Consider the following 57,671-nt stretch of genomic DNA (forward strand, 5'->3'; position numbering starts at 1 on the left):
TCCAGCCATCATTGTTTCAATTTTAAGTAGCAAGATAGGTAAAGAAGAAAGTAAGGTTAAGGTAACTATAGGAGATGACAGAGAACAGTTGATAGAAAGGCTTGGCGGCGAGCACATAAAATGCGATACAGAGTTATCAATAGAAGACGAAGAACATAATGTATTTTCCTGTTCTGCTTATATGCGTAGCGACGAAAGTACATACTCTGTATATCAAGGGATAAAGCATATGATTGACAGCATGGTAAAAAAGATTAACAAAAAAACTAAACAGCCATTCCTATAAGGTGTACTAAATAAGACTTCTCTATTAATCACACAATTAACTGTTGAATTTTACATTTCTAGCTGTATTATGGCTACGTAGCTAAAGTAACTTAGGTTTATCGACGCTTTACTACTTGTTAGCGGTGTGGTGTAGTGGCCATATATGTTTAGTTCTTTTTTTTAAGGTATTTTGTATGTCAGATCTTTTCTATATTGAAACTACGTGTTGTGTGGACGGTCAGTGTGATGTCTATACAGGGGAAGTGAGTTTTAATGATGTCATGTTAGGCAAGTTCAGTCTAAATTCGTGCAGCGGGAAAGAAGCTATGATAAATCTAGACATTATTACATTCGATATTAATATCGCTATTGATGGTCAAAATGGAAAGACAATAAAAAAAGACCTTAAAGGTCTTGAATTTGTAACTAAAGATGATGGTTCTTGGTATATTAATAAGGATTTTGGTAATGATAAATTTGAAATTATAGTAAAGCAATCATAATTTTACATCTCAGGTGTAACATTTAGTATAGGTGCTACTCTATTTATAATGTTTCTTACTATAGGCGCAGCAATTACTCCCCCGGTATGGTGCATCCCTTGAGGCTCATCAATAGCAATTAGCACTATGTACCTTGGGTCAAGCATAGTTAGCACTCCTATAAATGATGCTATGTTTGCATCTTTGCTATATTTACCATCTACAACTTTTTCCGCCGATCCAGTTTTTCCTCCTATTGAATATGCCTTTATTTTTGCTTTTCTGCCAGTGCCATCTGTTACTGCTGCACGTAATAATTTTCTCATTTCCCTGGAAGTTCTTCTTGAGATAATTTGCTCTCCTATACTTCTTTTATTCAACATCAAGGTTGCGTTATGAAATATCCCATTGTTGATTAATGCTGCTGCAGTTTGTGCAAGATGTATAGGAGTTACAGCTATGCCATAACCATAAGATGCTGTTATTAAAGTGTTTTCACTCCATTTATCCGGGATTATCGGTGTGGATTTTTCTGGTATTTCTATTTTCAAAGGAGAAAATAGCTTCATAGCTTTAAAGTATTCTACCTGTTTTTCAATACCTAGTTTGACTGCAATTTTTGCTGCACCAATGTTGGATGATTTTACAAATATATCTTGCACAGTAATTTTTGGAATTTTAGATTTATGAAAATCCTGAATTTTATACTTTCCAATGGTGATTGGTGTTGATACGTCATATAAATCGCTAGTTTTTGTAGCGTTCGCATCAAGCGCTGCGGCTATTGTAAAGTATTTTAATACCGACCCCATCTCATATACCCCAAGACTGGCGCGATTAAACTTTTGTACGTCTTCTGCCTTATTCTGTAAGTTGGGATTAAAATCAGGTAGGCTGACCATCGAGATGACTTCACTATTTCTCACATTTAAAACAATTCCTACTCCGCCAAGTGCCTGATATCTGCTTACAGCTTTAGTTAGCTCTTCATGCACTATGCTTTGCACTCGTGTATCTAAGGATAGTTGAACATATTGATCAGCAGAGCGTGACCATCCCTGTCGGATGACAGAAGATTGTGCAGAAGCTTGGTCTGGTGTCATTCCAGTGCACTGACACTGGAATCCAGTTTTATGCGCAATTTCATCACAAACATTGTTTTTGACATATGTTTCTGGAATCCGTTGTTCATCACGTAATTTGTCAGTATTTTTATATCTGGATCCCAGTGTCACGCACTGGGATGACACCATCTGTTGTGTGGGGAATTGTTGTGCAGGAATTGCTTTCAAGTTGCAACATTCATACAACTGTATATCAGGTACTTGGATAACAGAATGTTGTTTGTTTTTACTTATATATGCCTCAACTCCTGCAATACCGTTGCCATCTATGTCAGTATAACCAAGCACGTGTGAAAATAAATTACTGTGAGGATATATACGCTTTATGTCGTCATAAAAATTTACTCCTGGTACACCAGCGTTTTTGATCGCTAGTAATTCTTTTGGAGTCAAGTGCCGCTTTATCCAAGCAAATTTCTTTTCTGAAGTAAGTACTCTATATAAGTTCTTGTATTCGAGGTCATGCAAAGTAGAACACAGTTGTGCTGCTATACTTTCCGGATTCTTTACTTTGGTTGCATCTATATATAGTGATGTTGTGGGCACATTTGTTGCTATTACCACTCCATTTCTATCTAAAATATCAGGTTGTTTATGTACTATATTATCTTTTCTAAAATTTTCTGAAGTAGTAAGTTGATCAAATGTTAAAGAGAATATGCGAAAAATAATTATTATATAAAATATAAATAATGGTACTATAAAACACAGTGAGCGGAGCTTATTTTTAAGTAATGCTTGCATATTTACTTGATTTGACAAAAATGGAAATCATCTTAGCTGAACCACGAGGTTTTTGTGCCGGGGTAAAAAGAGCTGTGGACATATTAGCTATTACTTTAGAAAAATACAAAAACGAGCGCCAAGTTTATGTGCTACACGAAATTGTTCACAATAAATATATAGTAGAGGACTTTAAGAAACAAGGAGTGGTTTTTGTAAGCAGTATCGAGGAAATTGAAGATAATGAAGGAATACTGATCTTCAGCGCGCACGGAGTATCAAAAAATATAGAAGATGAGGCAAAAAGAAAGGGTATTCAAGTGATTGATGCAACATGTCCTTTAGTCAACAAAGTGCATAAAGAAGCAAAAAGGTATGAAAACAGTGGTAAAGAATTAATTCTCATTGGGCATGAAAACCATCCAGAAGTTAAGGGAATTAGGGGAAGAGTAAACAATCCTATCACTTTAGTGCAAACTTTGCAGGATGTATATGATTTAAAGGTTAAAGATCCAGATAATTTGTCTTATGTTACACAAACTACGTTAAGCATCGACGATACCCGTGACATTATTGCTGCCTTGAAATTAAGGTTTCCAGGCATAACAGGTCCAGGTTTAAAGGACATATGCTATGCAACGCAAAACAGACAAAATGCTGTTAAAAAGCTAGCTGAAATTGTAGACATGGTATTAGTTGTAGGAAGTAAAAATAGCTCAAATTCAAACCGCTTATTAGATCTGTGCACTGCTAGAGGAAAAAGAGCCTACTTGATTGATAATTACAGATGTGTAAATAAAAGCTGGTTCCAGGGCGTAGAAAAGATAGGAATCACTGCAGGTGCTTCCGCTCCTGACATATTGGTTGATGAATTAATGGACTACCTAAAAGTAAACCTGAGTGTAAAAATTTCAGTTATGCCAGGTGGTATTATTGAAAATGTTCAGTTTAAAATACCGAATCTGGTTTAAAACACAACTTATCTACTAAGCTTCTCTTGAAATCACACAGACCAGCATCTATAGCTAAGACGTCATGCCGCGATTCATTAGACTTCTTGCATAACCATATAACGAACTTTTATTGGAAATAGAAACGAAAAAACTTACTTGACAAACTTCGCCAGCCCACTTATCATGATAGTGAAGCTATTGTATTTGCTTTCGCCAATCTGCAGATTAAAAGGTAAGGATTACTTAATGTATCGGCGTCTTATGTTCAATTTTTTGCAGTATATAGATACTGTATGTCTTTACAAAACTTCATCTACATCTAGATTTTTATCTAAATAAGCTGAACGCGCTTATAAAGCGTTACAAGACATCAAAAAATGCCAATACTCGACAGAGATAGTAAAAGACTAGCTAACTCGGGGATTCTTTGTCTTTTTTTCTGCTTAGTAAATTTCTTAAACATTTGCAGCGTAAGTTAGTTGCAATTAAAAGCAGCTGAATTTCGCTTGTCAAGCGTTTAAAACATAAAAAACGCCAATATTTTAAAGCGGATAATAACCCCAGGGCTTCTTTTGCCTTTTTTTTCGTTTGGTAAATTTCTTAAATATTTACGGCTAATATGAAGCTAAGTACGAACTTTGTTAAACACAACAAATGGTGTCATTCCAGTCTGGAATCCAGGAAAAAGAATGGTGTCATCCCAGTGCCCAAACACTGGGATCCAGTTTTCTTTACAAATTCACCAAAAGTGTTTCATTCTATAACATAAAACCCATACTCACCAAATCTAATGCATTACTTGCAATTAAGTTTCCTGGATCCCAGTGTCTGGGCACTGGGATAACAAAGGAGGACGTTATTCCAGTGCCAAGCACTGACCATTTCTGGTCTCTTAAATTGCAACTAATCTAAGTATTAAAAAATTTACCAAGCGAAAAAAAAGGCAAAAAAAGCCCGATGGTTGGCTAGTTACTTACATTATACTTTCAAGTATGGCGTTTTTTTATTCTAAACGCTTAATAACCGTGACTCAGCCGCTTTTAAGCCGCAACTAATCTAAATTATAAACGTTAAGAAATTTACTAAACAGAAAAAAAGGCAAAGAAACCCTAGGGTAGCTAATTATTCACTATCCATTTTTTAAGTTGGCGTTTTTTGATGTTTTAAATAGCGTATTTCAGCTTGTGTAGCTAGAAATTTGATAAAGACATGAGGTGCACATAGTGCAAAAAATTAAGCATGATTTACGCCAAATACATTAAGTTTTTTTGTCATTAATCCACTGCAGAGATTGCGAAGATAAATAAATAGCTTCAGTTTCATGATAAGGGGGCTGGCGAAGGGTGTCAAGTAAGTTTTTCGTTTCATCCAATGCGCTGCCAAAAGTTTGTTATGCAAGAGATCCCATAAATTGGGTGTCATAATAACTACACCCACATTAATTTTGGTGTACGTGACCTTGAAAGATCGTGATTCAATACTTAAATTATTAGGGTAGTAGGCAAATAATGGAGCTCAAAATGCATAATGTACAAGAAACTGAAAATTTAAAATTTGACGCTGAGGTAGGGAAAGTACTGAATATAGTGATTCATTCACTTTACACCAATAAAGACATTTTTCTGCGTGAATTAATATCAAATGCATCAGATGCATGTGATAAGTTGCGCTATGAATCTCAACTAAACCCTAATTTGCTAGATTTGAGTAACGAATTAAAAATCACTATCAGCTCCAATAAAGATAAGAACGAGCTATATATCACTGATAATGGCATTGGAATGAATAGACAGGATTTAATAGACAATCTTGGTACAATTGCAAGCTCTGGTACGCAAAAGTTTTTGGATGCGATTAAGAATAGCAAGGATTCAAGCCAAACTGTGGAGCTGATTGGGAAGTTTGGTGTTGGTTTTTACTCAAGCTTTATGGTTGCATCAGAAGTAATAGTAGAATCAAGAAAAGCTGGAGAGGAGGAGTCTTGGGTCTGGAAATCCAAGGGAGATGGAGAATATTCAATAAGTAAATCAGATAATCAAGTCCCTCGCGGAACCAAAATTACGCTCATTATGCATCCTGAAGAGAGTGAGTTTTTAGATAAATTTCGTGTTGAAAACATTGTCACTACTTACTCTGATCATATAAATTTTCCTGTTGAATTCATAGATGAAGAAGGAAAAAGTGAAAAGTTAAACAGTAAGGCTGCAATTTGGACTAAGCCAAAAAATGACGTTACTCAAGAGGAGCACAACGATTTTTTCCGCAGTGTTGCCCACGTTGGCGGGGAGCCTTGGATGATATTGCATAATAAAAATGAAGGTGCAATAGAATATACAAATTTGCTTTATGTTCCCTCTATTAAACCTTTTGATTTATTCCATCCAGATAGACGTTGCTCTGTGAAGTTATATGTAAATAAAGTATTTATCACTGAAGATAACATACAGATCATACCGCAGTATTTACGTTTCTTGAAAGGTATTGTTGATTCACCGGACTTGCCTCTTAATATCAGCAGAGAAACGTTGCAGAATAATCGTGTTGTTGAGCAGATCAGAAAATCCCTCACTAAGCGCGTGATATCAGAGCTCGGTAGAAAAGCAAAAGAGAATTTAGAGGAATATACAAAATTCTGGACCAATTTTGGTGCAGTTTTAAAGGAAGGTCTTTGTGAAGCTATGCCAACTGATGAGAGGGAAGCACTACTCTCAATTTGCAGATTTCATAGTACTGGTGATGAGAAATTAGTCAGCATTGATGACTATATAAGCAGAATGAAGCCTGAGCAGGAACATATCTATTATCTCACCGGAAATAGCCTCGATTCAGTGAAAAACAGTCCGCAACTTGAGGGGTTCGTCAGTAAAGGGCTGGAGGTTCTTCTGTTCGTTGATCCAGTGGATGATTTCTGGACTAGTGTAATTCATGAATATAAAGATCAAAAGTTTAAGTCTGTGACTCGCGCTGATGTTGATTTGGAAAAATTCTCTTCAGAAGAAGATAAGAAAAATGAAGAAAACAAATCGAATGAAGAAAAAACTGAGGAAACTATATTGCAATATTTTACCACAGTGCTTGGAGATTCAGTAAAAAGCGTAAAAATTTCCAAAAAATTGACTGATAGTCCCGTATGCCTAGCGGTTGATGAAGGTGCTATGGATCTTCGCATGGAGCGTTTTTTGCGTGAACAAAAGCAGCTAAATTACCGCACGCCAAAGGTGCTTGAAATTAACACTAAGCATCCTGTAATAAAGAGTATAATGAAATCTTATGCTGAAAGTGGTGAAAACCCAACATTGGAGGACATGGTTCACTTATTGTTTTACCAAGCTTGCATCGTGGAAGGCGAAGAGATGGATGACGCGAGCAGCTTTGCTAAGAGACTGAATAATTTGCTTGGCAAGATTTCTGTTTAATGCTATACTTAGCTTAGCTGCTAGTTAGGAGGTAAAACATGTTTGGTTCCAATTTTAGAGACTTTGTATCACAAGATACAACTTCACAGGGCCAATCAAATTCTGAAAGATTAATCAAAAGTTGGCATGGTTTTGAAAAACCAGATTCTGAAGATTCAGGTATTGAAGAAGAGTTTGAAGTTTTAGATAGCGAAAGTCAAGAGATACCAGCTACTCCATGTAGCACACCCCCTGAAGATCTAAGTTTAGAGAATGCAACACTTGCAAACTTTCCTGATGGTTGTGATAGGTCGTTTACTGTAGAGTTAAAAGATGAAGATTCATATGGTATCATTCCTAAAAACTTAACTTTTGCTGAGATTATAAATATCTTAAATCAAGCTATACAAGAAGATAATTGTGAAGAATTAGACAAGGTTGTACAAAATATTGAAGATTATGAAGGCAGGTCTATTACGCTGGATAATGAAAATCTCAAAGATTTCTGTTCAAATCAACTTAATTTGGAGTTACAAAACGGAAGCAACCATCAACATATATATTCAAATGTACTATCACAATATAAATTTGATCAAGAGGGTTTCAAGTATGATTATTCAGTAAAAGAATTGGTACTATTGGCAATTGCAGCTAATGACAAGCTAGTAGAGCAATATCAGGATTTTCTTTTTGCTGAAGGAAATTTAAGTCTTTTACCTGTACTTGTTGGTGGTCAAGAATACGTTAAAGCTTTTATAGGAAGATTCCATGATACTGATGGGATTTATGATAAATTAAAAGATCAATCCATACAACTTGGCCAATCCAATAAGATTGGCTTTTTCTCAGTTATAGCATTAAGAAAAGAGCAAGAATTATTAAATGCAGTTTTTGTCGAATACGTTTTAAGAGATTTTGGACAGGTGTTAAAAACAAGTAAACCTGATCCTTTGTATGGTGTGCTTGAAACAGCGTCTCTGATCAAAAATGAAGAATTCATCACGATAGTGCTAGATGCATTTGAAAGATATATTAATGAGCTAACTAAAAAAGCCTCAACAGAAGAGTTATTAAAAAAGAGCTTTGCTACCTTGTTAGAAACTGCGATAAGCCAGGAACACACATCTGTCATTGAATACCTGTGCAAACGATACACTAATAGTGCAGATCGTGCCATTTACGATGTATATGAACAAGCATTTGCAGATGATAAAGTTATTACAATACTAGGGCAACAAATCCTGAAAAACATAGGAGCTCGTGGCAGAAAAGAAATTTATGATTTAATTCTGAAAACTGCATTGGATGCTGGTAATATTGCATTTATCGAGCACTTGTGTGAAAAATGTGCTAAATGCAGCAATGATGTTATTAATTATCTTGATCATAAATCTAAAAACAACGAGTTTGATGAAATATATGAATCAATTCTGATTGCATTGTCTAATACTGAAAGTCAAGACATTATAGTCAGTGTTCTAGCTCATGTTCAAATTTATCAAAGCATACTCAATAATAAACAGCAAGTAGTCAGGCAAACCATACAAAATATACTGAGAAATGCAATAAAAGAAGCTAGTTATGGAGTTGTTGTACCCTTATGTCAGCATGTTGACCTAAAATTCGCAGCTCTTCAGGCAATATGCAAGGAAGAATTTGAGAAAGCTTTACCAGTAATTGCAGAACAGCTTGAAAAAATAAGTATGGAACTTTCTCCAAGTATGACTCGTAATGAGTATCAAAAAAATAGAGATACTTTGAGTCATCTATATCTAATTAGAAATTTGTTAGAAAGTAGTAAATTAATCAATACTTCCAGTAAAGCAAATATACAGACACAAGCGAATACACAAGTTAATAAAAGAAGCAGCAGTGATAATGCAGTATCACCTGTTATAAAAGGCGATACGGCTGTAGTAAATGAAGAGAATAACAATCAACCAAGCAGTCAAAGAAACCCAAAATCCAAAAGTGCTGGCAGTCAACAGACAGAAAAAAATGTTCTTGCAGGGGAGGAAGAAAATGCTATCTTAAATAACACAGGGGTTTCAACGCAGGAGCCTTTAATTAATAATTTTGAGGAGGGTGAAATCAAAAAAGGCAGCGGAAAAAAAGGTGTTAAGCAACTTGCCAGTCCTGTTAAGAAAAAGATTGATGGACTTATAAGCAAAACCAGTACTAACTCAAGAGAAGAACTCGAAAATATTCTAAAAAGTAACTCTCCTACTCTTGTACTACAATATGTAAAAAATAAAGAAGGTCCCTTTAAGGGTAAAGTAGAAGAAATTAAAAAAGAAATTAAAAACCATAATACAAAACAAGGTAATGTTAATATTTCACTGAACAACGATTTGCCAAATTCAGGAGACCAATCTACAAGTTCTAATAATACCGGAAGCAATAGTACACTTACCACAACTCCAGAAATTACGGGTTGTGAAAAGAAGTTGGGGGTAAGTGAAGTTTCTTCGAATGCTGACAATGTGTCTGCAATTGGAGGTGTTATTAACAGTAAGGAAAAGCCTGCAGCAGTAGAAAAAACTAGTGCTATAAACAATCAATCAACCTCTATTACTGCAACACAAAATACGCAAAAGAGTAAGTGGCCTACCATAGCTACATGGACGTTAGCAGTAGCTGGAGTTGTTTCAGGAGTAGCTATTGCAGTTTATTTGGAAATGCTAGCTGCAGGAATAGCAGTTGGAGCTTGTTGTCTGGTTGCTGCTGCAGTTATATACTGCTGTACACCTAAAAGCCAAGTTGAAAACAACGAGGTTGAAAAATCTTTCAACACGGGGAAAGTACCTACTGCCGTACATGTATAATAAATATAGTAGTTTACCATTTAATAATTTATTATAATTATGTTAATTATCGGTAAATAAGGACTTGGTAAACTACGAAGAAATATTCTTGAATAAAATAAAAGATATAAAAGATGAGGGGCGCTACCGTGAATTTACGCACTTTGCGTCATTACCAGGTAGGCTCCCCCACATTATGGACTATGAAAGAAATAGGGAAGTAATAGTCTGGTGCAGTAATAACTATTTGGGAATGTCACAAAATGAGAGTGTAATTGCCGCTATCCAAAATTCATCTGTTGGTGCTGGAGGAACAAGAAATATATCTGGTACAACAAAAGAGGTTGTTGAACTTGAAAAATCCTTAGCTTGTTTGCATAAAAAAGAGGCTGCTTTAACTTTTGCTTGTGGCTACCTCGCTAACCAGACAACACTTAGCACTTTATCATCTGTTATTCCGGGCGTAGTAATTTTTTCAGACGAGAAGAACCATTCTTCGATGATAGAAGGCATAAAATCAGGAAAAAGGCCAAAACATATATTTAAACACAATGATGTTAATCATCTAGAGCAGTTACTCAAGTCTATAGACAAAAAGACACCAAAAATAATAGCACTTGAATCCGTATATTCAATGGATGGTGATGTAGCTCCGCTTAAAGAAATATGCGACCTGGCAGATCAACATAATGCAATTACCTATTTGGATGAGGTGCACGCAGTTGGCATGTATGGTTCACATGGTGGCGGAATTGCAGAAAGAGAAGGTCTGATGGATAGAATAACCGTTATTCAAGGTACACTATCAAAGGCTTTTGGAGTGATGGGTGGGTATATAGCGTCTTCAAAGAGCTTGGTAGATGTAATAAGAAGTTCCGCTCCAGGATTTATTTTTACCACTGCTATGTCGCCTGTTTTAGCAGCGGCAGCAAAGGCAAGCGTTGAGCACCTAAAATCGAGCAACATTGAAAGGGAAAAGCAAAAGCAAGTCGTTGAAAAAGTAAAAAACTCACTGAGAAATGCAGGAATTAACTTCATTCCAACAGAAACTCATATAATTCCAATAATAATTGGCAACTCAGAGTTATCCAAAAAAGCATCAAAATTATTATTTGATGAGTATGGAATATATGTTCAACATATAAATTACCCGACAGTTCCAAGAGGAACTGAGCGTTTCCGTATTACCCCTACACCTTATCATACCGATGAAATGATAGAGCATTTAACAGAATCTCTTGTAAAAGTTTTCGAAAAGTTGTCTATCTCTGTAGCCTGCTTATGCTATAGCTAGTACAGCCCTACGTCATACCGCGATTTATTCGCGATATCTCAGCATGGATTCCGCTAACAAGTAGCGGAATGACGAGTTTTACGCTTATCAAATTGTAGGTGAACATAAATTACTTTAGCTATAGTTTTATATCTCCAGCAATGATTAGCCCGTTGTCTTCCGTTAGCCTTCCACCGCTTTCTTGCAGAAAAAGTCTACCGAGCAAGGCTTTATATTTGTTAACTCCAGAGTAAATTATTCCACTGTGCCTTCCTGCCGCAAGGTATGCAAAGCCTAAAATTGTTGAACCTATGGAGCGTACATTACTATTGCCAGGCAGCAATTTATTTAACAAATTACCACTTACATCTATTAGACCCCCTTCACGGCTTTTCACTCGCATTTTTACATGACGAGATCTAAAATCCTCAAGAAAAGCACCTTTCTTTTCTTCTGCCCAAAAAGTTTCTCTAAGAGCCGGAGCATCAATTACAGCTGCCACAACTTTATTTTTATGAATGAGACAGACTGATACTGCAAAATAAACCATGCAACTAGAAAAGTTCTCCCTGCCCTCTATAGGCATAATAAACCAGGTATAAGTGTTATCTTTTACTTCTTGATCAGTATCATCTTCAAAAATAAAACCATAGTCTCGTTTGTAGTCGTGCAAGCAATCGTATATGGTTTGCTTGGATTTTGAATAAGTTTTATTAATAAAGTCTGCTGATTTAACATTAGAAATTTGCAATTCATTAAAATCGCGCATAAGCTGCTTGGAAGCATTACGCACAGAATCAAGCATCACATTAATTCGTGGTGATGAGAGGGACATTCTTCCTTTTACTCTTTCACTCTTTCATAATAGCTGTCACCTGGAGTATATACTACAATTTTATCCTCTTCTTTTATAAATTGAGGCACGTTAACGCGCATTCCGTTTTCCAAAATTGCAGGCTTATAAGAAGCAGTAGCAGTTTGTCCTTTAATAACAGACTCTGTTTCTTTCACAGCAAGTGTAACATAATCAGGCACATGCGCAGAAATTATTTTGTCTTGATAAGCTACAACTTTAATTTTCATGTTATCCTGTAAATAAATTTTTTTTTCTCCCAATAAGTCCAAATTTATAGTGATTTGCTCGTAATTACTTGGATGCATAAGATTTACAATGTTTCCTTCAGTGAAAAGGTAAACATATTCCTCTTCATCTAAAATTGCCCTTCTGATTGTTGCATCAGAACGAAATCTTTCATAGTGTTTTGCTCCGGTTTTGATGTTTTTCATTTCGGCTTGTATGTATGCACCACCTTTACCAGGTTGAGTATGCATAATACCTACAACCAAAAATAATCCGCCGTTATGTTCCAACACCTGACCTGGTCTGATATCGTTAGCTCTTTCTGCCATAATTACATTTTCAATTTGATCTTATAATTATAAATAGCTTTATATAAATATCAAAGTCTTTATTAGTCAATAAATTCTGGTATATTTAATACTATATACCTCCCCTTTATATTTATATGTGGAAATATCTCTTTAGTGAAAGACAGCATAATACGTTTTTTTGTGCTGATAACTAAAATTTCTAATATATCCCCTGAGCCGAAATTATACACAGATTTTACATAGCCATATAATTCATTACTTTTCAGCCTTACTTCCATATCTACAAGGTCACTTTGGTAAAATTCATCCTCATCATTTAGCTCTGGTAACTTGCTTCTTTCTATATATAGCTTCTTATTCCTTAAAAGCTCTGCTTCATTACGGGAATTTACTCCGCTTATTGTAGCTATTACTAAATTATCACCTATGACGGATACTGAGTCTATTTTATAATTCTCATCACCACTTATTAGCTTACCATATAAGGAGATATTTTCAGGCTTTTCAGTAAAGGTTTTTACTTTAACAGCTCCTTTAATTCCGTGAGGAGAGGTAATAATTCCTAAGCATACCAGATTGTCGTTCATATTAATGCAAGTATCTAATCAGAAGATTTCTCAGATAAATATTGAGTCAAAATCTCGATGCCTTCATCAATCTCTTTTTCAGTGATAATGAGTGGAGGTAAAATTCTCACAACGTTGTCTGATGTTACCCCAACAGTAAGCAAGCCGCGATGACTTAACTCTTCTGCAAACTTTTGATTGTCTGCTTTCACTTTTATTCCAAGCATTAACCCTTTCCCTCTTACTTCCTCTATTATTGGAAATTTACTTGCTAAGTCTTCTAGTTTATTTTTTAAGTATTTACCTCTAATTTCAACATTTTTCAAAAAGCCGGGGCTGAGCAATTCTTCGAGCACAGCATTACCTACTGAGGTTGCAAGCGGATTGCCACCAAAAGTGGAACCGTGCATACCAACTGCCATATATTTAGCAGCCTTTTCAGTTGCAAGACAAGCCCCCAGCGGAAACCCCCCTCCTATTCCCTTTGCAAGAGCACATATATCAGGTTCCACTCCTATATGTTCGTATGCGAATAATTTTCCTGTCCTACCAGCACCGCATTGTACGCAATCAAAAAATAACAATATGTCATTTTCATCACACAGCCTTCTTAGTTCTTTCATAAAGACTTCATTCATTACTTTGATACCACCTTGCCCTTGTATTGGTTCTATTAATATAACGCCTATACCACTTGAAATTGCTTTCTTTACGCTCTCAATATTGGGCTCGATGTTATCACACCAATCAATGTAGGGATTTAGTAATTCAGAAAATTTCTGTTTATCGTTTGTAGCACAAGTTAAAAAGGTTCTTCCATGAAATGCACCATGAAATGTTAAAATTCTGTGACGATTTTTATTGCCTTTTCCATTTTGATAGATCCTAGCAATCTTAAGTCCACATTCTACTGCCTCTGATCCAGAATTTGAGAAAAATACAGTGTCAGCGAAACTATTGTTTATTAATTTTTCTGCAAAATTATTGGCAGCAGGTATATTATAGGTATTTGATATATGCCATAATTTTTCTCCTTGCAATTTAAGAGCACTAATTAATCGCGAATTAGTGTGACCTAAGCTACTAACGGCTATTCCGGAGTGAAAATCTACGTAGCGCTCACCATCAACATCATATAGGTAGATACCTTTGCCATGAGAAAAATTTATATTAACAGGAGAATAAACTGGCAAAATAGGAGAAATTGTCATAAAATATTATATGCTAAATTTTATTATTAATAACATAAAAGCCGTTGTTTCGCAATGAGTAAGGATATGTATAAGATAGGTAAATTAATGTTTTCTGCACTGGGGAAAAACAAATACACAAAAGTTATCGCATTATTCTCATCAATTTTTATGATTTTATTCAGTGTGATATATTGTAATTATTTACTAAGGAGTAATTTCCTTTCTTCTTACCGTGATTCAAGTGTAAACTTAAAAAGCGTACTGGAAAATGGCATAATAAAAAAATACCATTATTTACTAATAGAAAAGCATCACATTAAATACAAAAATTTTGACTACATAAACCAACTAGTAAAACTACGTGCTGAATTATTACAATCAGTGAGCAAAGTAAAGGATTTCAGCTTAATACTGTATGATCAAAACGGCAGAATAATATTCAGTAATTTTAACACTCAAGATTATGATTATGAACAGTTACTTACAAACGATGAAATTGATAAACTATTAAGTAACCAAGAAATATTTTATACTACAGGAAATACATTAACTTCTATTTTCCCTATATTCCATGAAAATAGCGCTAAACCGTCGTTTTTTTTGAAGATTCTTCGAAGCTACAATAATTCTTATGTTATAGCATATGGCCTATTTTTAGGCTTATTATTAATAATTTTAATATTAATAATGTTCTATTTGCACTTTTCTAATACCAAAATGCTGGCCAAGCAACATAAAACTAACATTGAATTACAGCAGATAAAAGAGGCATTAGAGCAAGAAAATGCAAACAAGCTAAAGTTTTTTGCAAGCGTTACACATGAGTTACGCACACCTCTTAATGCTATTATTGGATTTGCAGAGTTGATCAAAAATGAAACTTTAGGTTCAATGGATAACTCTCAATACAAGGAGTATGCAGACGATATATATAATGCAGGGACGCATTTACTTGCTTTAATTAACGATGTGCTCGATTTTTCTAAAGCTGAATCAAGTAGTTTAACAGTAGAAAAAGTGAAGTTTAACCTGAACAAAATAGTGGATTCATGCATAAATATGCTATTACCTAAATTAAGAGAAACTGAGATTAATTTAAAAAAAGAGATACCTAATAAGCAATTATTAGTTATTGCAGATCCTAAGAGAATGAAACAAGTTATAATAAATTTATTATCAAACTCAATCAAATTTACCCCAAAGGGTGGTTTAATAAGAATGGTGGTAAAAGAAAATATAGAAAAAAACTTATTAACTATTGAGTTTCATGACAATGGAATAGGGATAATGCAGCAGGACATATATAAAGTTATGTCTGTTTTTGGCCAAGCAGATTCGGGGTATAGAAACGAAGGTACGGGCATCGGATTGCCGCTAAGCAAGAAATTAGTAGAGTTAATGGGTGGAACTTTTGACATTAAAAGTGAAGCAAAACTTGGTACTACGATAACATTGAACTTCTTTTATGAAGAACAAACATGTGAAGATTCGATTGATTTTTAATAGGATCTATTTGATATGGCCTTACATCAGACGAAAACCACACTTTATCAAAAGCGGCAAGCCGAGAAGGTAGGCAGAAATTCATCAATAAGCCCCCATCAAGAATCTTATCTGTTAGCTATATATAAAATTTGATACTCTGACTACAATATACTACTATAGATAGAAGTGTTATTAATGGAGCAAGGTATGGAATTAGCAGTAGGAAATAATGCACCCGATTTTAGCTTACCAACAGATTCTGGTGAAAATTTATCACTGAGTGAATTTTTTGATAAAAAAAATGTAGTTCTTTATTTTTATCCTAAAGACGATACTCCGGGTTGTACAATGGAGGCAAAAGGCTTTAGAGATAAAATAGATGATTTTTCTTTCCTTGACACAGTGATAATTGGTGTATCAAAAGATAGTGTTAGATGTCACACTAACTTCAAAGCAAAATATTCTCTGCCGTTTTCTTTAGTTTCTGATGAGAATGCTGAAATGTTGGGAAAATATGGTGTTTGGGTAGAGAAAAGTATGTTTGGCAAAAAGTATATGGGAATAGAACGCACTACTTTTTTAATAGATAAAAAAGGTAAAATAGTGAAGATCTGGAAAAATGTAAAAGTTAGTGGACATGTTGATGAGGTTCTGGAAGAAGTAAAGAGAATATAAACTAAAGAATAGGTTAATGGCTACCCATTGCTACATAAAAAAGCTGAAATTACATAATTTTCGTAGCCACTCAAACTTTGAACTGGATTCAGATGATAGCTCAGTTGTAATAACTGGCAAAAACGGTATTGGTAAAACTAATATACTTGAAGCAATCTCGTTGCTTGCTAAAAGCAATGGAATGAAAAAAGCAAAAGCCAGTGAGATACAAAATAGATTCAGTAATGAAGATTGGATAGTGCACTATGATTTTTTTAATGGAATGGATTTTAATTCAATTGGTATCGCAAAGAGTTTTGATAAGAAACTAATACAAATTGATGGAAAAACGCAATCGAGTTATTCATCTTTGTATAAGATATCCAATGTAATATGGCTGATTCCACAAATGGACTATGTTCTTCTTAATTCTCCAAGTGACAGATTAAAATTTTTAGACCGTATAGTCTCACTGTTTGAGGAAAATTACACTTGCTGCTACATGAAATATAGAAAAGCTAAACATGAGCGAAGTAAACTATTGAGGGAGAACATTTTGAACAAAAACTGGCTCTCTAGTCTTGAAAACATAATGGCCGTTAATGCAGTTAGTATTTTACGTATGCGATCGTCTGTTTTAAAGACACTACAAGACACAATTGATAACCATTCCAGTGAGCTTTTTCCGAAGGCAAGTTTGAAATTCAGCAGCCAGCTAACTTTGAACGATACTGCAGAATATTTTCAGAATCGTCTAAAGGAAAACAGAGAAAAAGACTCATTGACTGGTAGAGTAACCTTTGGTGTGCATAACGATAATTTTCGGGTTTTTTGTCAAAAAAGAAACGTACCAATAAATCTGTGCTCCACTGGAGAACAAAAGTTATTACTGCTTTCTATTATTTTATCCAGTGTAAAAGCAAGGTGTATTCATTACAATAAGGCACCACTTCTTCTACTTGATGATATAATGTCTCATCTGGATAAACATTACAGAAAGGCGTTAATGGAGGAAGTGTTAAGTATTCAATGTCAAACTTGGATAACTGATGTAAATCAAGATAATTTCAATAGCTATCTTTATTCTTTCAAGTTTTTTGAATTATCAAATGAATTAAATGCAAAACCTACTTGACAAACTCCGCCAGCCCTCTTATCATGAAACTGAAGCTATTTATTTATCTTCGCAATCTGTGCAGGTTAATGACAAAAAACTTAGGGTATTTGGCGTCTCATGTTTAATTTTTCGCACTACGTGCATCGCATGTCTTTAAAAATTTTTAGGTTTTTACCTATATAAGCCGAAACGCGCTTACAAAGCGTTTAAGACAGCAAAAAACGTCAAATTGACAAGGGAGAATTTGAATGCTAGCTACTACGGGGTTTCTTTGCCTTTTTTCCTGCTTAGTAAATTTCTTAAACACTTGCGGTGTAGGTTAGTTGCAAGTTAAAAGCAGCTAAATCGCTCTTAATCAAGCGTTTTAGAATAAAAAAACGCCGATATTTTAGTACATAGTAAATAGCCAACCACCATGGGGCTTCTTTTGCCTTTTTTTTCATTTGGTAAATTTCTTAAACATTTATAGCTAAACGACAACCGTCATCCTGCTGCTTGTTAGCTGATGAGATACCGCGAATGAATCGCGGTATGACGGTATGCGGCGGCATGACGATAAGCCTTGTCATTCTAGCGCGTGGCGCTGGAATCCAGACTTTAACTGATATGATTACAGAAAGAGAATTTATTAGGTAGTCATAGACACTGAAAGTGGTAAAACTTACCACTTTCAAGTAAAGAAAACTACGTTTGTGCCTCCAACAATTTCTATTACTTATTTGCTACTGCACCGTCTTTACAAATCACACCTCCTGGTGTTATTTTTGAAACGACTACAGGAGCGCCAAAAAACACAGCAGTGAATGCACCGAGTGCAAAAAGCGCTGGCCACGGCATTCTGCCGAATATTGCAAGCAACGCTGCACCAATTATCACTATTGTGATCATTGGTCCACCTATGCCATGAGTATAGCCTATTATCTTGCATATCACCGATGATGTTGTATCATTTGTATCAACAAAAGTAGTACTTGTAGGAGGAGCACCTGCATCAAACGCAAAGGAGAGAATTAAAGCTACAAGTAGAAGAAAATTTTTCATTATGCCTCCGATAATTTCTGTTTCATATTTGATTATCTATCACATTGATTAAGTTTAAGTAAATGGTGAGGATTTTTTGCTTAAAAGTATCCTTTATTTCATTTAGAATACTTTTCTTGGTTCGTTTATATTACAGTGCTACAGAAATTTTACAGCATCGTTTATTGCCTTTATCGTGCTTTGATTGACACAATTCATAATGATGGAGTGGAGCATGCAGGGTATTTATCATTTTTAATTCTGTTATCAATATTTCCTTTTCTCATCGTTTTAATGGCTGTGGCGTCAACATTCGCAAATTTTTTAGACCAGTACAACATTGGCTGGGTATTTATCATTGATAACATGCCACAGGATATTTTATCATCTTTGATGCCGCGTATTAGGGAGATAATATCAGGCCCGCCGCAAAGCTTACTAACTTTAGCAATTGTAGGTGCTGTTTGGACCGCTTCATCGACAATTGAAGGGCTTAGAACAATACTCAATAAGGCCTATAAAGTTCCGGTTTCGCCGCCTTATATATTAAGAAGAGTACTAAGTATATTACAATTTTTAGTAATCACGCTTATTATAACTCTAACTATAGTGTTTTCTACACTAGTACCAATGCTAATTGATTTTTCCTATCAGGGGCTAAGTTATACTAGGTATTTACTTATTGAATTTGTACTTTTCACAGTAGTCTCTTGGCTATATTTTATGTTACCAAACATAAAACAAAATTTATCAGACGTATTTCCTGGATCTTGTGTAGCTGTTATTCTTTGGACGATTTCTGCTTCAGCTTTTAAGCAATACTTAAAAGCTTCCTTTGACCAACTGGATTTGATATATGGAAGTTTAGGTGGTGTGGTAGTGTCATTACTATTTTTTTATATGCTAAGTTTGATTTTTATATATGGAGCAAAATTCAATTTTCAGCTAAAATATTTCAATGGATCTCGCTAAGGAGAAAGAAATGGGTAAGTTAGAAGGTAAAGTAGCTTTAATCACCGGAGCTTCAGGTGGAATAGGCTCTGCTGTTGCAAAAAGGTTTATAAGAGAAGGTGCATGTGTGATTCTGATTTCAAGATCTCTTGATAATCTCAAGCCACTATATAATGAAATTGAAGAGCTTGAAGAATTTAAAGAAGGCTCTGTGAAACTAATTCAGCTTGATCTTCTAGACTTTGAGAATGTAAAGATACTGACAAACATGATAGAAAGCCTGAAATTATCAGAATCTGGAGCACTTGATATATTAGTTGCGTGTGCTGGAATTTTAGGCAAACTGAACCCCATTCATGACTGTGAGATTGAAGAGCTACAGAACGTAATGAATACAAATTTTACTGCCAATTGGTACTTACTAAAAAACTTAGATCCAATGCTAAAAAAGTCTAATGCTGGAAGAGCGATATTCATGACCTCAGAAGTGACACTTTCTCCTTCCTCTTATCCATATTGGATGCCGTATGCTGCAAGTAAAGTTGCACTAGAAATAATGGTGCAGATATATGCATCTGAGACAAAACATACAAAATTATGTGTAAATGCTGTATACACGGAAGGACCTGTGGGTAGTGAGCAGGCATTTCCTGGATCTGAATTGGTGTCACCTGATAAACTAACAGATAAATTTGTGGAATTAGCTTCTGAAGACTGCAGCATATCAGGAAAAATCTTACCGCTCAGCAAATCTCCCGAATAAATTACCATAGTATCTGCAAAGATACCGTTAAGCCCACAACTGTATGAACATTGTGATTTGAGAGTAATCTCCACTAGGAAGGATGTCATCCCAGTGCCTCTATGGTGTCATTCCAGTCTGGAATCTAGTCTTTATTATGCAGCCACTTATTTAAAGTTAAGTTTTCTGGATCCCAGACTGGGATGACACCTCTGGGCACTGCCGTCATAAAGGAACCAGTGTCAGCTACTTGAATGACATCATTTGCTGTGCAATTTACCTTCAAAAATGAATGTTTGTACAGCTGTGTGTCAAGCACTGGAATCTGCCACGCAAATTGCAATGTTCGTACAGTTATGCGTCAAGCCTAAAAGTAATTAGCTAATAGGTTTAATAAAAATTCACATATACAGGAAAGATTGGTAACATTACTTGAATAGAGACCGTTATTGTAATTATGCCGAAACGCACAGATATAGAATCTATATTAGTAATAGGAGCAGGCCCAATAGTTATAGGTCAGGCATGCGAGTTTGATTATTCCGGAACGCAAAGCTGTAAAGTATTAAAAAGCGAAGGTTATAAAGTCATTTTGGTTAACTCCAACCCCGCAACTATAATGACAGATCCTGAGTTTTCTGATGCGACGTATATTGAGCCGGTACTGCCTGAAATCATAGAGAAAATTATAATTAAGGAGAGGCCAGACGCAATATTGCCAACAATGGGTGGGCAAACAGCGCTCAATTGTGCAATAAAACTTGCAGATGATGGAGTGTTAGACAAATACAACGTAGAATTAATGGGGGTAAATAGAGAAGCAATAAAAAAAGCAGAGGATAGAGAGTTATTCCGCCAATCCATGGATAAAATAGGACTGAAATACCCCAAAAGTATCATTATAAAAAATCAAGAACAAATAAAAAAGGCTTTGGATTACGTTGGATTACCAGCAATCATTCGTTCATCATTCACTCTTGGTGGTGCAGGTAGTGGCATAGCATATAATAAAGAGGAGTTTTTCAATATCGCAGAAAGTGCTCTCAAAATTTCGCCAATAAATGAAGTTCAGATAGATGAATCAATTATCGGCTGGAAAGAGTATGAAATGGAAGTTATCCGCGATTGTAAAGATAACTGCATAATAGTCTGTTCGATAGAAAATGTTGATCCGATGGGAGTGCACACCGGAGATAGTATTACGGTTGCTCCTGCTTTGACTCTGCGTGATGCTGAATATCAACAAATGAGAAATGCATCTATAGCAGTGCTGAGAGAAATTGATGTTAGTGCCGGTGGTGCAAATGTTCAATTTGCAGTGAATCCTAAAGAAGATGGAAGCCTCGTTGTGATTGAGATGAATCCAAGGGTTTCTCGCTCTTCTGCACTTGCTTCGAAAGCAACAGGCTATCCTATTGCAAAAGTTGTAACTAAACTTGCTATTGGCTATTCGCTCGACGAAATACGTAACGACTGTGCTCCAATAATACCAGCAGCATTCGAACCAGTGATTGATTATATCGTCACTAAAATTCCTCGATTTGAGTTTGAGAAATTTAAAGGAACGAATTGTGAACTATCAACCTCCATGAAATCAGTGGGAGAAGTAATGTCTATAGGCCGCACTTTTAATGAGTCACTGCAGAAAGCTTTTCGTTCACTTGAAACTGATCTTACAGGACTTGATGAAGTGTTTCCTGAGAACATTGATATTGATCACGTAAAATCTCAATTAGCAAAATTGCTACCAAACAGATTACTGATTGCTGCTGACGCAATGCGCCACGGAATTAGCATAGAAGAAATAAATTCAATTACAGGTTATGACTTATGGTTTTTGCAGAATATACAGCAAATCATCTTGGCTGAACAAAAAATCAAGGAAAACGGCCTCCCTGGAACTGCATATGAAATGTTAGAGCTGAAAAAAATGGGATTTTCAGATGCAAGATTGGCGAAATTAAGCAATAAGAAAGTAGAGCAAATCGAAGAAACAAGAAAAAAATTTGGCATCAAACAAGTTTATAAGCGTGTAGACACCTGTGCAGCTGAATTTGAATCGAGCACTGCTTATATGTATGGCTGTTATGAGGGAAACATTACAAATAGGACAGAATGCGAAGCGGACATTTCTGACCGAAAAAAGGTTGTCATTTTAGGAAGTGGTCCAAACCGCATTGGTCAAGGTATTGAATTTGATTATGCATGCGTACATGCAGCTTCTGCCGCCAAAGAAATGGGGTATGAAACAATAATGATCAACTGTAATCCAGAAACTGTTTCAACTGACTACGATACCGCTGATCGTTTATATTTTGCCCCACTGATTGCAGAGGATGTGCTTGAAATACTAAGCAAAGAGCAAGAAAATGGCACACTGGTTGGTGTAATAGTTCAAATAGGTGGTCAAACACCTTTAAAGTTAGCCAAAGTGCTTAACGAGAGAGGTTTCAAAATTCTGGGAACTTCGTTTGATTCTATTGACCTTGCAGAAGATCGCATGAGGTTTAAAAATCTTGCTTTGCAACTTAATTTAAAACAACCTGAAAGTTCTATCTGCCATTCAGTAGAAGAAGCGTTAACCAATGCAGAAAAGGTGGGGTTTCCACTAGTAGTCAGGCCATCATATGTCCTCGGTGGTCAATCCATGTCGATTAGACACGATACTCAGAGCTTTAAAGAGTACGTCTTAGATCAAACTAAAATCTTTGAGCATGGTTCGCTGCTTCTTGATAAATTTTTAGTCAATGCAGTTGAGGTTGACGTTGATGCTGTATGTGATGGGGAAAAAGTTTTCATTGCAGCGGTCATGGAGCACATTGAAGAAGCTGGTATTCATTCTGGCGATTCAACATGCTCAATACCGACAAATACATTGAGTGACGAAGTAATAAAAGAGATCGAGCTCCAAACTGAGAGAATAGCATTAGCATTAAAAGTGAAAGGTCTGATAAACATTCAGTTTGCTGTTCAAGAGAATAGACCTCTTGCAGAACCTGTTTGTGATGAGAAATCTTTAGGAAAAGTGCAGATGAGCACCACAGAATACTCGAATGTATTTGAGGAGCGCAGACAAGCTTTGACGACAAAATTGCCTTCAGAAATCGAGTTATGCAAGAGGTCTAGTGATGTATACATACTTGAAGTGAATTTAAGGGCTAGTCGCACAGTTCCTTTTATTTCCAAGGTAATCAATATTCCTATTGCAAAGCTTGCCACTCAGGTTATTTTGGGTAAAAAATTGAATCAGGAAAACAAGCCTTTCAATCATTTTGCAGTTAAAGCTGCTGTTTTTCCATTCACGCGTTTTTCGGGAATTGATACTCTACTTGGTCCTGAAATGAAATCAACAGGAGAAGTGATGGGAATTGACTCATCATTTGAAGCTGCACTTGCAAAAACGCACATGGCTGCAGGATACAAGTTACCAACAGAAGGAACAGCTCTGGTTTCAGTAAAAGATGATGATAAAGAGTATATATTGCCTGTTGTACGAATGTTGAAAGAACTGAGTTTTGAAATATATGCAACCAAAGGTACAGCTTCTTATCTGAATAATAATGGCATTGCTGCACAAACTGTAAATAAAGTGAGAGAAGGCAGACCCCACATAGTTGATATGCTCAAAGATGGAAAAATAAATCTAGTGATCAATACCTCAAAAGGTGTGAAATCAGTTTCAGATAGCAAAGATATCAGGAGAACTGCTATTTTGCAAAATATAGCTTACAGTACCACAGCTTCTGGGAGTAAAGCGTTAGTGCTTGCAATTCAATATGTAAAGAATAGCAAATTGGAAGTGAAATCATTACAGCAGATACAAAACGGTTAAATATCAAAACTAGAATAATTCACTCTCAAAATGCTAAAGAGAACATAATAAAAAGATGGAAATTTTGAAGGAAATAGTATACCTAAAGAATCAACTAGCGTAATTGAACAGCCAAATGCTACAACGAATACTCCACAATCTTACCTAGAGGACACTTCCCTTATATGTTAAGAACAAGTCTTTATAAATATCAAAGTAGTGATATTAAAGACACACAGAGAAGAGGAACCGTCACGCCCCTTGATTATAAGAATCGTTGTTCAGCAAGGTTCTCTTCTCTGGTTTATTATACTGAAAGTTCCGAACAACTGATTGAGCTTTTAGGCTCGTATATAAGGCTGGAAAATGCAGTATATGTTATTATTACGGAGGAATTATGAATTCATCAAACATTATTGCTGGCATTGATGTTAGCAAAAGTAAATTAGATCTCCACATTCACCCACTTGAGCATTATAAAATATTTGAAAACAATGTACAATCCATTGATGAAATGCTGGACTTTTTACGTTTGCATAATGTAACCAAAATTGGTCTTGAGGCAACTGGTGGATACGAAAAATTATGTGCCTATACTTTATGAGGTGTACGTCATTCAACCAAGGTGGGAGAGACTATGCTAAAAGCCTTGGTATTACTACAAAAACTGATAAAACAGACTGCAGTATCATCTCACGTTATATTAATAATACAGATATGCGTGTTACTCCTTTAACAGTTAGTAATGGTAATATTGATTGCTTGAAACAAAAATTATCTCGTAGAAACCAACTTGTAGAAATAGCAAAAATACAAAAAACCCAAATCCAACAGGTAACTGATACATCTATAATCAAACAAATAGAGGAACTTCTTGCAATTTTACGTAATCAAATTAAAACTTTAGAAGATGAAATGATTACATTTATCGATCAAAACCAAGAGCTTAAAAGAAAATATATATCAATAACTATATAGTAGCGGGATGACGGTTTTTCAAATTGTCGGTAAATCTAAGTCAGTTTAGCTATAGGCAGCAATTTTCTGTATTTATTTTAAATTGAAGAAAGCTCAAATGAAAGATCGTGTTTTGCTAAAAATCACAGAATGCAGTCTGGTTACTATTTAAAAGGATATGTTCAAAAAAACTGTGTCAAATCAACTCATACACTTCATTACCAACTTCATGATGAAGTTCCGCAGTTGGATGGAAATAATCAAAAAAGAAATAATCCTTTAGTGTTTCTTTGCTACACCCAGGGTTATAGTGAACGTCAAGTTCCCCTTTAAATATCAACTTTAAGAGTATTTTTATATTTTCTTTAAATCTCCCAACTTGGTCTGCAATGTTCGATGTGCATGCATCTTGACAATTTAAACCTTTGCTCTTGTATTCGCTAAACATACTTCTCATTTTAGAGTTAAGATCAAATGCTTTTATTTCAAGATTTGTACTTTTCTTCATATAATCTAAGCCTTTAGCCAGTTTTGCATTGAAACTCTCCGTGAGCTTTGTAGCTAGTTCCCTTGCTTCTTCATCTCTATTAAAAGCTGGTATTGAGCCAACTTCAGGTGCATTTGCAACAACTACATGCTTAACACCATGTTCATTTAGAACCTTAAGTGCATTACATATTTCACTCACTGCTTGTTCCAACACTTCTTCCGCTTTAGTATCGTCATAAGCAGTGGCAACCATAACATCATTTCCGCCGATTATGATGCAAAATAAATCTTCTTTACCTATATCTGGATGATGTTTAATTACCGCATCTAGCTGGTTAGCTAAACGAAATTTATTGAAGAAATAAGAAAAAATAGGGTCAAAAATTTCAGATGCTGTTGCATATGAAACTGCGTAATTCTGACCTTGCTGTTCGTGGCATCTCCCAAAAAATGAATAACTCCACCCAGGTTTAAATTCATCTAAATCTAAATATTTTGCTATATATTCAACAGCAGTAGGGCCATTGCTAAAAGATCTTCCTTGATAAAAAGGATCATCAAATTTTACGCTTTTTGCAAAGGATAAATTATTTAAAATTCCAATGATTGCGCCATTATCGGATAAGCTATCACCCAGAACATAAAAATTTCTATACTTTGAATTAGAATTGTCATTTTTGTTTGTCATAATATTTACCGTAGATTAGCATGTTGTTTCATTAGATTCATAGAAAAAGAAAAATAGCGGTGAAATTATACAACTTTGGCCTAACTTGCTCTCCACTTTTTCCGGGCAAAATCAGCTTTTTCTTAACTTGACACGTATACTTAAAAGAACCCTCTAAGTTTTCTAGCACGGCTTGGATGTTTCAACTTGCGCAGTGCTTTTGCCTCTATTTGCCTAATTCTCTCACGTGTTACATTAAAAATTTTTCCTACTTCTTCTAAGGTATGTTCCTTCCCATCTTTACCAAGGCCAAAACGCATTCTTAAAATTCTTTCTTCCTTTGGTGTTAAAGTTGCAAGAACATTGGTTGTAATGCCACGCAAGTCAGCAAGTATTGCAGCATCCTCTGGCCTGGAGACTCGCTTGTCTTCTATACAATCACCAAAGGTACTACTATCATCTTTTCCTGTTGGAGCTTCAAGACTTACTGGATCCCTTGCTATTTTCATAACTTTGCGTATTCTTTCCAGTGGCATTGTCAGTTCTACACTCAACTCCTCTAACGTCGGCTCTCTTCCCATCTCATGAGTCATCTTTCTTAATGCTCTGTTGATTTTACTGATAATTTCCACCATATGAACTGGTATTCTAACTACTTTAGACTGCTCAGGTATTGCTCTAGTGATTGATTGTCTTACCCACCAAGTGCCGTAAGTTGAAAATTTATATCCACGTTTGTAATCAAACTTATCCACGGCCTTCATAAGACCAATATTGCCTTCTTGTATCAAATCAAGCAGATCAAGGCCTCTTTTTGAATACTTCTTAGCAATGGAAACTACTAGCCTTAAGTTAGCCTTAATCATTTCTTGCTTTGCTTCAGAGACTTCTCGTTCGTGTTTTTGTATTCTCTTGATTAGCTCCTTAAATTCTTGTACGTTATCTTCCTGTATATGCTGCTTAATACCGTTCAAGGTACTAGCTATATGTTCAGAGTTATCGTCTATAAACCTTAAAAATTTGTTTTTTAATTCACCTGTAAAAGAGGACTGATTTTCATTGATCTTTAAAAGACTTATCTTTTTCAATTCGTGCTTTAAAAGCACGTCATCATAAACTTTATAGAAACTTTCTCTATCGATATCGTATTTTCTAGCCTCAGCAATAAGATTAGCCTCTTCAAGCGTAATGGATCTATTTATCTTATAAAGTTCTTGTGTAATTCTGGCAACAGCAGCATCACTTAACTTAATTTGTAATGCTATAGACCATATTTGATTATACAAATTTTCTAGCTCATTAGAGAAATTTTTAGAATTTTTTCTTAATATCAACGCTTCATTTGTTAAAGTAATTATCTCATCCAATGCAACTATGACCTTTGGCAATAAGTCACTTTCCATTTCAAGAATAGAAACATTTAAATTGACTGAACTTATATCTTCATTATTACCGTCTTTCTCATCATCACTTTTTTTACTATCTTTCTCATCATCACTACAGTACTCAGCATCTTCAGAAACATCCTCAGAATCCTCAACATCTTCAGCACTTTCTTCACTCTCTTCACTTTCTTCTTTGGGTACCACATTAAAATCAGAGTTATAAATTGCATCCAGATCTATAATTTCTCTCAGTAAGAGAGCTCCATTACTTAAATCATCACGCCATACTTTTATCACCTTTAATGTTACTGATGTTTCAATTATTGCACGTAACATGTTATGCTTTTCAGATTCAATTTTTTTTGCTATCTCGATTTCATCTGCCCTTGATAAAAGCTTTACGGAGCTCATGTCTTGTAAATAAATCCTCACTGGATCATCATTTTGTACTAAAGTTGCAGTAACATTTGGCGATGTGTCATCATCATCAAGTTTACTATCATCACTGTTGGAAGGAATATCTTCTTCATCTTCGCTACTTTCAAGCACATTAATTCCGGAATCCTGCAATAAAGATATAGCATCATCTATAAAGTCAGACGAAAAATTTTCATCTGATAATTTATCATTTATATCATCAAAGGTGATAAAACCACCCTTTTTTATACTCTTAGTTACCAGATCTTTGATAATTTTTTTCTTATCTTCTGCATCATTAATAGTTGACATCATTACCTTTATAGTTTATAACTTTATTTCTTATTAACAAACAAACTTACAACGAGCAAGTCTATAATTTTACTTTTAACTTGTGGCTATTTGTTACTTCATATAGTTTAAGATACTGTTAATTTATGTACACTTGTCTTAATCGATTGTTCCATACTTTTCTTCCATTTTTACTGCTATGGATAATCCAACTGAAAATGTTGCAATTCCAACCACTATAGCAGTAAGCATTAAAACATGGGGTATAGGATTGCTATATGAATAAAAATTTGAAACCAATATAGGAGGCAAGGAACTTTTTATATATCCTAGAGATATGTAAAATAACAAAACAGATGCTTGGAAGACGCTTACCCCTATCATTTTCTTGATTAAATTTTTATCGTTTATAATAATATATAAACCTAGCACCATTAATACAATAATAATCGTATAATTATATAAAGTCATTGTTTTTTCCTACGAGCAAAATTTATATATATAATTAACATAGAGGAGCAGACAGTAAATGCTACACCTAATTCCACCAAAAAAATACCTAATTTTTGACCGGTTCTATTATTGGTTAACAAGATATCATAAGATAAAAAATTTTGGCCAAGTAAAGTTGTTGCAACGCCCGTTCCTCCATAAATTAAAATACCTAACACGTTAGTCAATCTAATCACAGAATAAGGTATTGCTTTTAGAGTTGTAGATACACCAAATAGCATTGAATATAATATTATCCCGGAGGCAATAATTATTCCTGCTTGAAAACCTCCACCCGGAGTGTAATCACCGTGAAATTGTATGTATAAACCAAATAAAATGATAAAAGGTATCATCAAAAATGTTACTGCATTTAATATCGGATCTTTAATCATTTTCTTTTTCTTCTTTTAATATCAACGTTATACAAAGCGCAGCAGTAAAAACTACTATAGTTTCTCCAAACGTGTCATAACCACGAAAGCTTGCCAAAATAGCTGTCACTATATTAGGAATACCGGTAGCTTTTTCGGTATTTTCCACATAATAAGGAGCAACATGCAAGTGGATCGGAGCATTGTGGCTGCCAAAATCTGGCAATTGAATCATAAAATATGACAAACATACAGCCAGAAATAACATAAAAAAAAGCGTTATAGGGTTATGAGATAGATTTACTTTATGATTCTTTATCAAGGAGAGTGCTGCAAACGTAAAAACTGTACTGAGCCCCGCACCAACAGAAGCTTCAGTAATTGCAACATCAGGTGCATTCATAATTAAGTGTATAAGCGCAATCAGTGAACTAAATACACACATTAGAACAGCACTTACGACTAAATGTCGCGAGAAAACTATAAAAACCGTAACTGTTAGTAACAACAAAAGTAACACTACATTTAATATTTCTAACACCTTAGCCTTCTTTAACAGTTTTTTTCTTAACTTTATAATGAGTGCGCGCTAAAATATAGCTATTAGTTGAGTTAGCTACCCATATTATAAAAATTAATAATACTATTTTAACAGTATTGATTGAAAATCCATTCTGCAAAGCAAAACCAATTAACAATAACGTTGCACCGCTAGAATCTGTAATACCTGCTGCATGTAACCTAGTATAGAAATCAGGAAATCTGATCACCCCTATATTTGAAATAATTATCAAACAAATACCTAAAAATATGAAAATGGATCCTATCATAAATTATCAAAACAACATTAATCTCATTAGTGCTATAGTTGATATAAAGCTAACGCTAGCATACAACAATGCTATATCAATTAAAAAAAAATTATTCAGAATGATTGATATTGCTGTTATAAGTACAACTACTTGCGTTGAGAAATTATTGAACGCTAAAACCTTATTGTACACATCATTTGACTTAGACACTATGCAACACAACATTACACTCATACAGAACAACAGTGTATAGATAGCAATGCAAATCATTTAAAGACTATGTAACTTCAGTAGATTTCTAAACGGATACTTCCTCATCGCCATCTTGATCATTTATTTCATCATCTATTTCACCATCCACTTCATAATCTTGGCTTTCTTGACTTGCATCAAGGTCTGTGTTATCAGAAAAATTTAATAAATTCGCTAGCTTACTTGTATTACTGCTGTAAACATTATTCATATTTCCTTTCATGTATTCCTTGCATCTACCTACCAAAAGGCTAAACAGCTCATGAGTATCCACCTGTTTTCCTGCTATTTCATGTAAGGAAACTATGGTATTTTTATGACCTTTAAACTTAGCTGCTTGAATTGGATTACTTGCCCCTGTATTTAAATCATGTGTTCTTTGACTTGCCAACAGAACCAATTTGAAACGGTTACTTACCCGTTCTATACACTTTTCTACAATAGACTCAGCCATAAGATACTACCTTAATAAGTTTTATACTATATCACAAAAAACAAGTTGTCAACTTTGTATCTATTGCGATTCAACTTCATGTTTTACTTTTTCTGCCTCAGATTTTATTTCTTGGCTTTCTGTCATCGTGATTGTTATCTCATGATCAAGTTTTTTTAGAAATCCTAACAATCGCTCTAAAGAAAAACCATCTATTTTACCATTTTTAATTTGCGATACCTTTGGCTGATCAATACCAAGTTTCTCAGCTGCAAAAGCCTGAGTCCAAGCATTTTTTTCTATAATTTTATTTATTATATAAAGCAACTTTGTTTTTATTCCTGCACTGTCTAAGTTATTTAATGATATTATTTCCATAATTCTTACACTCACATATCAATTAACTTTATTAAATATTATAACATAATATTTAATATACCAAGATATTAATATCATGTAACTTGTCAATAATTATATGATATCAATATTTAAAACTTTAAGTTGATTATATATTAATATTTTTATCAAATTTCTAGTAATTTTAAATTACCATTTTACCATCAGTCTATCTGAAAAAACCATTTATAGAAAGAACAAGCTAAGATTACAAAGCTTGAAATACAAAAATAATTATTTTATAAATTTATCTTACATAAGAAGTTTATATCTCTATATCTTAATATAAATATTTATTTAAATTTTTAAAATTTCTATTTTAACGAGAATTCTATATATTATATTTATAATATAATTTAAATATTTGTTGCTTTTTAGCTGGAACATTATTTAGTTAGTAAGTAAAATTGTGTTGAATATGACAAAAATAAAAAAAGATGTTGCTGTTATTATGGGAAGTGAGTCAGATTACACCACTATGGTCCATACTGTTGATATGTTAAAAGCATTAGAAGTTTCACATGATATATTCATAATATCTGCACATAGAACACCAGAAAGGCTCTTCAATTTTGCTAAATCTGCACAAGAAGAAGGTTTTAAGGTTATTATAGCTGGTGCAGGAGGTGCAGCTCATTTACCTGGTATGGTTGCGTCACTAACTTGTTTACCAGTTATCGGCGTTCCTGTGCATAGTAAACAATTAAATGGGCTGGACAGTCTACTCTCTATAGTTCAAATGCCAAAGGGTGTTCCAGTTCCAACCATGTCTATAGGAGAAAATGGAGCATATAATGCTGCCATTACTGCCGTATCTATATTGTCAATTTCCAACAGTGAAATTGCAGGTAGGTTAAAAAAGTGGAGAGAGAAACAGACCAAAGAAGTAAAAGAAAAACCAGTTTCATAATAAATCTATGGCAATAATTCTTTTAGACACAAAAACCATAAACCGTATAGCAGCGGGGGAGGTGATAGAAAGGCCAGCAAGTGTAGTAAAGGAATTAGTGGAAAATGCAATAGATGCTGGAAGTTTAGAAATAGATATCAAAATAGAAAGTGGTGGGCGTAACCTTATTATTGTGACAGATGATGGTAACGGAGTAGAAAAAAACGATTTAGAACTTGCGTTTATGCGCCATGCTACTTCAAAATTGAGCGACAATGAGTTGATAGAAATCAAGCATCTTGGCTTTAGAGGAGAAGCTCTGCCTTCAATAGCAGCAGTAAGTAGGATAAAATTATCGTCTAAGGCAAGAGAAGCAAATGAAGCATGGTCTATAAGTTATGAGGGTGGAGAGAAAATAGGGGAGCTGATTCCTTACTCTTTATCACAAGGGACACATATTGAAGTACGAGATTTATTTTTTGCCACTCCAAATAGACTAAAATTTCTAAAAACCGAAAGAGCAGAAACTCAAAGCATTGTTGATATTGTAAATAACCTAGCAATGATTAACTATCATATAGGGTTTACTCTCACTTCAGGTAATAAAAAGCTCTTAAAATACGCTAAGCAGACTTCGTTATTTCATAGATTGTGTGAAGTAGAAGAAGAATTTCAGGGCAGTTCTCTGGAGATTAATGAAGAAGAAGACGGCATTAAACTTACGGGACACATCTGTAAACCGACCGTCAATCGTGGTAAGTCAACTCAGATCTATACGTTTGTTAATGGAAGGCCAATCAAAGATAATCTACTTATTGGCGCAGTTAGGTATGCATATCATGATTTTATTCCAAGCGATAGGTATCCTTTCGCAGCGTTACATTTAGAGATACCTTATGATCAAGTAGATGTAAATGTGCATCCAAATAAGTCAGAAGTAAGGTTTCAGAATAAGAAGCTCATATATGAGATAGTGACAAGAGGATTAATTAAAGCATTGTCAAGAAGGATAGGCACCTTTCTAGCGCATGACCAGAAAATGGATTCAACATTGCCAGATCCTTTTGATAAACCTAATGTTCAAAATGAAAGAAGGCCAAGTCCTTTTGAAAATCAACTAATAAAAGAATTTGCTTCTCCAAATGAAAGAGTAAAAAGCTTATCAGAACAGTCAAAATCGTTTGATTATACCGGCATACAGAAATTACCATCACAAGCGGAGACTATGGTTCTAGAAAAAAAGGTGTTAGAGCAAGTTGATTTGATAGAGAGCCACCCGCTCGGGTTTGCACGCTGTCAGGTCTATAATACTTACATTATTGCCGAGGTAAGAGACAAATTGATTATAGTCGACCAGCACGCAGCCCACGAAAGGCTAGTATATGAATGCTTAAAACAAAAATCAAGTGTAAAAAGACAAAAACTACTTCTTCCTGAAACGGTTGAAATCAAAAATCAAGCCGGAATGGAGATGATTGAAGTTTATAAAGATAAGTTATTTGAAATGGGTTTTGATATTGAGATCAAATCAGAAAATAAAGTGATAGTAAAAGAAATCCCTGCAATTTTGGGAGCAATAGATGTGAAAGAGATGCTAATTAATATAGTCGATAGATTAACGGAAATAGAAGATACATTGCCAGTAGAAGATAAAGTGAACAAAATATTGGCCACTATCGCTTGTCATGGATCAATTAGAGCGGGTAGAAAAATGAGGTTAGATGAAATGAATGAGCTGCTGAGACAAATGGAAAAAACCCCATATTCCGGGCAATGCAACCACGGAAGACCAACTTATATAGAAATGAAACTCAGTGATATTGAAAAACTTTTTGAGCGTAGGTAATGAGGTTGCCATAAATATGTAAGTGCTCCTTTCTCGTCATCCAAGTAGCTCATAGAAACGAAAAAACTTCCTTGACAAACTCCGTCAGCCCCCTTATCATGAAAGTGAAGCTATTTATTTATCTTCTCTGTACAGATTAAATGACAAAAAAACTCACGAATCTGGCGTCTCATGTTTAATTTTTTGCACTATGTGCACCTTATGTCTTTATAAAATTCTAGGTTTTTACCTAATATGAGCTAAAATGCGCTTATAAAGCATTTAAAACATAAAAAAACGCCAACTTAAAAAATGGATAGTGAATAATTAGCTACCCTAGCGTTTCTTTTGTCTTTTTTTCTGTTTAGTAAATTTCTTAAACATTTATGACTAAAGGTTAGTTGCATTAAAAAGCAGCTAAATCGCGGTTATTAAGCGTTTAGAATAAAAAAACGCCATACTTGAAAGTATAATGTAAGTAATTAGCCAACCACGGGGCTTCTTTTGCCTTTTTTTTCGCTTAGTAAATTTCTTAATGTTTATAGCTAAACGACAACCGTCATCCCGCTACGTGTTAGCGGGATCTCTTGTTAGCGCCGCGGCGGTATGACGTCTCGCTTGCAACCTATAGCTTTGTCATTCCAGTGCTCCTTTTTTTGTCATCCCAGTGCCTTGACTATTTGGATCCAGAAAACTTAGCTTCGAGTCAAGTAGGCTGCAAATAAAAACTGGATTCCAGCGTCACGCGCTGGAATGACACCCTGACAATCGTCATCCCGCTACGTGTTAGCGGGATCTATGTTAAGAGATACCGCGAATGAATCGCAGTATGACGTATAGAAACTAAAAAAGTTCTTTTTTAAAAAACTTAAGTTATACTTATAAGTATTTGATACTTTTTATAGTGATTATGTCGAGTTTAAGCTGCCTTTATGGTGATAATGCAGAATTTGTGGAAGAAATGTATAGCCGTTATTTGCAGGGTGATAAATCAATCGGGGAGGATTGGTATAGAATTTTTTCAAGCAATTTAGAAGTTAATAAAGCGGAGACCTGCGGTGCACAGCGTGCAACTAAGGTGGATGATTCAGTTTCTAGTTTAGCAAATTTTTTCAGATCTTACGGTCATTTTTTTGCGGATCTTAATCCGTTATCACCCAATGTGAATAAGGAAGTAGATTATCAGAAATATTCGAATCTCTCTCCTATGGGTGACACTAGAATCTATAGAGATATTTACTGCAAGAACATCGGTTTTGAATTTATGCATATTTCCTCTTATGAGGAGAGAGTGTGGCTGCAGGAAAAGATCGAAAATCAAACCTATACGCTGAGTTCACAAGATAAAAAGGAAATACTGAGGCACTTGATCGAATCTGAGATGTTCGAGCAATTTCTCCATATGAAATTTCCTGGATATAAACGTTTTTCTATCGAAGGTGGAGAATCAGCTATTGTTGCAATTGAAAAAATTATTAGTGATTCCGCTGGTTATGGTATTGAAGAAGTAGTTCTTGGTATGGCTCATCGCGGACGGCTCAATGTTCTAACCAAAGTTATGGGAAAAGAATATGCGGCAATGCTATCTGAATTTCAAGGCAATCTCGCACACCCAAGTGGTCTTGAGGTGTCCGGTGATGTTAAATATCACCTTGGTTATTCTTCTGATCGAGCACTTTCAGGTGGCAAAAAAATACATTTAAGTTTATGCCCTAATCCATCTCATCTTGAAGCGGTAAATCCGGTTTTGGCTGGAAGAATAAGAGCAAAACAGAATATAAGATCTGTGCTTGGCATATCAATTCATGGTGATGCGGCTTTCATCGGTCAAGGAGTGGTTGCTGAAACCTTGAGCCTAAGCAATATTGAAGGCTATAAGGTGGATGGCATTGTGCACGTTGTCATTAATAACCAAGTTGGTTTTACTGCTAATCCGTGTTGTGCGCGGTCCTCTTTTTATTGCACTGATGTAGCAAAATCAATAGAAGCTCCAGTGTTTCACGTTAATGGAGATAACCCTGAAGCTGTGAGTTTTGTTGCGAATTTGGCGATGGAATATAGGCAGAAATTTAAAAAGGACGTAGTGATTGACATAATATGTTACCGCAAATATGGCCATAATGAAGGTGATGAACCGAATTTCACTCAGCCACTCATGTATAAGGTGATATCAAAGCATAAAACTCCTGGAACATTGTATGAAGAAAAATTGACTGCAGAGAAAGTATTAAGTGGTGATGAAGTAAATAAATTATGCAGTGAATTCAGGGCAAAATTAGATAAAAGTCTTGCTGAATCAGTGACTTACACTCCAAAAAAAGCTGACTGGTTTTGTGGAGTATGGTCAAAATTAAGAAGGGCAAGGTTGAACGATTTGAGCGAATACTATACAGATTCTGGTGTTCCGCCAGATGAGTTGAAAAAATTAGGTGTGTATATAAATAGCAATATCCCAAGTAGCTTTAACATTAATAATAAGGTTAGAAAAATACTTGATGGCAGAATAGACAGTATAAATTCCGGCAGTAATATAGACTGGGCAACTGCCGAAAGTCTTGCATTTGCGTCACTGCTTACAGAAGGAATACAAGTGCGTTTATCAGGCCAAGACTCTGGCCGTGGCACTTTTTCGCACCGTCATTCAAGGCTTGTTGATCAGGTAACAGAAGAAGCGTTTATTCCGCTAAACAATATAAATGAAAAGCAAGCTCACTTTGAGGTCATAGATAGCGCTTTATCAGAGTATGCTGTAATGGGCTTTGAATATGGCTATAGTCTTGATTCCCCGTATTCACTGGTGCTCTGGGAAGGACAATTTGGTGATTTTGCAAACGGTGCGCAAATTATGATCGACCAGTTTATCGCATCTGCAGAAACAAAGTGGTTGCGATCAAGCGGTCTAGTTTTATTGTTGCCCCACGGTTATGAAGGGCAAGGACCTGAACATAGTTCTGCTCGTATAGAGAGGTTTTTACAACTCTGTGCAGAAGATAATATGCAGATAGTTAATTGCTCCACTCCGGCAAATTACTTTCATGTTTTACGTCGGCAAATTCATCGAGACTTTCGTAAGCCTTTAGTAGTGTTTACACCTAAATCGCTATTGCGTCACAAAAGAGCAGTTTCTAACCTATCTGACTTTGAAGGAAAATTCCTCACGGTGATTCCAGAATATAGAACAGATTTAGTTTCGAATGATAAAATACGTAAAGTTGTAATATGCAGTGGTAAAGTTTATTACGACATATGTGAAGCACAAAAAATAAACGATATAGCAGTAATACGTTTGGAGCAATTCTATCCGTTTCCTGCCGATAAACTAAGTATTGAACTTGAAAAATACAAAAGCGCTGAAATTATATGGTGTCAAGAAGAACCAAAAAATATGGGAGGATGGTTTTTTGTCAACCCATTGATAGAAGAAGTGTTATCCAATCTCAATATTCAAGCAAAAAGACCTAAGTGCATTGCAAGACTTGCTGCTGCATCTCCTGCATGTGGTTATGCTAGTGTACATGCTCAGCAACAAGAGGAGATTTTAAGACAGATCGCTTAGTATTTACAGTTATTGAAGCAGAAGTGGTGCTATAAAAGTAGCTGACACTTGAATCCGGTTGCATCACGCGCTGCGGCCAGGCGCAATAGAAAACGCATTACACCAATAAAGCCCTTTTGGTACTCAAGCAAATATAAAAGATTTTTATTCTATTAAAAAAAAATTAATTTTTATTAAAATTTTCATTTATTTTTATTTAAAAAGTAAACATTATTAATATTTACTTTAACTAATATAGGATATATATGAATACAAAAATATTTGAGATGTTAATAAGGAGAACTGGTCTACGCAGAGATAGCAAAGCTGAGATCATACAGTTAAATAGAAATGAAAAAGCTTTCGTAGATGAGGATAAAGAATCTATCGAATTAGCTGAGGCCATTTTTGAAGAGAATAATATGTTTCATTTCCGCAAACCAGGTCCTGCTATGGATTACATTTTGCACAAATTAATAAATGATAGGAAGCTTTTCGAGGAAATGAAAGATAGAGGTACAAGTATAATACGTCTTTTTTCTTTGTTATCAATGTATCATGGTCGTCTCAATTGCTGTGTTATAAGAAAAGGAGGGTGTATTACTGAGTGTGGCATACTTGATTACGCTGGCACCTATCCAGAACTAGTGCCTTTAGAGGACTTTATACTTATTGAGCCTTCCTCGTACCTCGAGTACATTGTGTTTGACAATGAGAATATCAGAAATAGGTTAGCTGAAGACTTAACTGAAGATAAAACAAAATTAGATATCTTTTTGAATGGAATTTTAGCAACAAAGAATTCGGATTTAGTATTATCTTGTATTAACAAGATAGAGGTTCTTAATGAGGGAGATAGATATTTTGTTAATCTCTTACAGAAAAACGGCATGCTAGACTACATCTTAAACAAAGATGATACAACACTTGCAAAATCAACTCTAAAGGAGTTGTTGAAGCTTTCTATTTTGCAGGAAGAAAAAAGCACTGAGTTAGAATCTCCCCAAGCTTCAAGTGTAAATGTTAGCAAAGCTCAGCAACATTGTAGTATATAGCTGGTGATAAAGTTTAAAATAATTGCATATACTGAGGCTCATTTAGGTATAGAACCTCAGTGGTGCTTAATTTTTCAATTTATGGTAGACTAGTAGCCCTACTATGATGTGGATCTATGCTCGCTTATAACTAAAATTTCACTTCCACCAAGGGGATATTATTCCAGCTATTGCTTCCATAGTCATCAATCGAAGCGTTTAAGTAATCTGTATCAAAGCGTACGGGCACATCAAATTCGAAGCTCGCAGTGATTATCGCATCTTTTACTGGTGGCTTCATAAATGTTATTTCTCCCGTTGAATAATTTACTGAATATTCACTCTCTTCTTTACCATTTAAATAAATCTTTACTGTCCCATGTACTGGCTTTTTGATCATACGTATATGCTTATCTTCCCCACTTACATAAGTTTTGATTAGCTGAAAAGTCGTTTTTTTGTTATCTCCTATACCAATCTCTTGATTAATGGCTATAAAATCCGACCAATCCTTAAAACGAAACCCTATTGCTTTACCTTTTCGTGCATGAAAAAATGTTATTAGTTCTAGTAGCTGCTCGTTTGATCTGACCCCGTAAGCTATGTTGTATCTAGTGCGTGCATGAGACCAATTGATGTTGCGCTGTTCACAACCATTGTGAGTTGTTAGAGGTTGTCCGGAAACAAGTAAAAGGCTATAATATCTGAAATTTTAGTACGGGGTAAAGATGAGAAAAAAGTATCCAACAGATCTAAGCGAAAGGGAATAGGCAAGAATAGAAAAACACTTCAGAGTATCATACAAGAAAGGAGGAAGGCCGCCAAAGTATAGCAAAAGAGAAATATTAGAAGCAATTTTCTATGTATTGCGTACAGGGTGTCAATGGCGGTATTTACCAAATGATTTTCCGCTATGGAAGACTGTGTATGAGCAGTTCAGGCAATGGAAGAAGCAGGGAATTTTTGAGAAAATGAATTATGAAATTACAAAATATAGTAGAAGAAAAATAGGAAGGAATGAGCAGCCGAGTGCCTGTATAGTAGATAGTCAATCTGTAAAGACTACAGAAAAGGGGGGATCAAAGGCTATGATGGAAGTAAAAAAGTAAAGGGTAGAAAAAGGCATATAATTACAGACACTCAGGGTTTTATACTAGGTTGTTACGTAGGCGCTGCTAACGAAAATGATAGAGATGGTATTAAAATAGCATTAAACAATATGAGAACAAAATATACTAAAGTTAAAAAAATGTGGGCTGACATGGGATACCAAGGAAGAAATTTAAAGAATCACATAAAGGAAGAATATGACATAGATATTGAAATTGTTACAAGGCCTCCATGTAGATTTTGGGTGCACAAAGATACGCCACCTGAGCTACTACCAACAAGAGAACAAGGGTTTAAAGTACAGCCAAGAAGATGGGTTGTAGAAAGGACTTTTGCTTGGGTTAATAGGAATAGAAGGCTATCGAAGGAGTATGATTTACTCACAACATCCACTGAGAATTTCATATACCTAGCTATGAGTAGGGTTATGTTAAAGAGGGAATATGCTTGAATTTACTTGTTTCCGGACAACCTCTAATACCAATTCTCATTGTTGTCCAGTCAAATAGGAAACATTGCAGAGTTGTTTAATTGTGGAGCTGGCAAGAGAAGTAATAAATTTGCACAAAGCACCCTCAAGTAGAGCAATTGTATCGTATATTTTATTGCGCAAAATGTTCTGTTTTATATATAACCAAAGCCTCTCAACAGGATTTAGCTCAGGTGAGTATGGAGGTAGGTATATAATGTCGATATTTTTAGGTACCTTTAAATTTTTTGACCTATGCCAACTAGCACAGTCCATAACGAGAAAAGCCTCTCGTGTTTCTAGATATTGCGAAATTTGCTCAAGAAATATGTTCATGCAATCAGTGTTGACATTTGGTGCAAATAAGCTAGAACTCTCTCCATTTCTAGGATTAACTGCACTATAGAGATAGAAATTTTGCCTACCTAATTTTGTTTTAACCTGTGTTCTAATCCCCTTTTTAAACCACCCATGTCCAACTTTTGAATGTGTGCCAAACCGTGATTCATCAAAGAAAAATAGCTCTTTTTCTGGATACTTGCTAATAGCTCAATTGAGATTTTTTTTTGAATTCCTCTTGTTTGCTTTTATCTTGTCCATTATGAACTGGTCTTGGTGTAATATATGAGAATTTCATCTTTTGCATATGGCGGTGTACTGTAGATTTGCTGATATTTAATCCGAACTTTTCCTGGATTCTTATTCTCATTTCTTTAATGGTGATATTAGGATTTTCTTCTATCCACTCTTCAATTTGCTGTAGTTGAGCCTGATTTAATTTAGTTTTTCTACGACGTTGTGAAGGAGCAAACAGTTTTTCTTCTCTGCCAATTTTCAAGAGTTTTACCCACGAAGTTAGTGCGCTTCTTGAAATGCAATATATTTTTGCTACAGCCGTTATACTGTACTTTTTTGCTGCAATTACAGCATTTAGTTTTTTTGAAACATATGCATTATTCCTTACTTTCTTCAGCATTTCTTTTGCTGATTCTACTACTTTTTCATCCAATAATTTTGATCTTAATGCCATTTAAACCTCGCTATTTTACTTACTTCAGTATGGCTTTTCTTCCATCATTGTCCATCTGTTTGCCCTGTAATGGGAATTGGTATTACAACGTCAGTGGAAAATTCCGGTCCTCCAGTGGAACCATAAGATATATTTTCTGGAAATCTAATTTCTGTGAATGACATATGTCCTCCTGAGAAAGTAAAATAGTTTGGTTGAAGAAAATGTTGTAATTTGAAAGCGTTTCACATAGTAAATGACGCCATGGAAAGTGGATGAGACCACTGAGTTAAACTGCTGTCATACCCACAATTGCTATACTCAGGTTCATTTGAGTTGTCAAGCAAAAAAATAAAATTTTATGGCAAATTGAAACTAGCCTTGCTTGTGACTTAATTCATCTACTTTTTTGCGTAATACATTCAAATCAGTTGCTCCTACAAACAGGCTATCTCCAATTATTAAAAAAGGTGTACCACCTACTCCCAAATCTCTTACTAGAAACCTACTGTTGTTTATCATTTGCTCAATTTTGTCCGCGTTATCTTTTATGGAATCATTAAAATCGTCCTCATCAATCCCTATGTTTTTCACTATATCCAATATGCTTTCGTCTGAAAATTCTCCTTTGTGACTTAAAGCAGCATGGTGAAAATCGAAATATTTTTCTTTATCGAGAAAATAGACAGCTAAAGCACTTTTTGCTGCCTTTAAAGAAGCGTTACCAAGTATTGGAGCATCCCTAAAGATATACTTAATTTTGCCGTCGTTAATTAACTGCTTTATATCATTCTTTATAGCTTTGCAATGTCCACAAGAATAGTCAAGGAAGCCTACAGCTATAACACTACTATTTTCATTTCCGGAGTAAGGATAAGTAAGGTCAAATATTTGATCCTTGTATTGTGAAATTTTACTTTTGGTTACATTATCTCGAGCAGCGTAACTACTTTTAATCGACTCCTCTTTGAGAGTTTTTATGATCTTATCAAAATTTCTACTTATATAATTATCTAATTTCTCACCTATATAATCATCGTTTAGCATTTGGCTGCGATTTGAGAGCCAATTATTTATTATCGGCAAGCTTGCTATTGCTATTATTAAAATTAATAAAAACGATACCCTAGACATACAATTTATTTAAAAACCTACAACATAAAACTTTTAGTACACATTTATCTGTATATTAAAAGAAGCATCTAATGTTAATACATAAAAACATTTGTATCAAGTGTATTTTATAGCCAATTTTGCTGCAAGTACAAACTTTACGTACAATGAAACTCAAGCACATTACCACAAAGTTCATCAGAAGACTTGGTGATGAGGGTGGTGAAACATTTTGGTAGTTGATTATCTTATAACTGCCATGTACAATGCTAACAAACGCGGCGATAAATATTGGTAAAAAAAAGGAAATAGCCATTCTAGGAAGTAAGCTTCTCTTTTTCCCATTTGCTGAGTTTATTGCAGTGTATGGTCGCGTCGTGTGGGTGTAATAAAACAATTTTTCAGTCAATATGCCGATAATTTTAAATATTCTATATGAGTGTCATAATGAAATTTTTAAAAACTCTTTTTAACTTAACATTGTTAGTGTTTTTTATAACTCCTCCAGTTGAACCAAGGTGGACTAAGTATGAAGATGCTCCCATTGAGATCAAAATTTCTAATAGTACCATTAATATTAATGGGGATGGTACTTATGAATTAGAATCAGAACTCCAAGCAAAAGTACTCAAGGAATCTGGGCGTAGTGCATTCTCCCCATACAGTCTTATTTATAATGGTGATAGTGCAGACCTCACTATTTTAGAAGCTAAAACAGCTTACAATGGGAGGGAATACGTAGTCGCTAAAAACATGATAGAGGACAAGGCGTTGGCTAGTCCTCAAGGTTTCGATCAGCTAAGGCAAGTAACCATATCATTTCCTAAAATGACAATTGGTGCAGAAGTATATCTAAAATATAAACAAATTCATAAAAAAGTTCCTATTGATAATTTTTATGGTTTGCACTTTTCTTATTATGGGCGGTATTTTCAAGCAGAGAATACTAAAATCAATTCTGAGTTGCCTCTAGAGATTAGAGTGAATGATCCAAGAAACGTATTAAAGATCGCTGAGGAGAAAAAGAATGGTGTACATTCTATAAGCATTACTTTAAAAAAGGCAATTTATGAAGGTTTGATAAATGAGCCACATAATGGAATATTGAATTTTAAGCACAATACTTGGGTATCACTGTCAAGCCTATCTAAATGGGAGGATTTAGCAAAAAAATTAGCTCCTGGATATTATAACGTCATTACTCAGCCACTTCCTACAATTTTTACGGCCATAGCAGAATCTGCTGCCAATGAGAGTACTGATGAAGAGAAAATTAACGTTGTTACTTCTTTGTTGAATGAGAAAATTCAATACACGGGAGATTGGCGTACAGTGTCAGGACGATTTTTTCCAAGAGATTTAGAGAAAATTGCTGATTATCAAACTGGAGATTGTAAGGATTTTTCTGTTAGTACGGCTGCTATTTTACAAAAACTTGGTTACAGAGTTCAACCTACTCTAGTTATGAGAGGAATTACTAGCATTCCTAATTCCGAAGCATTACCTAATCTGGGTAATTTTAATCATACGATGCTCAGAGTAACAAATAAAGGTGGAAAAATATATTGGATTGATCCGACTAATAAGGTTAGTATGGCACAAGGTATTTTTCCAGATGTTGCTGACAAAGTTGCTTTAGTATTGGATTCTAAAGAAGTTAGCTACACAAAAATTCCTGCTGTACAAGCTGAAAATTCAAAAATTATATCCCATAGTGAATTAACTATACAAGATAATGTTGTAAACGAACGTGGTCAGCTTACTATGCAAGGGGAGTCAGCTATGAGCTTAGCAAGTGCTGGATTATATTACTCAAACGAGCAGTTAAGAGATTCTGTTTTTTATATAATTAGTGGGGTATATCTTAATGAAAAAGAAAAGAAATTCTTAGAATTGCCTGATCTTACTTCGCGTAATGTAGAGGATCTTACAATTAAGTATGAATTACAACAAAAAAATAAAGTTTTTAGGACGAACCTAGGACTTGTTTTAACTTTAAAAAATAATTTGCTTAATGGTGTCGTAAATACAGTTTCTGACCAAGTGTCAGACATTTTTATAGGTACTCCTCATACTCGTGAAACGCATACGGTAATAAAAGACATTGCGATTAAAAACTGTGCAGAATTGAATTTTGAAATAAATTCTCCATGGTTATATGTAAATAGGTCATGTAAACATCAAAATGGCAGCACAGAATTAAATGATATAGTAGCTATACAGAAAAGCTTTATTACCAATGAAGAGTTAAACACTACTGAATATAAAAACTTAAAAAGCGAGCTGGAGAATAATTTTTCTAGAGCCTCTATAATAATAAGTGAATAGGTTGTGCTGGGAAAAACACTTCTTAAAAGACTTAAAATCTTTAAAATATGTACAACAACTTACGTGACTTCATTAAAGCCTTAGAGGAAAAAAAAGATCTGATTAGGATTAAGGAGGAGGTTTCAACTGTTCTTGAAATGACAGAAATTCACCGCAGAGTTTTGTCAAACAAAGGACCAGCTATCATCTTTGAAAATGTTGTCACAGAAAACGGCAAAAATTCGATTCCAGTTTTAGTGAATTTATTCGGTACTATTGAAAGAATTGCCTTGGGACTGAACATAAATCCTGGTGAGCTAAGAGATCTTGGTAAACTTTTAGCATTTTTGCAATCACCTGAGCCGCCAAAAAACTTTAAAGATGCTATAAAAATGTTTCCTTTGTTGAAAGTCGTGTTATCGATGCGAAGTAAAGTCGTGAGCAAGGCTCCATGTCAAGAGGTAGTGCTAACCGGAGATGAAGTGGACCTAAGTCTACTGCCCATTCAAACATGCTGGCCAAATGAACCTGCACCACTTATTACCTGGCCAATTGTGGTAACGAAAGGACCCACGAAAGAAAAGCAAGATAATTTTAATCTTGGAATATATCGTATGCAGGTTATAGATAAAAAAACAACACTAATGCGTTGGCTTGCACATCGTGGTGGTGCAGGTCACCACAAACGATGGAAAGAGAAGGAACAAAATATGAAATTTCCTGCTGCTGCTGTGATTGGTAGTGATCCTGCAACGATTATTGCTGCGGTAACTCCAGTGCCAGAAACATTGTCAGAATACCAATTTGCTGGACTACTGCGAAAGAAGCCGCTTGAGCTTGTAAATTGTAAGACTGTTCCACTTCAAGTACCAGCTCACGCGGAAATCGTTCTGGAAGGCTATGTGAGTTTGGATAGCTATCAAGACGAAGGGCCATACGGAGACCACACTGGCTACTATAATTCTGTTGAGCAATTTCCTGAGTTTAATATTACTGCAATTACTATGCGCAAAAATCCAATTTATCTCAGCACTTTCACTGGCAAGCCACCTGATGAACCATCGATTCTTGGTGAAGCACTCAATGAAATTTTTGTGCCCATTCTTATTAATCAATTTCCAGAGATAGTGGACTTTTATCTGCCGCCGGAAGGTTGCTCATATAGAATAGCGGTAGTGTCGATAAAAAAATCCTATCCAGGGCAGGCAAAAAGAATTGTTATGGGCATACTTTCTTTTCTAAAGCAGTTTTTATACACGAAGTTTATTATCGTTGTTGATAATGATATAAATGTACGTGATTGGAAGGAAGTAATGTGGGCAATGTCAACGAGGATGGACCCTGTGCGTGATACAATCATGATAGAAAGTGTACCTATTGATTATTTAGACTTTGCTTCCCCTGAAAGTGGACTTGGAGGTAAAATGGGATTTGATGCGACAAATAAAATCCCGCCTGAAACCAAACGAGAATGGGGAAAGAAAATTAAAATGAGTGAGGAAATAGTAAGAAAAGTCACGGAAAAGTGGGAGGAATATATGGACTAGACTTCTTGCATAAAAGCAGAAAAAAGTTTGGCGTTTTTTATAATGCCGTAATTAGCATTAACTGATAATTGTGATTTAAGTTCGTCACAGTGCCCTTTTTTTGTCATCCTATAGCTATACCGCCGCGGTATCTCTTAGCCGCTAACAAGTAGTGGGATGACGAGCTTATCGTCATCCTGCCGCGAACCGTCATACCGCGATTCATTCGCGGTATCTCAGCCGCTAACAAGCAGCGGGATACTTAGGGATGACGGTTGTTGTTTAGCTGTAAATATTAAGAAATTTACCAAATGAAAAAAAAGGCAAAAGAAGCCCTGGGGTTATTATCCGCTTTAAAATATTGGCGTTTTTTATGTTTTAAACGCTTGACAAGCGAGATTCAGCCGCTTTTAATTGCAACTAACTTACGCTGCAAATGTTTAAGAAATTTACTAAGCAGAAAAAAAGACAAAGAATCCCCGAGTTAGCTAGTCTTTTACTATCTCTGTCGAGTATTGGCATTTTTTGATGTCTTGTAACGCTTTATAAGCGCGTTCAGCTTATTTAGATAAGAATCTAGATGTAGATGAAGTTTTGTAAAGACATACAGTATCTATATACTGCAAAAAATTGAACATAAGACGCCGATACATTAAGTAATCCTTACCTTTTAATCTGCAGATTGGCGAAAGCAAATACAACAGCTTCAGTTTCATGATAAGAGGGCTGGCGGAGTTTGTCAAGCAAGTTTTTTTGTTTCTGCGGGCTACCTGAGTCTATTGATTTCATTAGAGCCGAAACTCTTGAGACCTAGGTGATAATTCTATCTAAAAGAATGCCGAAAAAGAGCAGCAACCCTACGTAGGAGTTATTTTTAAATATGGACATGCATTGACTGGGATCGTCAGGATTGAAATTTTTGTATTGGCGGTGAAATATGAACCCTACAGCAAGTAGAGCAATATAAAAAATGTTATTTAATGATGATAAAATACCAGCATATAGCCACGTCATAAGAGATATTAAATAAAATCTTTTCAACCAAGATTTTGTTGTATCACCAAAATATAATGCGGTAGATTTCATCCCGAGTTTTTCATCATCTTTTTTATCTTGATGGGCGTATATGGTGTCATAGCTAAGTGTCCAAAAGACGCATCCTATATAAAACAGCAAGGATTCTATACTGATCTGGTTTGTTATTGCTGCTGAGCCCATGAGCGATCCCATATTGAAGGTAAACCCTAAGAACAATTGTGGCCACCAAACATACCGCTTTAATAAAGGGTAAGTAGCTATCATACACATTGAGATTATTCCAAGTATGAGTGTAGTTTTATTAGTTAATAATAAGATTACCAGGGCAATAGACAGTAACAGTGAAAGTAAAGCTAAAGCCTGCTTTATGTTTAATGCACCACTTGCAAGTGGCCTATATTTTGTTCGTTCAACGTGCGCATCTATTTCCCTATCGAAAATGTCATTGATTATGCACCCTGCGGGTCTCATTAAAAATGCACCTATAGTAAACAAAACAAGGAGAAAAAGAACCTGATACGATAGAGAAGTTGAGGCTAAAAGAATACCGCTCAAACTGGGAAATAGCACAAGCCACAAACCCGTTAAACTGTGCAACCTCATTAATGAAAAGTAACGATTGAAATGCATTAATTAAGTGTGATTATGTAATATTTTGCTTACATTAACAAAATTATCGAACGCTAAGTCAGGCTTGAAAACTAGTTCAGGTATAAATCGCAAATCAACATAACACAATATAGATTTACGTATTGACCATGCAGATTGGTTCATTTCATTAACAACAGTATTAATATCACAATTATTCTCAGAAGGATCCCCAGTGCGTCTTTTTTCTGGATCTAAGTAGTCAGCTACTTGAATATTCAATGAAGATAACACAATATATACATCTGCTTTTTTCAAATCTTTACTTAATTTTACGTCAGATACCGCTACATTTTTATTGAACACCTTACCTTCCATTAGGACTCTTGATATCGCTCTATGCAATACCGATGCTATTTTTAGGTTTCTAATTTCCTTTTTCATATCCAGCTACTATAATACCCTTTCTTCTTGCACTAATTGATAAGCTTCTAAAATATCTCCAACTTTAATATCGATATTACCCTCTAGTGATACTCCGCATTCAAAGTTTACACCTACTTCTTTAACATCATCTTTAAATCTACGTAGTGCTTTTAACTTTCCTTCATGCACCAATTTGCCACCACGCATTACCTTAATTAAAGAATCTTTTCTTATGACTCCATCACTTACGTAACATCCAATGATATTACCAGCTTTAGATACGTTAAATATTTGCCTCACAGATGCAAAGCCAACACGAACCTCTCGTGTAACAGGCTTTAACATTTTAGTTAAATACATTCTCATGTCGTCAATGAGCTCGTATATTATGTTATAAGTATGTATTTCTACACCTTTTTGTTTTGCCAAGTCCCTTATTTTTGAATCCACTTTTACATTAAAAGCTAAAATTACTGCACTTGATGCTTCTGCAAGCAGCACATCTGAATCTGTTATCCCTCCTACTGCTTTGTGTAGGATATTTAATTTCACTTGGTCTTTACCGAGTTTATCAATTGAACTTGATATTGCTTCAATAGAACCAGTTACATCGCACTTTAAAACTACAGATAGTTCTTCTGTTTCGCTGTTATTACGACTGAATATATCTAAATTATTGTCGCCCAAATCTTCTTTCTTTTTCTTGATTAACTCTAGCCTGTATTCAACAATTTCACGCGCCTGCTTTTCAGAATTTATAACAACAAATTTATCTCCAGCATTTGGCACACCATTTAGACCAGTAATTTCAATTGGAGCGGAGGGTAGTGCTGCTTTTTCTCTTTGACCGAGGTGATTAACCATACTACGTACTTTGCTGTATGTTGTACCAACTACCAATATATCACCAACCTTTAACGTTCCTTCCTCAACTATCAATGTGGCTGATATTCCTTTCGCTTTATCTATTTTGGATTCTATTACCCATCCAAGTGCTCGACAATCTTCTATTGCTTCTAGCTTCATTAATTCAGCGATTAACAAAATCGTCTCTTCTAGTTTATCTAAATTAGTTTTCTTTTTTGCTGATACTGGCACAATCATAACATCACCACCAAGCCCTTCAGGGATGAGATCATATTGAGGCAAACTATTAATTATTTTTTCTACATCACCAGGCTCAGATTTATCAATTTTATTAATAGCAACTATAATGGAAACATTTGCTGCTTTTGCATGATTTATTGCTTCAACTGTTTGTTTCATGATTCCATCGTCAGCTGCAACTACTATTACAACTATATTAGTAATATTGGCACCACGTGCACGCATCGCAGTGAACGCTTCATGTCCTGGTGTATCAATAAAGGTAATTTTTTGCTTATCTTTTGTCGTTATTTGATAAGCACCTATGTGTTGAGTTATGCCACCTGACTCTCTTTCTGCAACATTAGATTCACGAAATGCATCGAGCAATGAGGTTTTACCATGATCGACGTGTCCCATAAAAGTGACGATTGGTGGTTTAGGTTTTTTAGGCAGGCTTTCTCTGCCTTCTATAAAAAATAAATCTTTTTCTCTGTTGGTATCGCTCACTCGTTTAGCCATATGATTAAATTTTTCCACTATTTCACATGCTATATCTGGATCCACCAGATCATCTACTCTATAACTCTCACCGACTTCTTCTTTGAACATTTTTAGCACACTCTTGCTATCTTCTGCCATGCGAATAGATAACTCCCTGATAGTTATTTTGTCTGGTATAATAACTTCTCTTGATATATTTTTACCCTTGGTAAACTTTGACTTTCTACTTCTTATACCAAATCTTTGCTTAAATACAGGGGGTTGTTCAGTTTTTTCATCTATTGCCTGTGCAATTACCAGTTTAGAATGCTTAGAATATATATCTTTGTTGACTTTAGAAGACTTTTTATCGTCGCCCTCATAGTCAATATTATCTTCTTTTAGTTCAACTAAGTGAGTATCACTTAAAACTTGCTTATTTATTTCTTTAGATAAAGTGTCCGCTTCATTTTTCTCGTCAATCTCTTTATTGCTGTCTTCTTTTGCTGTTTTCTCTTTTTCTTCTCTCTGATTTTTTTCTTTCAGCAAAGCAGCATTCTGCACAGCATTAATGCGGAAAATTTGTTCTTTCTCTGTTAGAGAACCTAATTTACTCTCGTCAAATAAATTATGTTCTTCTGCATCATGAGATTTTTTTCTTCTTTTTTTTACTATTGTAGCTCCAGTACTTGGGCTAGTTGAAGAGTTTAAATTGAGGTCTAATTTAAGCTTGCTTAAGCCTTGGAGCGTTAATTTTTTATTACTGATATCTTCATTATTCATATTATTTTATTATATTAACCCAAGCTTTTTACGTGCTTCTATGATTATTGAGTCTACTGTATCTTTTAGATTTTCTGAATTCATCTTATTATCAGCTGAGGAAGAGAGTATGCTGCAAAACTCATAACTTGATAAATCTGCTATGTCCTCTAAAGTCTTAATATCATGTTTACTAAGAGCAATTTTATTGTCTATTGATAAAGTTAAATTGATTACATCATCTTCCATACCTAGACTTTTTAGCTCTTCTATTTTTCTATCATTTTCTGCTTTCAGATACTTGTTTGCTCTATTGTGAAGTTCGTTTGCAATATCCTCATTAAAGCCCTCTATTGAAGCAAGCTCTTTAATTGAAGCGCTGGATATATCTTCTACGCTTGAAAAACCTTCTGTCACCAATAGCTGACCCATAATCTCTTCTAAGTTTAAAGCTTCAGCAAATAAAGCTGAACATTGACTAAGTTCTTTACTTCGCCTTTCTGATTCTTGCTGAGTGCTTAATATCTCAATTTTCCATCCAACAAGCTCTGAAGCTAATCTTACATTCTGGCCCTTTTTTCCTATAGCTAAACTCAATTGATCTTCAGCAACTATTAATTCTATGCAATTTTCATTTTCATCAATAATAACCTTCGATACTTCTGCAGGAGTAATGGCTTTAATAACAAATTGACCCAAATCTGAGGAGTAATTTATAACGTCAATTTTTTCACCATTTAATTCGTGTATAATGGTTTTTATTCTATCTCCCTTAACTCCAACACAAGCACCTACTGGATCAATGTTCTTGTCAGGAGAGAAAACAGCAACCTTAGACCTTGAGCCGGCGTCTCTAGCTATACCTTTAATTGTTACTAACCCATCAGCAATTTCTGGTATTTCTTGATTTAATAATGCCTCTAAAAAGCCTTCATGAGTCCTAGAAAGAATAATTTGACGTCCATCATCAGAGCGCTTAACAGTCTGTATATAAGTTTTAACTTTATCGCCTTCACGAAATGATTCACCACCGGTTAAATTTCGTAATGGAAGATATGCCTTAGTGCCATTTATGTCTATAATAAGATCTGAATATTCTACTTGTTTAACAATACCATACCTTATTTCTCCCACCTTATCTTTAAATTCCTCATATTGCTTTTTTGACTCTTCATCTTTAATTATTTGAGCAATTTTTTGCTGGGCAATTCTTGCTGAAGCAAGATCAGTGTTAAGAGAGAGTAATTCACTAACAGTATCTCCAATTTTTGCATCTTCTTTTATTAATTTAGCTTGTGTCAGCGTAATTGATTCATACTCAGTATTCTCTTCTCTATTTGATTCGTCATCAATAACTTTTAGTTTTCTGTATGAAGTAACTTTGCCTGTGTTTCTATCTATATTAACTACAATTTTACTTTTGCTACCATATTTTTGATAAGCCACTGCTTCTATAGCACTTTCTAGTGCCTTTATTACAACATCAAAATCTAAACCTTTTTGAAGTGAAAGCTCTCCTGCTGTTTTTATTACATCAAGGCTTCCAACTATGTTATTCTTGTTACTTTTCTGCTTAACACTGCTTTTACGATTAGCAATCATAATAAATAAATCCAATGTAATTAGTTATAATTATAGCTCCAACGGGCAAAGAACACTATCTTAAATGTTAAATGATTGCTAATTTAAGTCAAGTTTTTTCATGTCTTTGTATAACAAGCAACGCAGGAGTAAAGAATAAAGTTAAAACCGTTGCAACCAATATTCCACTTGCTATGGTTGTTGAAATGTCAACCCACCACTGGCTTGATGGAGCATCATATGTGATTTGTAGCGTAAAAAAATTGATATTTAACCTGGTAATCATCGGTATTAAACCAAGAACTGTGGTTGCAACGGTAAGCAATATTGGCCTAACGCGAGAAATTGCAGCGTTTATTACACATCGCTTGATGTCATTTTTGTGTACCTTAATTTGGTGATGAAAGGCATCAAGTAATAGTATGTTATTATTCACTATAATTCCCGCCAAAGCAATTATCCCCACTCCACACATAACAACTACGAAAACTTGTTGGATAAGAAAGAAAACAAAAAACACACATGTTGTGGATAAAAACACTGCTGTCATTACGATAAATGTATGGTATACATTATTAAACTGTGTCACTAATACCAATATCATTAGTGTAATCGCTAATATAAAAGCCTTTAACAAAAATGCTCCTGATTTTTGTTGATCTTCTTTGTCGCCTTTAAAATCAATTTTTACTCCCTTGTCCCAATCCTGGGCAATAGAATTCTGAATGAACTTTACTCTTTCATCAACAAGATAGCCAGTATCAACGTCAGCAGAGATTGTCACTATGCGTAATCCATCAATCCTGTTTAGTTTGTTTACCTTTTTTTCGGGAGCATATTTTACTATATTGCTCATAGGATACGGGCCATTAACTGTATTGATAAAAAAATTGTCTATAGTCTTCATGTTGCGATCCTTTCCAGGGAAACGGAGTACAATATCGATTTCTTCATCCGTGTTATTTGGTCTATATTTTCCAATCAACACTCCATTTGTAACCATCTTTATAAAATCGCCAATGGTTGCAACACTTACTTCAGAGCTTGTAGCCTTACTCTTATCAACACTCATATTCCACTCTATTTCAGGTGCTGATCTGCTATCTTGAATATTTATAAACCCGGATGAAGGTTGGTTCATAATTTCTAGAATTTTCTCTGCTGCTAAATTCAAACTGGATACACTCCCGCTGAGGTTAATTTGTATTGGCTTGTCAGCCGACGGTCCTGGCTTTTCCTCTTGAACATTAATTATTATTCCTTTCATGTCTTGCACACTGCTCCTTATATCATTTAGTATGTGCTTAGCTTTGCGCCTGAAGCGCCAATCCATAAGTTCTAGTTGTATTCTGGCGATAACGTTGTCTGAAAATGCTCCTGATCTAGCATAAGAAACATGAATTTCTTTTTCAATGCTCAAAATGCGTTCTTCCACTTCTTTGAGTATCAGATCTCGTTCTTTGGCTGATAAGCTTTCTTTTGCTTTAACACTGATTAAAATATTATCTGAATCCACTTTCGGAAAAAACTTTACTCCAGGACCAAAAGTAAAGTACAGCACACTAAATGAAAACAAAACGAATACAGTAGCACATACGAATTTTTTAGGATTATCCAAAACCTTCTCTAGCATGCGTACGTAAGCTCTTATTATAGGCCCAGCATTTTTTATTTCACCACTTTCTATAGCACTCATTTTTTTTATTTCTTTTTTTGAAGTTATCGAAGGCTTACCAAATATTGCACCAAGTGTTGGTATAAAAACCAAAGCCATAATGAGCGATCCAGTCAAAGTTAGAATTATTGTAATTGGTATGTACTGCATGAATTTACCAACAGTATCAGGCCAGAATAATAGAGGAAAAAACACTGCTAATTTAGTTAACGTTGATGATAGAACCGGATAAAACATATCACGAACTGAAGTGTAAAAAGCTTCTACTTTATCCATTCCGCAGATCATCTTTCTATCGGCATATTCGCTGATCACAATTGCATCATCAACCAGCATGCCAACAGCCATAATTAAACTGAAGAGCACAACGATATTTAAGGTTATACCCATAAAGTAAAGAGCTATTATCCCAATGAGAAAGGAACCGGGTATCGAGAGTGCCACAAGAATAGCAATCCTTGTTCCCATAGAAAGCATCATTATGATCAATATTAACAACACAGCAAATATTATGCCGTTTTCCAAGTCATCAAGCACATCGCGGACGTTTTTTGACTGGTCGTTTAAGTACACCACTTTTAAATTTTCAGGTAATTGATCTTTTGCCTTATCCATTAAGTATTTTACTTGATTTACTGTGTCTATTATGTTTTTTCCGTTACGTTTTGAAATTTCTAGCATGACACTAGGTAATCCATTAATGCGAGCAAATCCTTGGTGATCCTCAAACCTAGGGTATACTTTTGCTATATCTTTGATTCTCAAAACTGCATCGCCTTGAGATCTAATAGGAATATTCATAATATCTTCTATATCTTTTAATAACCCTGATATTTTAATCGAATATTTACCGGCCAGTGACCCAGCTCCCACTAGTCTATTATTGCTTGATATAGCTTGGAATATTTCGTTTGATTGAATGTTATATTTTGTTAGAACTGTGGGCTCAATTATAACTTCCACTGTTTCTTTACGAATACCTGCCACTTCAACTTTGAGAACATTTGGCAGAGATTCTATTTCTTTCTTTAACTTGCGTGCTATTTCAGTTAAGGCTCTTTCTGGCAGATTACCAATTAAGCCAACATTTAATATGGGAAATAGACTCAAGTTTATTTCATTTATTATTGGAGATTCCGCTTCAACAGGTAACTTCGATTTTATGTTTGAAAGCTTTGAACGGACATTATCGAGCACTTCTTTATTATCATACTCTGTTCCAAATTCGAGTATCATGTGAGCACCATCATTAGTTGCAAAAGCTCTCAATTCTCTTACACCTTCGATGGATCTTAGTTCATTTTCTATAGGAAGCACTAATAGCTTTTCACTATCTTGAGCAGAAATCCCAGGAAGTCCAACAAACACGCTGATTATAGGAATCTGTATATCAGGATTGCTTTCCCTTGGCATTTTTACATAAACGTATGAACCGAAGATAAAAATTACTATAAGTAATAATACCACCGCCCTGTTTCGCTCTATGAGTAAGCTCTGCATGTTGAATGTTAGCTGAATATGTGTGTTTGTACAATATTATAGTCGAGATACATTGCATATTAATTAATCCTTGTGTAGCTTTAAAACTTTATGCAAATAATAAAAATTTTCGCAAAGTTGCAAGTATAAGAAAATTCCTGTATAATAATTCTAGAACAGTATTTGAGAGGTTGTTATGGTGGCAATTCTAAATGTAACAAAAGGCAAAAATAAAGTTATTGTGTCTGGATTAGCTGGAGCTTTATCAGCTTTAATATTTTTAACAGCAATCCACATTGCCGCAAAGATAGCCATTATCGTTTCTGCTGCTGCAGTTACTTACTTATTACTTTCGCTGATTCATAAAATAAGAACTAAAGCTGAAATTACTCGTGTTTCAGGAGATAAAGTTTCAGAAGATGAAGGTGAAGAAAAAGATACCGTAAAAGAACCAAAAAGAACTGAAACTGAGCTAGAAGAAGAATTAAAAAATAAAAGAGCAGAAGAAGAAATGAAAAATGGACTACCTAAACATATGGATTTCAAAGGTAATTCACTTTCTAAAAGCGCTGATACTAAAGATAGTCATTCCGTTTCTAGTGCTACAAATATTGTTATGGAACCTTTACCTAAACACATGGATGCGCTTGGTAATCTACTTCCTGAAAGACCAAGTGCAAATATTAGTATAGAATCTAAACCTGAGAGAAAACTATCTCCTGCAGAGTGGCTATTACAGTGCGGGAATGTAAATAATGATGTGAGGGAAGTGCTAAAACAGCCAATTATCCAACAGCCATTTAACGGGTTAGGGTTTTAGATGTAGTTGCTATATCAAACTCTCCATCTTATATTGAGGATCAGATGCAATGCCATACACTCTATTTGGCGGAGCAATTTTGTTCTCTATACCAAAAACTATACCTTCAATTATTGCTGTGAGTACTTTTTCAAGGTTGCAATCTGCTCCAGGAACACGGTGCTCTAGGCGGCATCTTTTGGAATCGTTGCCAAAATAGGGAATTCTTATTGCAGCAGTTCTGTTATTTATTCCCCAACTAATCGTAGTTGGAGTGTGAATATCCGGGTACTGAAATCTTAAATATGAATCATCATTTGGAGCAAAAAACAACATATGTTTTTTCATCATTGCACATAATCCACCAATACTATGAATCAGATAGTCACTGTACTTTTGCTCATTGATATAAAATAAGTTATCGTTATTTGAATTCACGAGATTAACATGCACATTTAATGCACTGCCTGCTCTATCCAAATAGGGCTTTGCTTTAAAAGAAATATTCCCACCTAGTTTTTGTGCTGTTTCAGTAAGTGATTGTTTTGCTAACTCAAAATGCTTAATTAAATTGTCGGAGTTCGTATAACAACCACTTTTTATCTCATACTGATGTGTAGAATTCTCCTTCTCGCAAGAAAATTCAAGAGATGCTATTTTATTTTTGATGCTATTCAGAAATAAGTATTCTTTTTCTATTCCTTCAATGTAAAACTCTAGTTCAATACCGAATACAGCATAACAACTCAAATTACTTAATATAATCATAAATTTGCTTCAGTAAATCTATATTAGGTTAGCTATACTTATATGAATACTTTACTTATTTGCCAGTAAATTTAACATCTTATTTATACATAATGTATTACTGTTTTTAATAGCATGCTTCTAATCCTCGATACAAGCGACATTTACAAATTTTTCATTTTTTTGAAATAAAAATGATCAATTTTAATGTTTTTATACCCTTTACAACCCATCAAAAAATCACCATAATTTTTAGTATGTATTAAGTAGTATTAGCTTTTCATTTTGCAGTAAGCTATTGATTATCTTGTATTTTTCTAATTATTGTTTTTTTCTTGGTGTGGTATATGAACTTAACTAGCCCTAAGGTTTCTACTATGTTTTTTGATCAGATTATTACAGTAACGGATCACAATGTTACTTGGGAAAAAATCCAAAATTGTCTTTATAATCTTTATGGAGAAGCAACATATAATAGTTGGCTGAGTTCACTAAAATTTGTCAGTAGCAGAAATGGGGAAGTTCTTTTATCCGTGTCAACAAGGTTTATAAAAGAGTGGATTACAGTTCATTACATGAAAAAAATATTATCATTATGGCAAAGCGAAGATAAAAGTATACGTTCTATTGATATTCAAGTAATTGAGGAGAGGAATTCAAATTTTAATGTTATACTAAAAAACAGAGAGGAAAGTAATCATAATCTTGGTTCGCCGCTGGATCCAAGATTCACCTTTGATAATTTTGTAGTGGGAAAGCCAAATGAATTAGCATTTACGGCGGCAAAGCGTGTGGCAGAATCTATAGATCCAATATTAGGCAGCAATCCTTTGTTTCTATATGGTGGAGTGGGACTTGGTAAAACACATCTAATGCATGCTATAGCTTGGCACATAGTCAATTCCCCATCAGCAAAAAGAAAAGTGGTGTATTTATCAGCAGAGAAATTCATGTACCAATATATTACAGCGCTGCGAAGCAAAGATATTATGTTATTTAAAGAGCAATTTAGATCAGTAGATGTATTGATGGTAGATGATGTGCAATTTATCAGTGGTAAAGATAGTACACAAGAAGAATTTTTTCACACTTTCAATGCATTGATAGACCAAAATAAACAATTGGTTATATCAGCTGATAGGTCTCCTAGTGATCTTGATGGAGTGGAAGAAAGAATAAAATCACGACTCGGTTGGGGGTTGGTGGCAGATATTAATGAAACAACTTTTGAATTAAGGCTTGGTATATTGCAGGCAAAAGTGGAGCAGATGAA

The 57,671-nt window shown here is 34.9% G+C and carries 51 protein-coding genes and 1 pseudogene (2 of these 52 cut by a window edge); 25 read left to right on the plus strand and 27 right to left on the minus strand.

Going from position 1 to position 57,671, the window contains the following annotated elements; all coding sequences use genetic code 11:
• Nucleotides 1-286 carry the 3' end of an isoprenoid biosynthesis glyoxalase ElbB gene (gene elbB, locus ABWU47_RS02160; protein ID WP_022626165.1) on the plus strand. 422 nt of this gene lie to the left of the window's left edge, so the window shows 286 of its 708 coding nt (coding positions 423-708); the start codon falls outside the window, past its left edge; its stop codon occupies nt 284-286.
• Between the two features lie 175 nt (nt 287-461).
• Nucleotides 462-770: a hypothetical protein gene (locus tag ABWU47_RS02165; protein WP_039963709.1), complete on the plus strand. Its 309-nt coding sequence runs from the start codon at nt 462-464 to the stop codon at nt 768-770.
• A gap of 2 nt (nt 771-772) precedes the next feature.
• Here the strand turns inward: ABWU47_RS02165 and ABWU47_RS02170 are convergent, their stop codons facing one another.
• Nucleotides 773-2,617 carry a peptidoglycan D,D-transpeptidase FtsI family protein gene (locus tag ABWU47_RS02170; protein WP_077188445.1) on the minus strand — a complete coding sequence of 615 codons (1,845 nt, stop codon included), beginning with the start codon at nt 2,615-2,617 and terminating at the stop codon, nt 773-775.
• Nucleotides 2,618-2,637: 20 nt separating this feature from the next.
• Between ABWU47_RS02170 and ispH the strand changes: the two genes are divergently transcribed.
• The 5 genes from ispH (at nt 2,638) to hemA (ending at nt 11,042) form a co-directional block, all read left to right on the plus strand.
• A complete protein-coding gene (gene ispH / locus ABWU47_RS02175; protein WP_077188446.1) occupies nt 2,638-3,567 on the plus strand; it encodes a 4-hydroxy-3-methylbut-2-enyl diphosphate reductase in 930 nt (309 codons plus the stop codon).
• Between the two features lie 639 nt (nt 3,568-4,206).
• Nucleotides 4,207-4,461, plus strand: coding sequence for a hypothetical protein (locus ABWU47_RS07070; RefSeq protein WP_218914978.1), 255 nt, complete (start codon nt 4,207-4,209; stop codon nt 4,459-4,461).
• 608 nt (nt 4,462-5,069) lie between these two features.
• A complete protein-coding gene (gene htpG / locus ABWU47_RS02190) occupies nt 5,070-6,965 on the plus strand; it encodes a molecular chaperone HtpG (RefSeq protein ID WP_077188450.1) in 1,896 nt (631 codons plus the stop codon).
• 38 nt (nt 6,966-7,003) lie between these two features.
• Nucleotides 7,004-9,769, plus strand: coding sequence for a hypothetical protein (locus ABWU47_RS02195; protein ID WP_353285740.1), 2,766 nt, complete (start codon nt 7,004-7,006; stop codon nt 9,767-9,769).
• Nucleotides 9,770-9,833: 64 nt separating this feature from the next.
• Complete coding sequence (gene hemA / locus ABWU47_RS02200) at nt 9,834-11,042, plus strand: 5-aminolevulinate synthase (RefSeq protein ID WP_006279721.1); 1,209 nt, start codon at nt 9,834-9,836, stop codon at nt 11,040-11,042.
• Nucleotides 11,043-11,160: 118 nt separating this feature from the next.
• Here the strand turns inward: hemA and ABWU47_RS02205 are convergent, their stop codons facing one another.
• From ABWU47_RS02205 to ABWU47_RS02220, 4 genes are all read right to left on the minus strand, one after another.
• A complete protein-coding gene (locus ABWU47_RS02205; RefSeq protein WP_006279720.1) occupies nt 11,161-11,856 on the minus strand; it encodes an inositol monophosphatase family protein in 696 nt (231 codons plus the stop codon).
• A gap of 8 nt (nt 11,857-11,864) precedes the next feature.
• Entirely contained in the window at nt 11,865-12,431 is a 567-nt protein-coding gene (gene efp, locus ABWU47_RS02210) for an elongation factor P (RefSeq protein ID WP_006279719.1), read from the minus strand.
• Between the two features lie 62 nt (nt 12,432-12,493).
• The gene (gene rimM / locus ABWU47_RS02215; RefSeq protein ID WP_006279718.1) at nt 12,494-13,000 is read right to left on the minus strand and encodes a ribosome maturation factor RimM; all 507 of its coding nucleotides are present in this window, start codon (nt 12,998-13,000) and stop codon (nt 12,494-12,496) included.
• 14 nt (nt 13,001-13,014) lie between these two features.
• Nucleotides 13,015-14,190 (minus strand): aspartate aminotransferase family protein, encoded by a 1,176-nt coding sequence (locus ABWU47_RS02220; protein ID WP_065094478.1) that lies wholly within the window; start codon nt 14,188-14,190, stop codon nt 13,015-13,017.
• A 66-nt stretch (nt 14,191-14,256) separates the two neighbouring features.
• On the opposite strand from ABWU47_RS02220, the gene ABWU47_RS02225 reads away from it, so the two are divergent.
• From ABWU47_RS02225 to recF, 3 genes are all read left to right on the plus strand, one after another.
• Entirely contained in the window at nt 14,257-15,675 is a 1,419-nt protein-coding gene (locus ABWU47_RS02225) for a sensor histidine kinase (protein ID WP_006279716.1), read from the plus strand.
• A gap of 189 nt (nt 15,676-15,864) precedes the next feature.
• Nucleotides 15,865-16,332, plus strand: coding sequence for a thioredoxin-dependent thiol peroxidase (bcp, locus tag ABWU47_RS02230; protein ID WP_006279715.1), 468 nt, complete (start codon nt 15,865-15,867; stop codon nt 16,330-16,332).
• 16 nt (nt 16,333-16,348) lie between these two features.
• Nucleotides 16,349-17,446: a DNA replication/repair protein RecF gene (gene recF, locus ABWU47_RS02235; protein ID WP_077188449.1), complete on the plus strand. Its 1,098-nt coding sequence runs from the start codon at nt 16,349-16,351 to the stop codon at nt 17,444-17,446.
• 437 nt (nt 17,447-17,883) lie between these two features.
• Here the strand turns inward: recF and ABWU47_RS02240 are convergent, their stop codons facing one another.
• Both ABWU47_RS02240 and ABWU47_RS02245 read right to left on the minus strand, forming a co-directional pair.
• A complete protein-coding gene (locus tag ABWU47_RS02240) occupies nt 17,884-18,096 on the minus strand; it encodes a hypothetical protein (protein ID WP_353285741.1) in 213 nt (70 codons plus the stop codon).
• Nucleotides 18,097-18,139: 43 nt separating this feature from the next.
• A complete protein-coding gene (locus tag ABWU47_RS02245; RefSeq protein ID WP_077188451.1) occupies nt 18,140-18,469 on the minus strand; it encodes a TrbC/VirB2 family protein in 330 nt (109 codons plus the stop codon).
• A gap of 135 nt (nt 18,470-18,604) precedes the next feature.
• On the opposite strand from ABWU47_RS02245, the gene ABWU47_RS02250 reads away from it, so the two are divergent.
• Nucleotides 18,605-19,420: a YihY/virulence factor BrkB family protein gene (locus tag ABWU47_RS02250; RefSeq protein WP_006279712.1), complete on the plus strand. Its 816-nt coding sequence runs from the start codon at nt 18,605-18,607 to the stop codon at nt 19,418-19,420.
• Nucleotides 19,407-20,162 carry an SDR family oxidoreductase gene (locus ABWU47_RS02255; RefSeq protein WP_006279711.1) on the plus strand — a complete coding sequence of 252 codons (756 nt, stop codon included), beginning with the start codon at nt 19,407-19,409 and terminating at the stop codon, nt 20,160-20,162. Before ABWU47_RS02250 ends, ABWU47_RS02255 begins: the two co-directional genes overlap by 14 nt.
• A 124-nt stretch (nt 20,163-20,286) precedes the next feature.
• On the opposite strand, the gene ABWU47_RS02260 is transcribed toward ABWU47_RS02255, so the two are convergent.
• Nucleotides 20,287-20,460, minus strand: coding sequence for a hypothetical protein (locus ABWU47_RS02260; protein WP_167471214.1), 174 nt, complete (start codon nt 20,458-20,460; stop codon nt 20,287-20,289).
• Nucleotides 20,461-20,598: 138 nt separating this feature from the next.
• Between ABWU47_RS02260 and carB the strand changes: the two genes are divergently transcribed.
• The 4 genes from carB (at nt 20,599) to ABWU47_RS02280 (ending at nt 24,930) form a co-directional block, all read left to right on the plus strand.
• Nucleotides 20,599-23,973: a carbamoyl-phosphate synthase large subunit gene (carB, locus tag ABWU47_RS02265; protein ID WP_006279710.1), complete on the plus strand. Its 3,375-nt coding sequence runs from the start codon at nt 20,599-20,601 to the stop codon at nt 23,971-23,973.
• Nucleotides 23,974-24,137: 164 nt separating this feature from the next.
• Nucleotides 24,138-24,353 carry a hypothetical protein gene (locus ABWU47_RS02270; RefSeq protein ID WP_006279709.1) on the plus strand — a complete coding sequence of 72 codons (216 nt, stop codon included), beginning with the start codon at nt 24,138-24,140 and terminating at the stop codon, nt 24,351-24,353.
• Nucleotides 24,350-24,556, plus strand: coding sequence for a hypothetical protein (locus ABWU47_RS02275; protein ID WP_077188452.1), 207 nt, complete (start codon nt 24,350-24,352; stop codon nt 24,554-24,556). Before ABWU47_RS02270 ends, ABWU47_RS02275 begins: the two co-directional genes overlap by 4 nt.
• Nucleotides 24,538-24,930: a hypothetical protein gene (locus tag ABWU47_RS02280; protein WP_236717767.1), complete on the plus strand. Its 393-nt coding sequence runs from the start codon at nt 24,538-24,540 to the stop codon at nt 24,928-24,930. The genes ABWU47_RS02275 and ABWU47_RS02280 overlap by 19 nt, the downstream gene beginning before the upstream one ends.
• Nucleotides 24,931-25,105: 175 nt before the next feature.
• On the opposite strand, the gene ABWU47_RS02285 is transcribed toward ABWU47_RS02280, so the two are convergent.
• The 9 genes from ABWU47_RS02285 to ABWU47_RS02325 form a co-directional block, all read right to left on the minus strand.
• Entirely contained in the window at nt 25,106-26,086 is a 981-nt protein-coding gene (locus ABWU47_RS02285; RefSeq protein ID WP_010082050.1) for an SGNH/GDSL hydrolase family protein, read from the minus strand.
• A 140-nt stretch (nt 26,087-26,226) separates the two neighbouring features.
• Complete coding sequence (gene rpoD / locus ABWU47_RS02290) at nt 26,227-28,179, minus strand: RNA polymerase sigma factor RpoD (protein ID WP_012673419.1); 1,953 nt, start codon at nt 28,177-28,179, stop codon at nt 26,227-26,229.
• 138 nt (nt 28,180-28,317) lie between these two features.
• The gene (locus tag ABWU47_RS02295; protein WP_006279706.1) at nt 28,318-28,629 is read right to left on the minus strand and encodes a cation:proton antiporter subunit C; all 312 of its coding nucleotides are present in this window, start codon (nt 28,627-28,629) and stop codon (nt 28,318-28,320) included.
• Nucleotides 28,626-29,045 (minus strand): Na(+)/H(+) antiporter subunit B, encoded by a 420-nt coding sequence (locus ABWU47_RS02300; RefSeq protein ID WP_006279705.1) that lies wholly within the window; start codon nt 29,043-29,045, stop codon nt 28,626-28,628. Before ABWU47_RS02300 ends, ABWU47_RS02295 begins: the two co-directional genes overlap by 4 nt.
• Nucleotides 29,038-29,565: a DUF4040 domain-containing protein gene (locus tag ABWU47_RS02305; RefSeq protein ID WP_006279704.1), complete on the minus strand. Its 528-nt coding sequence runs from the start codon at nt 29,563-29,565 to the stop codon at nt 29,038-29,040. Before ABWU47_RS02305 ends, ABWU47_RS02300 begins: the two co-directional genes overlap by 8 nt.
• A 1-nt stretch (nt 29,566) precedes the next feature.
• The gene (mnhG, locus tag ABWU47_RS02310) at nt 29,567-29,854 is read right to left on the minus strand and encodes a monovalent cation/H(+) antiporter subunit G (RefSeq protein ID WP_006279703.1); all 288 of its coding nucleotides are present in this window, start codon (nt 29,852-29,854) and stop codon (nt 29,567-29,569) included.
• A 6-nt stretch (nt 29,855-29,860) separates the two neighbouring features.
• Nucleotides 29,861-30,106: a monovalent cation/H+ antiporter complex subunit F gene (locus ABWU47_RS02315; protein WP_007548527.1), complete on the minus strand. Its 246-nt coding sequence runs from the start codon at nt 30,104-30,106 to the stop codon at nt 29,861-29,863.
• A 28-nt stretch (nt 30,107-30,134) separates the two neighbouring features.
• Nucleotides 30,135-30,542, minus strand: a complete 408-nt coding sequence (gene rpoZ, locus ABWU47_RS02320; protein WP_007548528.1) for a DNA-directed RNA polymerase subunit omega — start codon at nt 30,540-30,542, stop codon at nt 30,135-30,137.
• Nucleotides 30,543-30,602: 60 nt separating this feature from the next.
• Nucleotides 30,603-30,899 carry a helix-turn-helix domain-containing protein gene (locus ABWU47_RS02325; protein WP_010081926.1) on the minus strand — a complete coding sequence of 99 codons (297 nt, stop codon included), beginning with the start codon at nt 30,897-30,899 and terminating at the stop codon, nt 30,603-30,605.
• A gap of 436 nt (nt 30,900-31,335) precedes the next feature.
• On the opposite strand from ABWU47_RS02325, the gene purE reads away from it, so the two are divergent.
• From purE to ABWU47_RS02345, 4 genes are all read left to right on the plus strand, one after another.
• A complete protein-coding gene (gene purE, locus ABWU47_RS02330) occupies nt 31,336-31,827 on the plus strand; it encodes a 5-(carboxyamino)imidazole ribonucleotide mutase (protein ID WP_006279320.1) in 492 nt (163 codons plus the stop codon).
• Between the two features lie 7 nt (nt 31,828-31,834).
• The gene (gene mutL, locus ABWU47_RS02335) at nt 31,835-33,652 is read left to right on the plus strand and encodes a DNA mismatch repair endonuclease MutL (RefSeq protein ID WP_077188455.1); all 1,818 of its coding nucleotides are present in this window, start codon (nt 31,835-31,837) and stop codon (nt 33,650-33,652) included.
• Between the two features lie 889 nt (nt 33,653-34,541).
• The gene (locus tag ABWU47_RS02340; RefSeq protein WP_077188456.1) at nt 34,542-37,187 is read left to right on the plus strand and encodes a 2-oxoglutarate dehydrogenase E1 component; all 2,646 of its coding nucleotides are present in this window, start codon (nt 34,542-34,544) and stop codon (nt 37,185-37,187) included.
• 245 nt (nt 37,188-37,432) lie between these two features.
• A complete protein-coding gene (locus ABWU47_RS02345) occupies nt 37,433-38,221 on the plus strand; it encodes a hypothetical protein (RefSeq protein ID WP_006279249.1) in 789 nt (262 codons plus the stop codon).
• 130 nt (nt 38,222-38,351) lie between these two features.
• On the opposite strand, the gene ABWU47_RS02350 is transcribed toward ABWU47_RS02345, so the two are convergent.
• Nucleotides 38,352-38,837, minus strand: a complete 486-nt coding sequence (locus tag ABWU47_RS02350; RefSeq protein WP_265040884.1) for a TIGR02217 family protein — start codon at nt 38,835-38,837, stop codon at nt 38,352-38,354.
• A 139-nt stretch (nt 38,838-38,976) separates the two neighbouring features.
• Here ABWU47_RS02350 and ABWU47_RS02355 point away from each other — a divergent pair.
• A protein-coding gene (locus ABWU47_RS02355) for an IS5 family transposase (protein WP_238513981.1) occupies nt 38,977-39,761 on the plus strand; the annotation gives its coding sequence in 2 pieces (ribosomal slippage) (nt 38,977-39,298 and nt 39,298-39,761; 786 coding nt in all).
• A 36-nt stretch (nt 39,762-39,797) separates the two neighbouring features.
• On the opposite strand, the gene ABWU47_RS02360 is transcribed toward ABWU47_RS02355, so the two are convergent.
• From ABWU47_RS02360 to ABWU47_RS02370, 3 genes and pseudogenes are all read right to left on the minus strand, one after another.
• Nucleotides 39,798-40,809, minus strand: a protein-coding gene (locus tag ABWU47_RS02360) for an IS630 family transposase (protein WP_410530061.1) whose coding sequence is annotated in 2 segments (ribosomal slippage) — nt 39,798-40,328 and nt 40,330-40,809 — 1,011 coding nt in all. Because the reading frame shifts where the segments join, the coding sequence is not laid out codon by codon here.
• An 83-nt stretch (nt 40,810-40,892) separates the two neighbouring features.
• Nucleotides 40,893-40,973 (minus strand): annotated as a pseudogene (locus ABWU47_RS02365) (TIGR02217 family protein); the annotation flags it as partial.
• Between the two features lie 190 nt (nt 40,974-41,163).
• Nucleotides 41,164-41,922 carry a DsbA family protein gene (locus ABWU47_RS02370; RefSeq protein ID WP_353285742.1) on the minus strand — a complete coding sequence of 253 codons (759 nt, stop codon included), beginning with the start codon at nt 41,920-41,922 and terminating at the stop codon, nt 41,164-41,166.
• Between the two features lie 426 nt (nt 41,923-42,348).
• On the opposite strand from ABWU47_RS02370, the gene ABWU47_RS02375 reads away from it, so the two are divergent.
• Together ABWU47_RS02375 and ABWU47_RS02380 are read left to right on the plus strand one after the other, a co-directional pair.
• Nucleotides 42,349-44,229: a DUF3857 domain-containing protein gene (locus ABWU47_RS02375; protein ID WP_077188459.1), complete on the plus strand. Its 1,881-nt coding sequence runs from the start codon at nt 42,349-42,351 to the stop codon at nt 44,227-44,229.
• A gap of 47 nt (nt 44,230-44,276) precedes the next feature.
• Complete coding sequence (locus tag ABWU47_RS02380; protein ID WP_077188460.1) at nt 44,277-45,755, plus strand: UbiD family decarboxylase; 1,479 nt, start codon at nt 44,277-44,279, stop codon at nt 45,753-45,755.
• Nucleotides 45,756-46,544: 789 nt separating this feature from the next.
• On the opposite strand, the gene ubiA is transcribed toward ABWU47_RS02380, so the two are convergent.
• The 5 genes from ubiA to ABWU47_RS02405 all read right to left on the minus strand — a co-directional run bounded on the left by ubiA (nt 46,545) and on the right by ABWU47_RS02405 (nt 54,873).
• Nucleotides 46,545-47,402, minus strand: a complete 858-nt coding sequence (ubiA, locus tag ABWU47_RS02385) for a 4-hydroxybenzoate octaprenyltransferase (RefSeq protein ID WP_077188461.1) — start codon at nt 47,400-47,402, stop codon at nt 46,545-46,547.
• Nucleotides 47,403-47,405: 3 nt separating this feature from the next.
• The gene (locus tag ABWU47_RS02390) at nt 47,406-47,804 is read right to left on the minus strand and encodes a ribosome-binding factor A (RefSeq protein ID WP_006279769.1); all 399 of its coding nucleotides are present in this window, start codon (nt 47,802-47,804) and stop codon (nt 47,406-47,408) included.
• Between the two features lie 9 nt (nt 47,805-47,813).
• A complete protein-coding gene (gene infB, locus ABWU47_RS02395) occupies nt 47,814-50,138 on the minus strand; it encodes a translation initiation factor IF-2 (protein ID WP_341810482.1) in 2,325 nt (774 codons plus the stop codon).
• Nucleotides 50,139-50,147: 9 nt separating this feature from the next.
• The gene (gene nusA / locus ABWU47_RS02400) at nt 50,148-51,719 is read right to left on the minus strand and encodes a transcription termination factor NusA (protein WP_006279771.1); all 1,572 of its coding nucleotides are present in this window, start codon (nt 51,717-51,719) and stop codon (nt 50,148-50,150) included.
• 88 nt (nt 51,720-51,807) lie between these two features.
• A complete protein-coding gene (locus tag ABWU47_RS02405) occupies nt 51,808-54,873 on the minus strand; it encodes an efflux RND transporter permease subunit (protein ID WP_353285743.1) in 3,066 nt (1,021 codons plus the stop codon).
• A gap of 175 nt (nt 54,874-55,048) precedes the next feature.
• Here ABWU47_RS02405 and ABWU47_RS02410 point away from each other — a divergent pair, with 175 nt between their 5' ends.
• A complete protein-coding gene (locus ABWU47_RS02410; RefSeq protein ID WP_077188464.1) occupies nt 55,049-55,672 on the plus strand; it encodes a hypothetical protein in 624 nt (207 codons plus the stop codon).
• Between the two features lie 9 nt (nt 55,673-55,681).
• Here ABWU47_RS02410 and ABWU47_RS02415 read toward each other — a convergent pair whose 3' ends face one another.
• Nucleotides 55,682-56,419 (minus strand): glutamine synthetase, encoded by a 738-nt coding sequence (locus tag ABWU47_RS02415; protein ID WP_006279775.1) that lies wholly within the window; start codon nt 56,417-56,419, stop codon nt 55,682-55,684.
• 326 nt (nt 56,420-56,745) lie between these two features.
• On the opposite strand from ABWU47_RS02415, the gene dnaA reads away from it, so the two are divergent.
• On the plus strand, nt 56,746-57,671 hold the 5' portion of the coding sequence (dnaA, locus tag ABWU47_RS02420; protein WP_006279777.1) for a chromosomal replication initiator protein DnaA. 457 nt of this gene lie beyond the right edge of the window; the window shows 926 of its 1,383 coding nt (coding positions 1-926); it begins with the start codon at nt 56,746-56,748; its stop codon lies beyond the right edge, outside the window.

The organism is Wolbachia endosymbiont (group A) of Gastracanthus pulcherrimus (assembly GCF_964028265.1).
GTDB lineage: Bacteria > Pseudomonadota > Alphaproteobacteria > Rickettsiales > Anaplasmataceae > Wolbachia > Wolbachia pipientis.

What these genes read in the sequence shown, in the direction of transcription:
- ABWU47_RS02405 (WP_353285743.1), bottom strand. Translation starts at nt 54,873, where the DNA reads ATGCAGAGCTTACTCATAGAGCGAAACAGGGCGGTGGTATTATTACTT.
- htpG (WP_077188450.1), top strand. Translation starts at nt 5,070, where the DNA reads ATGCATAATGTACAAGAAACTGAAAATTTAAAATTTGACGCTGAGGTA.
- ABWU47_RS02370 (WP_353285742.1), bottom strand. Translation starts at nt 41,922, where the DNA reads ATGTCTAGGGTATCGTTTTTATTAATTTTAATAATAGCAATAGCAAGC.
- ABWU47_RS02195 (WP_353285740.1), top strand. Translation starts at nt 7,004, where the DNA reads ATGTTTGGTTCCAATTTTAGAGACTTTGTATCACAAGATACAACTTCA.
- ABWU47_RS02270 (WP_006279709.1), top strand. Translation starts at nt 24,138, where the DNA reads ATGTTAAGAACAAGTCTTTATAAATATCAAAGTAGTGATATTAAAGAC.
- ABWU47_RS02325 (WP_010081926.1), bottom strand. Translation starts at nt 30,899, where the DNA reads ATGGAAATAATATCATTAAATAACTTAGACAGTGCAGGAATAAAAACA.
- ABWU47_RS02300 (WP_006279705.1), bottom strand. Translation starts at nt 29,045, where the DNA reads ATGATTAAAGATCCGATATTAAATGCAGTAACATTTTTGATGATACCT.
- ABWU47_RS02205 (WP_006279720.1), bottom strand. Translation starts at nt 11,856, where the DNA reads ATGTCCCTCTCATCACCACGAATTAATGTGATGCTTGATTCTGTGCGT.
- infB (WP_341810482.1), bottom strand. Translation starts at nt 50,138, where the DNA reads ATGAATAATGAAGATATCAGTAATAAAAAATTAACGCTCCAAGGCTTA.
- rpoD (WP_012673419.1), bottom strand. Translation starts at nt 28,179, where the DNA reads ATGTCAACTATTAATGATGCAGAAGATAAGAAAAAAATTATCAAAGAT.
- ABWU47_RS02415 (WP_006279775.1), bottom strand. Translation starts at nt 56,419, where the DNA reads ATGATTATATTAAGTAATTTGAGTTGTTATGCTGTATTCGGTATTGAA.
- ubiA (WP_077188461.1), bottom strand. Translation starts at nt 47,402, where the DNA reads ATGCATTTCAATCGTTACTTTTCATTAATGAGGTTGCACAGTTTAACG.
- ABWU47_RS02315 (WP_007548527.1), bottom strand. Translation starts at nt 30,106, where the DNA reads ATGATTTGCATTGCTATCTATACACTGTTGTTCTGTATGAGTGTAATG.
- ispH (WP_077188446.1), top strand. Translation starts at nt 2,638, where the DNA reads ATGGAAATCATCTTAGCTGAACCACGAGGTTTTTGTGCCGGGGTAAAA.
- bcp (WP_006279715.1), top strand. Translation starts at nt 15,865, where the DNA reads ATGGAATTAGCAGTAGGAAATAATGCACCCGATTTTAGCTTACCAACA.
- ABWU47_RS02390 (WP_006279769.1), bottom strand. Translation starts at nt 47,804, where the DNA reads ATGAAAAAGGAAATTAGAAACCTAAAAATAGCATCGGTATTGCATAGA.
- purE (WP_006279320.1), top strand. Translation starts at nt 31,336, where the DNA reads ATGACAAAAATAAAAAAAGATGTTGCTGTTATTATGGGAAGTGAGTCA.
- efp (WP_006279719.1), bottom strand. Translation starts at nt 12,431, where the DNA reads ATGGCAGAAAGAGCTAACGATATCAGACCAGGTCAGGTGTTGGAACAT.
- ABWU47_RS02345 (WP_006279249.1), top strand. Translation starts at nt 37,433, where the DNA reads ATGAATACAAAAATATTTGAGATGTTAATAAGGAGAACTGGTCTACGC.
- ABWU47_RS02225 (WP_006279716.1), top strand. Translation starts at nt 14,257, where the DNA reads ATGTATAAGATAGGTAAATTAATGTTTTCTGCACTGGGGAAAAACAAA.
- ABWU47_RS02165 (WP_039963709.1), top strand. Translation starts at nt 462, where the DNA reads ATGTCAGATCTTTTCTATATTGAAACTACGTGTTGTGTGGACGGTCAG.
- ABWU47_RS02375 (WP_077188459.1), top strand. Translation starts at nt 42,349, where the DNA reads ATGAAATTTTTAAAAACTCTTTTTAACTTAACATTGTTAGTGTTTTTT.
- rpoZ (WP_007548528.1), bottom strand. Translation starts at nt 30,542, where the DNA reads ATGGCTGAGTCTATTGTAGAAAAGTGTATAGAACGGGTAAGTAACCGT.
- ABWU47_RS02295 (WP_006279706.1), bottom strand. Translation starts at nt 28,629, where the DNA reads ATGACTTTATATAATTATACGATTATTATTGTATTAATGGTGCTAGGT.
- mutL (WP_077188455.1), top strand. Translation starts at nt 31,835, where the DNA reads ATGGCAATAATTCTTTTAGACACAAAAACCATAAACCGTATAGCAGCG.
- ABWU47_RS02410 (WP_077188464.1), top strand. Translation starts at nt 55,049, where the DNA reads ATGGTGGCAATTCTAAATGTAACAAAAGGCAAAAATAAAGTTATTGTG.
- ABWU47_RS02170 (WP_077188445.1), bottom strand. Translation starts at nt 2,617, where the DNA reads ATGCAAGCATTACTTAAAAATAAGCTCCGCTCACTGTGTTTTATAGTA.
- mnhG (WP_006279703.1), bottom strand. Translation starts at nt 29,854, where the DNA reads ATGATAGGATCCATTTTCATATTTTTAGGTATTTGTTTGATAATTATT.
- rimM (WP_006279718.1), bottom strand. Translation starts at nt 13,000, where the DNA reads ATGAACGACAATCTGGTATGCTTAGGAATTATTACCTCTCCTCACGGA.
- ABWU47_RS02380 (WP_077188460.1), top strand. Translation starts at nt 44,277, where the DNA reads ATGTACAACAACTTACGTGACTTCATTAAAGCCTTAGAGGAAAAAAAA.
- ABWU47_RS02340 (WP_077188456.1), top strand. Translation starts at nt 34,542, where the DNA reads ATGTCGAGTTTAAGCTGCCTTTATGGTGATAATGCAGAATTTGTGGAA.
- recF (WP_077188449.1), top strand. Translation starts at nt 16,349, where the DNA reads ATGGCTACCCATTGCTACATAAAAAAGCTGAAATTACATAATTTTCGT.
- ABWU47_RS02275 (WP_077188452.1), top strand. Translation starts at nt 24,350, where the DNA reads ATGAATTCATCAAACATTATTGCTGGCATTGATGTTAGCAAAAGTAAA.
- ABWU47_RS02285 (WP_010082050.1), bottom strand. Translation starts at nt 26,086, where the DNA reads ATGACAAACAAAAATGACAATTCTAATTCAAAGTATAGAAATTTTTAT.
- ABWU47_RS02220 (WP_065094478.1), bottom strand. Translation starts at nt 14,190, where the DNA reads ATGACAATTTCTCCTATTTTGCCAGTTTATTCTCCTGTTAATATAAAT.
- ABWU47_RS02255 (WP_006279711.1), top strand. Translation starts at nt 19,407, where the DNA reads ATGGATCTCGCTAAGGAGAAAGAAATGGGTAAGTTAGAAGGTAAAGTA.
- ABWU47_RS02280 (WP_236717767.1), top strand. Translation starts at nt 24,538, where the DNA reads ATGTGCCTATACTTTATGAGGTGTACGTCATTCAACCAAGGTGGGAGA.
- ABWU47_RS02245 (WP_077188451.1), bottom strand. Translation starts at nt 18,469, where the DNA reads ATGAAAAATTTTCTTCTACTTGTAGCTTTAATTCTCTCCTTTGCGTTT.
- nusA (WP_006279771.1), bottom strand. Translation starts at nt 51,719, where the DNA reads ATGATTGCTAATCGTAAAAGCAGTGTTAAGCAGAAAAGTAACAAGAAT.
- carB (WP_006279710.1), top strand. Translation starts at nt 20,599, where the DNA reads ATGCCGAAACGCACAGATATAGAATCTATATTAGTAATAGGAGCAGGC.